A 56,124-nucleotide genomic window follows, 5' to 3' on the forward strand; every position below is an offset into this window, starting at 1 on the left:
CGATGCGCCCGCCGCCGATCACGCCCAGCGTCACCCAGGTGATGAAATCATCCAGCTGCCGTTCCGTCACCGGCGCGCCCGGCCGGCGGATCATCCGGGTGAGCAGCCACCAGCCGCCGGCTATGGCAACGATATAGGCCAGGCTGTACCATCGCAGCGCAAACGGCCCCCACTCGCTGCCGCCCAGGCTGAATGCCGGGATGGTGAAGGCTTCGGGCCGCACCGGCAGGGTGGAAAAATCCACGGCAGCGAGAAAATCGGGGAGCATCGTGCCTCTACATCATCTGCCAGCTTTGCTGGACGGGCGGGCCGCACCATAAAGCGGGGTGAAGATTTTTCCAGTGGGAGTGGCTGATGTCTGACCTTGACGCTTTCCGGGCCGAAACCCGGGCCTGGCTGGAGGCCAATTGCCCGGCCGACATGCGCGAGCCGATCCGCGGTGACGATGATGTGTGCTGGGGCGGCCGCAACTGCCAGTTCAAGAGCGAGGGCCAGCGCCTGTGGCTGGAGCGCATGGGCGCCAAGGGCTGGACGGTGCCGGAATGGCCGGCCGAATATGGCGGCGGCGGGCTGAGCCGGGCCGAAGCCAGGGTGCTGGCCGAAGAGATGAAGCGGATCAAGGCCCGCTCGCCATTGAGCAGCTTCGGCATCTGGATGCTGGGCCCGGCGCTGCTGAAATATGGCAACGAAGCCCAGAAGAAGGAGCATTTGCCCCGCATCGCCCGCGGCGAGATCCGCTGGTGCCAGGGCTACTCCGAACCCGGCGCCGGCTCCGACCTTGCCAGCTTGCGCACCTCGGCCGAGGATATGGGCGACCATTATCTCGTCAACGGCTCCAAGGTCTGGACCAGCTACGCCGACAAGGCGGACTGGATCTTCTGCCTCGTCCGCACCGATCCGGCCGCGCCCAAGCATCTCGGCATCAGCTTCCTGTTGTTCGACATGGCCTCGCCTGGCGTGTCGACCAGCCCGATCAAGCTGATTTCTGGCTCCTCGCCCTTCTGCCAGACCTTCTTCGACAATGTGAAGGTGCCCAAGGAAAACCTCATGGGCACCGCCGGCAAGGGCTGGGAGATCGCCAAATATCTCCTCACCCACGAGCGTGACATGATTGGCGGCAGCGATTCGACCGGCGGCGGCCAGCGCGACTCGGTGTCCAACATCGCCAAGCGGCTGATCGGCCTCGATGCCGCCATCCTCGCCGACACCGCGCTGCGCACCGACATCGCCCGCCACGAAATCAACGCATTGGCGTTCTCGCTGACCATGGAACGCGTGATGGCCGAAACCAAGTCCGGGCAAGGGACGGGCGCCCTGTCCTCCATGCTGAAATATTACGGCACGGAGCTGAACAAGGAGCGCATGCAGCTGTTGATGTCGATCCGCGGCAGCGATGGCCTGACCTGGGAAGGCGAAGAGAAAGGCGACGGCGACCTCGCCCGCTCCTGGCTGCGCAGCCGCGCCAACTCGATCGAAGGCGGCACGTCGGAAGTGCAGCTGAACATCATCGCCAAGCGCGTGCTGGATTTGCCGGGGGCGTAACGTCTCCCTTCCCGCCATTCCCACCCCCGACCCCTCCCGCAAGCGGGAGGGGAGGAGACAGACGAAATGCCGCTCATCCTCACCGACGACCAACTGATGATCCGCGATTCGGCGGACGGCTTTTTCAACAGCGAAGCCCCCGTCGCCCAACACCGCGCCCTGCGTGACGCCGCCGATCCGGTTGGCTTCAACCGCGATGTCTGGGCCAAAATGGCCGAAATGGGCTTCACCGGCGTGCTGGTGCCCGAAGCCCATGGCGGGGCCGACATGGGCCATGTCGCCGCCGGCATCATCATGGAGGCGATGGGCAAGAATCTCTCCGCCGCGCCCATGCTCTCCACCGCCGTGCTGGGGGCGACCGCGCTCAAACACGGCACGCCCGAACAACAGGCCAAATATCTGCCGCTGATCGCCCAGGGCGCGCACCTGTTGGCGCTCGCCGCCGATGAAGCCGCCCGCCACAAGCCGGCGCACGTCGCCACGACCGCCACCCCGTCCGGCAATGGCTTCAAATTGAACGGCACCAAGGGCTTCGTCCTTGATGGTGCCGCGGCCGACACGCTGATCGTCGCCGCCCGCACCAGCGGCGACACCAATGACAGCGCCGGCATCACCCTGTTCCTGGTCAACCCCAAGGCCGATGGGGTGAAGGTCGATCGCCGCTCGATGGTGGACAGCCGTGGCACCGCCCGCGTCACCCTCAATGATGTGCAGGTCGATGGCGCCGATGTGCTCGGCAATGTTGGTGAAGGCCATGCCATCCTGGAAAAGGTGCTGGACGCCGGCCGCGCCTGCCTTGCCGCCGAAATGCTTGGGCTTTCGGGCACCGCCTTCACCATGACGGTGGATTATCTCAAGCAGCGCGAACAGTTCGGCCAGAAGATCGGCAGCTTCCAGGCCCTGCAGCACCGCGCCGCCCACCTGTTCTGCGAAGTCGAACTCGCCCGCTCCGCCACGCTGAAGGCGCTGCAGGCATTGGACGAAGGCAGCGACCGCGCCCCCATGTATGTCAGCCTCGCCAAGGCCAAGGCCGGCGAGGTCGCCATCCTCGCCACCAACGAAGGCGTGCAGATGCACGGCGGCATCGGCATGACCGATGAATATGACATTGGCTTCTTCATGAAGCGCGCCCGCGCCGCCCAGGAAACCTTCGGCGACGCCGCCTTCCACAGCGACCGCATCGCGCGGACGCTGGGTTATTGAACCACGTCAGATCCTCCCCCTCTGGGGGAGGTGCCCGCAGGGCGGAGGGGGCGGGCAGGCGCGGTCCTTGCTGGCCCCCTCCGTCACGCTTGGCGTGCCACCTCCCCCAGTGGGGGAGGATCACCCCCCACAAATCCTTGCGCTTGCAAGCATCCACCAGCGTGGCATGAATGGCGTGTAACAGAGCTGCGGGCAGCGGCCGAATTCGCCCCTGGGAGGACAAATCGTGACGAAATCCGCGCTCGACGCTGCGCTTGATGATGTGATTGCCGGCATCACCGCCCCCGGTGGGCCGCTCGGCGTTGGCGAAGCCAATGTCCACGGCGTCACCATGCCGGTCTTTTCCGCCGCGCCGCCCACCATGCGCGAATATCTCGCCTTCTTCTTCGCCACCCAGGCCCAGAAGGAATTCCTGGTCTTCGGCGACGAGCGGATGACCTTTGGCGAGGTTTATCAGAAGAGCCTGCACTTCGCCGCCATGCTGCAGCACCGCCACGGCATCGCCAAGGGTGACCGGGTCGGCGTTGCCATGCGCAACTATCCCGAATGGATCATCGCCTATTGCGCCATCGTCCACATGGGCGCCGTCTGCATCCCGATGAACGCCTGGTGGACGGCCGAAGAGATGGACTACGGCATCCGCGATTCCGGCGCGCGCCTGGTCATCGCCGACGAGGAACGTGCCCGCCGCCTTTCGACCCTTTCCTGCACCGCCAATGTGCTCACCGTGCGCACATCGGCCGATGTCGCCGCCGGGCTCGGCTTTGCACGGGCCGAGGACGAATTGGCGCAAAGCCCCGAGACCATGTGGTATCTGCCGGAACTGCTGCCGGAAGATGATTGCACCATCATGTACACCTCGGGCTCCACCGGCGCGCCCAAGGGCGCGGTGTCCACCCACCGCGCCCAGGTTTCGGGCTCCATGAACTATCTGGTCATGGGCCTCGCCCTGCTCGATCTGTCGGCCAAGGCCGGCGTCGCCCCGGCCGAACAGCAGGTGATGCTCCTGAACGTGCCGCTGTTCCACATCACCGGGCTGGTGCCGGTGCTGCTCGTTTCCATCGCCATCGGCCGCAAGATGATCATCATGCACAAATGGGATGCGGGTGAGGCGCTGCGCCTGATCGAGAAGGAGCGCTGCACCTATTTCGTCGGCGTGCCGACGATGAGCCTGGAATTGATGCAGCATCCGGACCGGCACAAATATGATCTGTCCACCCTCGTCGACATCGCCTCGGGCGGCGCGCCGCGCCCGCCCGAGCATGTCGACCGGCTGGCCAATGAATTCCAGGGCAAGCACCCGGTGCAAGGCTATGGCCTCACCGAAACCAACGGTGTCGGCGCCGGCAACATCCGCGAGAATTACCGCAACAAGCCGGCCTCCACCGGCCGCGCCAGCCCGCCCCTGATGGAAATCCGCATTGCATCAGGCGACGGCCCGGTCGGTGCGGCGCTGCCCCCCGGCGAAGTTGGCGAGGTCTGCCTGCGCTCGGTCTGCAACTGCCGGGGATACTGGAACAAGCCCGAGGCAACGGCGGCGGCCTTCGTGGGCGATGGCTGGTTCCGCAGCGGCGACCTCGGCTATCTCGACGAAGAAGGCTATTTGTTCATCGTCGATCGCAAGAAGGACATCATCATCCGGGGCGGCGAGAATATCAGCTGCCAGGAGGTGGAATCCGCCATCTATGCCCACCCGGCGGTGGCCGAATGCAGCGTGTTCGGCCTGCCCGATGAGCGGCTGGGCGAGATCGTCGGGGCGGTCGTCTATGCCAAGCCCGGCGAAGTGGTGGAGCCTTCGGCCCTCACCGATTTCCTGAAGGCCAATCTCGCCGCCTACAAGATCCCCGCCAAGGTCTGGATCAGTAGCGATCAGCTGCCCAAGCTCGGCTCTGCCAAGATCGACAAGGTGACGCTGCGCAAGCATTATCGCAGCGTCTGGGCCGCGAAAGCCGCCTGAGTCGTTCGTTGTTGGGGGCCGTGCCGGCCCGCGCCCCCGCCCGACCGCCCCCATGATGCCCGGACTGGCCGGGCGGGGGCACGGACCGGCCCTAGTGATGACGGGGAGGGAAGCCAATGTTCACCACCATGCTGGAAGGCACCAAGGCCGACTGGATGCACATTGCCGCCGAGCATATGAAGCACCAGCAATCCACCGCAGCGACCCAGATCATCGATTCGCTGAAGCGGCTGGAGGCGATCGAGGTCGGCTTTGGCGCCAACCAGCTGGTCCACAGCCTGATGACCGCCACGCTGGCCCGCCGCGACGGCGCCAGCGACGAGGAAGTGGTCGCCGCGCTCTGCCACGATCTCGGCAAGCTGTTCAGCATCCCCAACCACGGCGCCATCGCCGGCGAAATGCTGAAACCCTATGTGTCGGACGAGATTTATCACGCCATCGTCCACCACCAGGATTTTCAGGGCCGCTATTATTACGAGCATCTGGGCAAGGACCCCAACGCCCGCGAGAAATTCCGCGGCCAGCCCTGGTTCGAAATGGCCGAAAAGATCGTCGACCGCTGGGACGCCCCGGCCTTTGATCCGGCCTTCGACATCGACCCCCTCGAAAGCTTCGAACCCGAAATCCGCCGGGTGTTCGCGGCGCCCAAGCGGGGAATCTGACCGAAACGATCCTCCCCCTCTGGGGGAGGTGGCAGCCGCAGGCTGACGGAAGGGGCCCGGCAAGCCCCCAACCCACCCGCCCGACAGCCCCGACGACGCAACAAATCTGTGCCCAACCGCGACGGACGCGCCCCCTCCGCCTCCCTACGGTCGGCACCTCCCCCAGAGGGGGAGGACCTCCAAATCCTCCCCCCTTGGGGGAGGTGGCGCCGAAGGCGACGGAGGGGGCCCGGCCAACGAGCCCCCCGACTCACCCCCGCACCGGCAACCCACCCGCCATCGCCAGCACCGCAGCGATCACCGGCTCCACGTCGGCCAGCACATCAACGGCCGCCACCCGTATCACCGTCACCCTCTGCCCGGCCAACCAGGCATCACGGGCCCGGTCACGCTCGGCCTGCCCGGCAAAATTGTGGAACCCGCCATCCACCTCCACAGCGAGCGCCCGGCTGCTGCAATGGAAATCCAGGATATAGGGCCCCAGCGGATGCTGCCGGCGAAAGCGCAAGCCGGCGGGCGAACGGCGCAGATGCTGCCACAACAGCACCTCCGGCAGGCTCATCGCGCGGCGCAAGGATCGGGCGCGGTCGCGGGTGGGGCGGGGGACATTGGGCACTCGGACAGCCTGCTTCCTGTTGACGGGCCGGCGCAAGCAGCAAAGCCGCGCCCCCTCCGCCTCGCTGCGCTCGGCACCTCCCCCAGAGGGGGAGGATCTAAGGTCCTCCCCCTCTGGGGGAGGTGGCGCCGAAGGCGACGGAGGGGGCCGGCAAGCCCCGCCAAAGGGGGCAAAACCCACAAATCCTCCCCCTCTGGGGGAGGTGGCAGCCGCAGGCTGACGGAGGGGGCCGGGCCCAACCCGACAAGCCCCCAACCCACCCTACAGCCCCGGCGGCGGCGCCCCGAACTGGTCGCCCGGCACCGCCGCGCCCGGCGTGCCGGCCACCACGGCGGCATAGATGCCCGCCCCCACCGGCGCCGCCGCGATCAGCCAGCCGGCCGCCAGGCCCACCAGCGGCAGAGTGAGCCCGATGGTCCAGGCCTTGTGCCAGCCTTCGCCGGCGCGCACCTCGCGGATGGCGAGATAGAGCGGGAACAACAGGCCAGGGATGGTGGTGATCTCCATCGCCCACGGGATCAGGAAGGGCGACGGCATCAGCCGGCCAAAGGCCGGTCCCATGATGCTGGCCAGCGCGCAGATGTGCAGGCGGCGGTGCCAGCCGGTGTCGCGGCGCAGGGCAATGGCACTCAATGCCAGGCCGGCAAACACCAGCAGGCCCAGCGGGTTCTGCATCATGAACCATTGCGGCCGGAAGAAGAACGGCGTGCGCCCGGCCTGCGCCACCGCCACCGTGATGGCAAGCCCGGCGCCGACCATGGCGATGATCCACACCAGCCCCAGCCAGCCCAGTTTCCGGTGCCAGTCCAGCCGGCCGCTCGCGGCAAGGCCAGCCTGCAACAGGCTCAACGCCACCCAGCCGAAGAAGATGATGCCATGGATGTGCCAGGTGATCGGCATGGCAAAGGTGGAGCGGCCCATGGCCAGGTGAAAGCTGAAGGCCGCGGCAAAAATCAGGGCCATCACGCCCGTCACCCGTGCCTGTGATGCCAGCCAGTCGTGCCCGGCCGCCGCCCGTGTCGCCATGTCCGTTCCCCCCCGAAAACTGGCGCGATGCTATGGCCAAAGCCGGCCCACGTCCATCTTTTCGTCAGCTAGGCGGCGCGGCGCGGCTGGGCCAGCCTGCCCCGGCAATCACGGGAGATGAACATGATCGGCGTTGTCGCAACCATCCGCATTCAGGACGGCAAGGCAGAGGAATTCGAAGCGGTGTTCCGCACCCTCACGGCCGCCGTACGCGCCAATGAGCCGGGCAACATCTGCTACCAACTGACCAAATCGAAGACCGAGGCCAACACCTACAAGGTGCTGGAGCTTTATGCCGACGCCGATGCGCTGAAGGCCCATGGCGGGTCGGATCATTTCAAGGCCGCCGGCCCCGGCATCGGCGCCTGCCTCGCCGGCCGGCCGGAGATCGAGTATCTCGACGGCGTGGCCTGACATCGGTCACCCGCTTCAGGGGCGCGGCCTCGGCCCGGGCCGTTTGCCCAAGCCCGCTCATGCCGAGCTTGTCGAGGCACGCACCCCGCGCTGCGTTTGGTGAAACGGACGCGGTCACCAGCTTCAGGGGTGCGGGGACTGGCGGCCGGGCTGCGGTCACCCGGCGCCCGAACGCGGTCACCGGGCGGACAATCGCGGCCACGCTTTTGGCCGCTTTTGCCACGCCATTCCGGCAGCGAATCCCACAAATCCCGGCCCATCACCGGCCGCAGCCGAAATTATGATTTCATTTTCAAGGGCTTGATTGCCACCCTGTCCTACAGGCCGGCAAATCGGCAAAATGGCGCCGTTCCTTGAGAATCTGCAGCCTCAGGCCAGCGCCGCCTTCAGCGCAGCGACCAGATCGGTGCGTTCCCAGCTGAAGCCGCCATCCGCATCCGGCGTGCGGCCGAAATGGCCATAGGCCGCCGAACGCTGATAGATCGGCCGGTTCAGGCCCAGATGGGTGCGGATGCCGCGCGGGGTGAGGGCAAAGCCCAGCCGCGCCGGATCGGCGAGCACGGCTTCCACCGCGCTTTCCACCACCGTGCCGGTGCCGTGCAGATCGACATGGATCGACAGCGGCGCCGCCACGCCAATCGCATAGGAAAGCTGGATGGTGCAGCGCCGGGCGAGGCCGGCCGCAACGATATTCTTGGCCAGATAGCGGCAGACATAGGCGGCCGAACGGTCAACCTTGGTCGGGTCCTTGCCGCTGAAGGCGCCGCCGCCGTGCGGGGCCGCGCCGCCATAGGTATCAACGATGATCTTGCGCCCGGTCACGCCGGCATCGCCATCGGGGCCGCCAATCTCGAACTTGCCGGTGGGATTGAGGTGGATGACCGTGTCAGCCGTGACAAAGCCGGCCGGCAGCACATCGTTCAGCACGCCGAGCACATAGGCGCGCAGCTGAGCATATTTGGCCGCATCGCCGCCCTTCTGCCCATCCTTCTCCCAGGGAAGGCAATAATCCGGCTTGTGCTGGGTCGAAACCACGATGGCGGTGGCCGCCACCGGCGCCTCGTTCTCATAGGCCAGGGTCACCTGGCTCTTGGCATCGGGTTCCAGAAACGGAGCCACGCCGCTGTGCCGGTCCGCCGCCATGCGGGCCAGGATGCGATGGGAATAATAGAGCGTGGCCGGCATGAAATCGGGCGTTTCATCGGTGGCATAGCCAAACATGATGCCCTGATCGCCGGCGCCTTCATCCTTGTTGCCGCTGGCGTCCACGCCCTGCGCAATGTCGGATGACTGCGGGTGGAGATAATTTTCGAACGTGAGGTTCTGCCAGTGGAAACCGGCCTGCTCATAACCGATGCGCTTCACCGTCTCGCGCACGGTGCGCTGAATTTCCTCCTGCGCGCCCGGTTCCCAGTTGCCGTTCAGATCGATCATGCCGCGGCCGCGCACCTCGCCAGCCAGCACGACCCGGTTGGTGGTGGTCAGGGTCTCGCAGGCCACCCGGGCTTCCGGGTCCTTGGCCAGGAACAGATCGACGATGGCATCGGAAATCTGGTCGGCAACCTTGTCGGGATGGCCTTCCGACACGCTTTCGGAGGTGAACAGATAATGGGAACGCATGGTCGTCTCTCAACAAGCGAATGCGTTCGCCATACCGACGACCAGGAGCCTGCGCAAGGGGCGTATAAGGAAAGCTTTATATCTACGCCTGAATGCCGATATGGCGGAACCGCTGCAGGAAGGCCGCCAGGGCTCCCAGGAACAAGGCGAACAACATGGTCAGCAGTGCGCCAGCGCGCGGGAAGGCCGGCTGCGGCAAGGGCGGCGGCAGGGTGGTGATCAGCGTTTCCTGGCCACGGCCCAGCGTGCGGGCCAGCAGACGGCCATAGCCATCGATCACCGCCGAAATGCCATTGGTGGTGGCACGCACCACCGGCAGCCCTTCCTCGATGGCGCGCAGGCGGGCCTGGGCCAGATGCTGCGGCGGGCCCCAGGCACCGAACCAGGCATCGTTGGAGACGTTGGCAATCCAGGCCGGGCGGTTGGCTTCGTCCACCACCGCGCTGGGGAAGGCGATTTCATAACAGATCACCGGCGACATACCGAGGAAGCGGCCGGGCAGCACGATGGTGCGCGCGCCGGGGCCAGCGCCAAAATCGCCGCCGCCCGGCACCAGCCGCGCCACGCCCAGCGGCTCCAGCAGGCCGCGCGCCGGCACATATTCGCCCAGCGGCACCAGGTGCGCCTTGTCATAACGGGCCAGGATTTTGCCTGTGTTATCAATGGTAAACAGGCTGTTGGAGTATGGCGTATCAGGCGTCTTCGGGTTGTAACCGGCGCCGCCTGTCACCAACAGATCGCCCTGCCGCAGCACTGATGCCAGCCGGGCGCGCAGCGCAGGGTCCCGCTCGATAAGTTCATCGATGGCGCCTTCCGGCCACAGCACCAGCGCCGGTGTGGTTTCCCCCGGCCGGCGCCCGGTGATCGGGTTTGGCTGCTGCGCCTGGATAGCATTGGGATCGCCCAGGCCGGCCGCCAGCTTGCTTTCGATCTGGCCCGTCACCTTGCTGGTGCTGGGCCGCAGCGGGGAATCGATCTCCGGCGCCCGCTCGATATTGGCTTCCTTGATGGTCACATCCGGCAGATCGGCGCGCTGCGTTTCATCCGCGCTTTTCAGCGCCTCGCGGGTCAAGTCCAGATAGGTGGCCAGATGCCGTTCGGCGGCTGCCGCGTCGTAACGTTCATCCTGGCTGATGCCGGGCTGGATGACGAGCACGGGCGGCCCCAGAAAGCCGCTCTGTTCCACCCGGCTGTCACCCACCCAGCCGGCAACGGCCACCAGCGCCACCATGATCCCGCCAAACAGGCGGTGGATATTGGCTGGGCCGATGACGATCCACACCAGGGATGCCGAGGCGATCAGCGCGATGGCCGACAGGCCGATGCCGCCGATTTCGGCCGCCAGCTGCTGCACGCCCGGCGCCGCCAGCCACACGATGCCCAGCGGGTTCCAGGCAAAACCGGTGAGCAGCACGCCGCGCAGCCATTCGGCCGGCAGCCACAGGGCGATGAAGAACAGCATCCGCGACGCCGGTCGGCTGGCCAGCGCCGACAGTCCGGCCGGGATCGCCACATACAGCGCCAGGAACAGCGACAGGCCCGCCACCGTCACCCAGCCCAACACTGCTGGCATCTTGGCCTGGTAGACAAAGCTTTGCGCAATCCAGTTCAGCGACACGAACGACATGGCGGTGCCAAAGGCGAGGCCGGCCAGCGCAGCTGTGCCCCAGCCCGCACAGGTCATCACGATCCAGATCAGGCCGGCCATGGCCACCAATGTGGCAGGCCACAGATCAAGCGGCGCAAAGCCCAGCGCGGCAAGAGCGCCCAGCCCCAGGGCAAGCAGCGGCATCAAACGGTTCGGCATGGCCATTGGGTTACCCTCTGGCACGGCCCAGCGCCAGTGGGGAATTGCGGGCTGGCAATCGGCCCGGCCTGTGCCACAAGGGCCATGTGGATGGGGCGGAATTTCTTGCCTGCCGCGGTGTGCGGCTGGCGCTGGGCGGCCAGCGCGTGCTGGATGGCATCGACGTGTCGGTGCCGGCCGGCGCGCTGGTGGCGCTGGTCGGGGCATCGGGCGCCGGCAAGACCAGCCTGCTGCGGCTGATCAACCGCCTGCTGGAACCGGATGCCGGGCAGGTCCTGATCGATGGGCGCGACATCGCTGGCCAGGACGTGGTGGCGGTGCGGCGCGGCATCGGCCACGCCGTGCAGGGTGGCGGCCTGTTCCCGCACTGGACCGTGGCCGACAATATCGGCGCCGTGCCCTGGCTGCTGGGCTGGGATCGCCAGCGCCGGCAGGCCAGGGCGCTGGAACTGATGGCCATGCTGGAGCTGCCGGCCCATCTGGCCAGCCGCTTTCCCGGCGAATTGTCGGGCGGCCAGGCCAGCCGCGTTGGCCTCGCCCGGGCGCTGGCGGCATCGCCCCGGCTGCTGCTGCTGGATGAACCCTTTGGCGCACTCGATCCCGAAACCCGTGACGCGTTGGCCGATCGGCTGCACGCCCTGCACCGGGCCCAGGGCCTGACCACCCTGATCGTCACCCATGATCTGGCCGATGCCCTGCTGCGCGCCGATCTGATGCTGGTGCTGGATCAGGGGCGCATCGTGGCCAGCGGCCCGCCGGCCGCCATCGCGGCCAATCCGCATCCGGCGGTGCAGGCGCTGCTGGCCGCACCGCTGGCCCAGGCGCGGGCGCTGGCGGGCCTGACGCCATGACAGCGGCGCAAGGCCTGCCCGGCGCGCTCGCCGCGCATCTGGCGATCAGCGCGGCGGCCCTGCTGCTGGCGGTGCTGGTGGCGGCGCCCCTGGTGCTGCTGATGCCCGGCCGGCCGTGGCTGCGGCGCAGTGTGATGGGCGTCGCCAGCGTGGTGCAAACCGTGCCGGCGCTGGCGCTGCTGGCGCTGTTCTTCCCGCTGCTGGTGCTGGTGCGCAACCTCACCGGCCTGCCGGTGCCGTCACTTGGCCTGTTGCCGTCATTGCTGGCGCTGGCACTTTATGCCCTGCTGCCCCTGCTGCGCGGCGGTGCCGGCGGGCTGGCCGCCATCCCCGACAGCGTGCGTGAGGCGGCCCGTGCCATCGGGATGACACCGTGGCAACGCCTGTTCCACGTGGAGCTGTCACTGGCCGCGCCCGTGGTGTTCGGGGGCCTGCGCACCGCGGCGGTGTGGACGATCGGGGCTGCCACGCTTGCCACCATGGTGGGCCAGGAAAGCCTGGGTGATCTGATCTTTGCCGGGCTGCAACTGCAGGATTGGCGGCAGGTGCTGCTGGGCTGCGCCGCGGCGGCCGGGCTGGCGATGATCGTCGATGCCGGGCTGGGGCTTGTGGAAAGCGGCATCGCCCGGCGGCGGCGCGGGCCCGCGCTCATGGGCCTCGCCGTGCTGGCACTGCTGGCGGCAGCCGTCAGCGGCTGGTGGTGGCACAGCCGGCCGGCAAGCCAGACGGCACCGGTGGTGATCGGCACCAAGACCTTTTCCGAACAATATATATTGGCCGAACTGATCGCTGCCGATCTGCGCCGCAGCGGCCAGCCGGTGGCGGTGCGATCCGGCCTCGGGTCGGGCATCGCCTTTCAAAGCGTGAAGGCCGGCGGCATTGATATCGCCATCGATTACAGCGGCACGCTGTGGACGCAGGCGCTGGGCCGCAACGATGTGGTGCCGCGCGACCGGATGCTGGCGATCCTGCAGCGTGACCTCAAGGCCCACCACGGCGTGACCATCGCCGCGCGGCTGGGATTTGAAAACGCCTATGCCCTGGCGATGAAACGAACCGTGGCGCAGCGGCTGGGGGTGAAGACGATTTCGGATCTGGCGCGGGCGGCCCCGCAATTGCGGCTGGCCACCGATCTGGAATTCCAGTCCCGCGCCGAATGGGCGGGGCTGCAAAAGGCCTATGGCCTGCGCTTTGCCGCCATCCGCGCCTATACCCCGGTGCTGATGATGGCGGCGCTGGGCGACGGCAGTGCCGATGTGATCACCGCCTACAGCAGCGATGGCGCGCTCAGCACCGCCGACGTCGTGCTGCTCGCCGATGATCGCAGCGCACTCCCCGCCTATGATGCGCTGCTGCTGGTGGCGCCAGGGCGGGAGGCGCTGGCCCGCCGCTTGGCCCGATACGAAGGGCGCATCCCGGTGGCGGCGATGCGAACGGCCAACTGGCAGGCGGACCGGCAGCGCGACAAGCGCAGCCCCGCCGAAGCCGCGCACTGGCTGGCAGGGGAAACGGGGCTGGGGGGGCAATGACCATGATGCGTTTTGGGCTGGCAATGCTTGCGGCCGTGATGATGGCCGGGCCCGTGCTGGCCTCGGCACCGGCCGATCTGCACGCGCTGTTCGCGCAATGGCGGCGATGGCACGATGCCCGGCCCGCCAGCGGCGTGCCGGACTATTCGGCGCCGGCCAACGCGGCCCGCGCCGAAGGCCTGAAGCACTTCGAGGCGCAGCTGGCCGCCATCGACACCAACGGCTGGTCGGCAGCGGACCAGGTCGATTGGCAGCTGGTGCAGGCCGAAATGAACGGCCTGAAATTCGATCTGGAGGTGGCCCGGCCCTGGGCCCGCGATCCGGCCTGGTATGTTTCGATATGGACAGCCCAGAGCGACACGCCCGCCCATGAAGGCCCGGTGCACATCGCGCCGGTGGAGCTGTGGCAATATCATTTTCCCCTGACCAACGCCGATGCAGCGAAGCTGGCCGGCGAGCTCGCGCATATCCTGCCGCTGCTGGCCCAGGCGCGCGGCAATCTCACCGGCAATGCCGCCGATTTGTGGAATGCCAGCCTGGTGCCGCTGGGCGAGCAGGCGGACGCGCTGCGCGACCTGCAGGCCAAGGTGAGGGGCCACAAGGCCGCCGAACAGGCCGCCGCCACCGCCCTGGCCGCTACCCTCGATTTCATCGCCTGGGTGAAGGCCGAGGCGCCGAAGAAAACCGGGCCGTCGGGCGTGGGGATCGAGGCGTACAACTGGTATCTGAAGCATGTGCAGCTGTCGCCATACACCTGGGCGGACGAGGTGGCGATCCTGAGTCGCGAACTGGCCCGCGCCCACGCCGGCCTGCGGCTTGAGGAGAATCACCACAAGGCGCTGCCGCCGCTGAACAGCCCGGCCAACCAGGCCGAATGGGACGCCAAGAGCCTGGCCGCCATCAACCATTTCATCGCCTTCATGGCCAAGACGGGAGTGGCGACCATCCAGCACTACATGCACCCCGAACTGGCAACACGGATGGGCAAATGGGTGCCGCCCGAACAGCAGAATTTCTTCGCCATCGCCCAGGGCCGTGCCCCCAACAGCCTGTTCGCCCATTTCTATCACTGGTGGGATCTGGCCGAGATGCACGACCGCCCGCACCCGTCGCCGATCCGCCGCGGCCCCTTGCTTTACAATATTTGGGTGAGCCGGGCGGAGGGCAATGCGACTGCCATGGAAGCGATGATGCTGGATGCCGGCCTGTTCGACCTAAACCCGCGCGAACGCGAAGTCGTTTGGATCATGCAGGCCCAGCGCGCCGCACGCGGGCTGGCAGCGCTCTATGCCCAGGCCAACCGGATTGATCTGAAGACGGCCATGGCCATGCAGGTCGCCCGCACGCCCAATGGCTGGATGAGCCCGGATCTGCCGCTGCTCGGCTTTGAGCAGTCGCTCTATCTGCGCCAGCCCGGCTACGGCGCCAGCTACATCACCGGCAAGGCGCAGATCGAACAATTGTTCGCCGAGCTGGCCGAGCAGGAGCGCGCCGGCCTGCCCGGTGACCGCTTCACCGTGAAGGGTTTTTACGACCGGCTGGGCAGTTTCGGCCTCATCCCAGTCAGCATGATCCGCCAGCAATGGCTGGGGCTGAAGCCGGGCGAGCCAATCATTTCGGCCCGCGTGGAATGAGCATCAGCTGGGTTTGCCGGCCATCGATCCAGCGGAAACTGCTGCCGTTCCAATAGCCGTCCACCTCCAGCGGAAAGCGGACTTCGGCGCCGCCCCATTCCGGCACCTTGGCCAGCGCCGCAAGCTCGATCGACCAGGCCGTGTCGGGATAGATGCGATACTCGCCGCGGCCGGCAATCGGGTTCTGATTCTCCCAGCTGCCGATCCACGGACCGGCGCCATGGCCATGCAGGCCGATCGAATGGGTATAAATGATCGGGGTCGTGCCGGCGGCAATTGCTTGTCTGCGGGCGGCCATCAGCACCTCGTTGCCGGTCAGCCCGGTCTTGAAGCTGGCGACCAGCGCATCCTGCACCTTGTTGGCTGCCGCCATCCCGGCCTTCAGGCCGGCCGGCGCGTCGGTCTCACCCGGCTTCAGCACATAGGCCAGCTGCTGCGTGTCGGTCTTCAGGCCCAGCATGCCGGCGCAGAAATCAACATGGAGCAAATCGCCCGGCATGATCACCACATTGTCGGGCAGGGTCTGGCGTCCCGGCACGATGCCGGGACCGGTGGCGCGCTGCACCGTCACTGATGGCTGGCACCAGGCATCCTGGCGCAGATCGGCCAGCCGCTCGCGATACCACCATACGACATCCTGCGTGGTGGTCACCCCAGGCGTGATCACCTTTTCCGACAGGCCTTCGGGGATCAGGCTGTGCGCCACCCGCATGATGCCCTGGTACACGTCCATATCCTCAGGCGTGCGGGTTTCCAGCACCCCCAGCGCCAGCCGGTCATGGCTTTCCAGCCGGCTCGCCATCGGCCCGAGTGCCGTCACCAACTGTCGATATTCACCCGTGGCCAGCCCATCGGCGAGGGCGAAATCCCGGCTGATGTTGACGGCAATGTGCTTGGGATTGCGCTCGGCGATCACCTGGGCAACCCGGGCCCATTGTTCGGGTTGCTGTTCCGGGTTCCATAGCGACGGGAACAGATCGCCCACCGGATAGCGGGCGATGGCCAACCGCTCCACACCCTGTTCCGGCCCACGATCAAAGAAGATCAGCACCATGCGCCGCCGTGCCGATGCCCAGGTGGCCGGCAGCATCGCCTTCACCACCGGATCCTCGTTATATTCGGATGCCACCAGCACCCACATGTCGACACCCACCTCGCGCATGATGCGGGGCACCACCTGGTCCAGCCGGGCCTTCACCAGCCGGTCGTGTGCGGCCACCCGGTCGCGCAGCGGGGGCACGGCCGGGCGCTGATAATCCTGGGCGACAGCCACGCTGGCGCCGGCCAGCAGCAGCGATGCGATGAGCGTCTTCATGTCCCTCTCCCCTTTGCGGGCAGGGTTTAGGCCATGCCGGCCCGCACGGTAAAGGGCAGCGCTGCCTTGTCGGGCGCAACCCAGCCGCGCCGGGCCGCCACCGAAAACAGCAGTTCGCGCGTCCAGAAACGCTCCGGCCAATATTTGTCGCCCAAAAGGCCGGCGAGCAGGTCGTTGACACGGCGGCCGATCGGCCCATCTGGCGCCAGCGCCAGGCCGGCGCGCACGGCCGCCAGCGAAGCGAGGGTGATGCTGTGGTGATAGCCGGCCGTGTCGCTGTTCACCCCACCGGTGGTCAGATTGTAGCGGCGGATAATCCCCGGCATGTCCGCCTCCGCGTCCAGATCGGTGCGGGCAAAAAGGATATAGGCCGCCGCCGCGACATGGGCCGCGTGGGTCCATTCCGGCTTGGGCAGGGTGCAGTTGATCAGCCCTTCGCCAATGCGGGCGATATCGGCATCGGTGAACATCAGGCGGCTCCGGTGGGCAGGATGGTGCTGTCCTTCGCGCTTTCCAGTGCGATCAGGGTTTCGGTGCGAATGACGCCGGGCAGCGGCTTCAGCGTCTCGGCCAGAAAGCGTTGCAGGGCGGCGGTGTCGGCGACACGCAGCTTGATCAGCCAATTGTGCGGCCCGGTGATGTGATGGGCTTCCAGCACATCGGGCGCTGCAGCCATGGCGGCAGCGAATCCGGCCTCATCACTGCGCGGTTCCAGATCGACGAACAGAAACGCCAACAGGTTGCGGCCCAACGCCGCCGGGGCGAGGATTGCACGGTTGGCAGCAATCACGCCACTGGCATTCAGCCGCCGCAGCCGATCATTGGCCGCCGACGTGGACAGGCCGACCGCTGCGCCAAGTTCGGCCGCGGTGATGCGGTTGTCTTGCTGAAGCAGCCGCAAAATTTCCGAATCAATTCCATTCATGCCGTAATATTACCGGCACAACCGATCCATCAAAGTGAAAAAAGCGAAACCCCCGGGGGTGAGCCGGGGGTTTCGCTGTTTCTGCGGGGCGGTGGTGCTGCCGGGGAGGATTGAACTCCCGACCTCAGCCTTACCAAGGATGCGCTCTACCACTGAGCTACGGCAGCACGCCCCGTATCAACCCGCACGCATGCGGGAAGCGGCCCTATGGCCAAGGCCCGATGGCCTGTCAAGCGCTGACGCGCCGGCCGTGATGCGCTATGGCAGGGCCATGACCGACAAATCAGCCAAGGATGCGCGGGCGGAGCGGTTGGCCGCGGCTCTGCGCGCGAACCTCAGGAAGCGCAAGGGCCTGGGCGATACCGGGGACCCGGCGCGCAGCCAGCACCCTGATCACGCCCAGAAGCCTGATTAGCCCTTCGCGGCCAGCGCCTTCTGCACCGCTGCCATCACTTCCGGCGAGGTCGGCGTGGTCTTTGTGCCGAAGGCGGCGATCAGCTTGCCATCCTTGCCGATGAGATATTTGTGGAAATTCCACTGCGGGGTGTTGGCTTCGCCCAGCGTGGCGGCCGCCCACTTGTAGACCGGAATGGCCTTGGGGCCCTTCACAACCGCCTTTTCGGCCATCGGGAACTTGATGCCGAACTTGCTCTCGCAGAACTGCTTCACTTCGCCGTTGCTGGCGAATTCCTGGTCTCCAAAATCGCCCGACGGCACACCAACGACGGTGAAGCCCTTGGCCTTGTAGCTGTCGTGCAGGGCCTGCAGGCCTTCATACTGCGGGGTGAAGCCGCACATCGACGCGGTGTTGACCAGCAGCACCACCTTGCCCTTGTACTGCGCCATCGGCATCGGCTTGCCATCGATGGTCTTCAGGTTGAATTGATAGAGATTGTCGGCGGCCGGCGCGGCGGCCACCAGGGCGCCCAACGCGGCGGCGGCAAGGGTCAGGTGCTTCAACATCATGCGTCTCCTATCAATATGCCAGCTTGCGATACCACGCCCGGGCGCGGCTGCGAAGGTGAAGGGTGACGCACCTCAAAGCGGTGCGCAGGCTTCGGCCAACCAGGCCTGATCGGCGGCATCGGTGATCAACGGACCAATCTCGGCCGCGACGCGGGCGTGATAGTCATTCCACCAGGCGCGTTCGTCAGGGGTCAGCAGCGCCACGTCCACGAGACGCTTGTCGATGGGCGCCAGCGTAAGCTCGCGGAAACCCAGCAGCTCGCGCTCTGCCCCTTCCGCCTGCCGCGGTTCGACCAGCACCAGATTCTCGATGCGGATCCCGTACGCACCGGTCTTGTAATAACCCGGCTCGTTCGACAGGATCATGCCCGGCTGCAGCGGTTCATCGCCACCAGGCTGGGCCGACCAGGCTGCCGCGATGCGCTGCGGCCCTTCGTGGACCGAAAGATAGCTGCCAACGCCATGCCCGGTGCCGTGGTTGTAATCCAGCCCGGCCGCCCACAGATGCTGGCGCGCCAGCGCATCGAGCTGCACGCCCTTGGTGCCCGCCGGGAAGATGGCGCGGGCCAGAGCGATATGGCCCTTGAGCACACGCGTGAAACGGTCCTTCATTTCGTCCGTTGGCGTGCCCACCACCATGGTGCGTGTCACATCGGTGGTGCCATCGCGATACTGGCCGCCCGAATCGACCAGATAAATGCTGTCCATGGTGATCGGCAGATTGGTTTCAGCGCTGACCCGGTAATGCGGCAGCGCCGCATTCGGCCCGGCAGCCGAAATCGTGTCGAACGACAGATCCTCCAGGCTGTTGGTTTCATTGCGGAACTGGCGCAGCCGCTCGGCCGCCGACAGTTCATCAAGCCCACCCTTGGGCGCCTCCCGGTCAAACCAGGCCAGGAAGCGGGTGAGGGCGGCACCATCACGCACATGCGCTGCCACCGTGCCGGCCATCTCCACCTTGTTCTTGATCGCGCGTGGCAGCACGCACGGGTCACGCGCTTCCACGATGGTGGCGCCGCCGGCATCCAGCGCATCAAAGATCGCCGCGGCGCAGCTTTGCGGATCAGCCGACACGCGCCGGCCGGCAAAGCCCTTGAGCGCAGCCTCGAACCCATCCCGGGGGTGGCAGCGCACCTCAGGCCCAAGATGGGCAGTGAGCGCTGGGGTGATCTTGGCCGGCGCGGTGAACAGATCAACGCTGGCATCGGCATGCACAATCGCAAAGGCCAGCGCCACCGGCGTGCGCGGCACATCGCGGCCGCGCACATTGAGCAGCCAGGCCACCGAATCCAGCGCAGCGATCACCACGGCATCGCAGCCACTTGTCCCCAGCCAGGCCGCCACCTGCGCGCGCTTCTCGGTGTGGGACCGGCCGGCAAATTCATCGCCATGCACCTCGATCGGCGCCAGCGAGGGCGCCGGGCGATCGGCCCACACCGCATCGATGGGATTGTTGGCCACCGCCACCAGTTCGGCGCCCTTGGCCTTCAGCAAGGCCGTCGTGCCAGCCGCCCAGGCGCGGGTGTGCAGCCAGGGATCATGGCCAAAGCGCTGGCCAGCCTGCGCCTGTTCCGCCAGCCACTGCGCGGCGCTGGTCTTGGGCACATCCTGATAGCTGAACAGATCGGCCGGCACCTGTTGCCGCACCTGCACCGTGTAGCGGCCATCGGTGAACATGGCGGCCTGCTCGGCCAGCACCACCGCACTGCCCGCTGAACCGCCAAAGCCGGTCAGCCAGGCCAGCCGCTGGGCATAATCGCCGACATATTCGCTCATATGCTCATCGGTGAGCGGGACGACAAAGCCATCAAGGCCTTCGGCAGCCAACTGCGTGCGCAACGCGCCGAGCCGGGCAGAGGTGGTGGACATGAAACGCTGATCCCTTATTGATGCCTCCCCCAGATAGGCGCGGGCCCGCCCCGCCTCAAGCGCAGGATTTCACCATGAAGGCGCTGATTGCCCTCATCACGCTTGCAACCGCCTCCGGAGCACTTGCCCAGATGCAGCCCCCGATTGCCGCCACCCGTCCGCACAGCTTCACCCACCACGGCATCACCGTCGAAGACCCGTATCACTGGCTGAAGGACCAGAGCTATCCCACCGTCGATGATCCCGACGTGCTGGCCTATCTGAAGGCCGAGAACGCCTATTTCGAAGCGCAGATGGCGCCCGCCGCCGCCCTGAAGGAGCGGATTTACGAGGAGCTGAAGGGCCGCGTGAAGCAGGATGACGCCTCGGTGCCGGTGGCCGACGGCGCGTTTGAATATTGGTGGCAGTTCAAGCCGGGCGACCAGTATCGCACCTGGATGCGGCGGCCGAAGGGGGGCGGGCCGGAGCAACTGGTGCTGTCGGAACCCGAACTGGCCAAGGGGCTGAATTATTTCCGGCTCGGCGCCCAGGCGGTCAGCCCCGATGGCAAGCTTATCGCCTATGCGACCGACAGCGATGGCAGTGAGCGCTTCACCATCCGCATCCGCGACATCGCCACCGGCAAGGACATCGAGACCGTCACCAAGGTGAGTGTGGGCGCGGTGGCCTGGAGCGCCGATTCGCGCGCGCTGATGTGGACCGAGGTCAACGAGAATTGGCGGCGTATCAAGGCGCGGATTCACCTGCTGGGCCAGACGGGCGAGGACCGGGTGGTCTATGAGGAGACTGAGGACAAGGGCTTTGGCGTGTCGGTCGGCCGCAGCCAGGATGGCCGCTGGTTCATCATCACCACATCCGATCATGCCACCAGCGAGGTGCGGCTGCTGCCCACGGCCGATCCGGCGGCCGAACCGATTCTCGTCAAGCGGCGGCAGGCCGGCGTCACCTATGATGTCGACGTGCGCGGGCAAAGCCTGTTCATCCGCAGCAACGATACCCACGTGAACTTCCGGGTTGCCACCGCCAGCCTGGCCAAGCCAGGCGAATGGACCACCCTGATCGCCGGGTCGGATCGCGATTATATCACTGGAATTGCGGCCTTTTCCTCCTATCTCGCCGTACAGGGCCGCAGAGACGGTCTGGATCGGATCGTGCTGCGCCGCGATGATGGCCGCGAAACCGAAATCCCTTTCAGCGAAGCCGCCTACACCGCCAGCATCGGCAGCAATCTGGAACCCGATGCCCCGCTGCTGCGGCTGAACTATGCCTCCATGGTCACCCCGGCCACGGTCTATGATTATGAGGTGAAAACCGGCCAGCTGATCACCCGCAAGGTGCAGCAGGTGCCGTCGGGCTATGATGCCGGCCAGTATGAAAGCCGGCGGTTGTGGATCACCGCGCGGGATGGCGTGAAGGTGCCGGTGGCCATTGTGTACAGGAAGGGTTTCAAGCCTGATGGCAGCGGCCGGCTGCATCTATATGCTTATGGCGCCTATGGCATCCCGACCATGCCGAGTTTTTCGGCCAACCGATTGAGTTTGCTGGATCGCGGCGTCGCTTTTGCCATTGCCCAGATCCGTGGCGGAGATGATCTGGGCTATCAATGGTATCTGGATGGCAAGCTCAAGAAGCGGACCAACACGTTCAACGATTTCGTCGATGCTGCCCGCGGGCTGGTGCAGGCGGGCTGGGCGGCACCGGGGCAGATTTCGGCCAGTGGCGGGTCGGCCGGTGGCGAATTGATGGGCGCGGTGGTCAACCAGGCGCCCGAATTGTTCCGCGCCGTGGTCGCGCACGTGCCGTTCGTGGACGTTTTGAACACCATGCTCGATGAAAGCCTGCCACTGACGCCGGGCGAATGGCCGGAATGGGGCAACCCCATCACCTCCAGGGCGGATTTCGAATATATCCGTTCCTATTCGCCCTATGATCAGGTGCGCCCCCAGGCCTATCCGCCATTGATGGTGACGGCCGGGCTCAATGATCCGCGCGTCACCTATTGGGAGCCGGCGAAGTGGGTTGCCAAGCTCAGGGCCACCAAGACCGACAGCAACCCCCTGATCTTCAAGACCAACATGGGGGCTGGCCATGGCGGCAAATCCGGGCGCTTTGCGGCGCTGGAGGAGCTGGCAGAGGAATATGCCTTCATCCTGAACCAGTTCGGCATCGTCAACTGATGCCGGCGCCGGCTGATCGCCGCAGCTTTTCGATGCCGGTCAGCGTGCAGCCGGCCGACATTGATGAGCTGGGGCATGTCAACAATATCAGTTACTTGAAGTGGGTGCAGGATGTCGCCACCGCGCATTGGCGGGCCGTGGCACCGCCCGCGCATATCGCGGCCTATATGTGGGTCGTGACCCGGCACGAGATTGATTATGTGAAGCAGACCCTGCTGGGCGAGACGCTGACCGTCACCACCTGGGTTGGCACCCCCAAAGGTGCCCGCTTTGACCGGTTTGTCGAAATCTGTGGCAGCAATGGCGATGTGCGTGCCCGCGCGGTGACCACCTGGGCGCTGCTGGAGGCCGCAACCGGGCGGCTGGTGCGCGTTCGGGCCGATATCGCGGCGCCCTTCATTGCGGCCGAACCAGATTGAACAGATGCACCGCGGCAAACAGCGCCGTGGTCATGCCGGCAAAGGCGATCCCGTTCCACGGCAGATGCGCGTGCCAGGCCAGCGGCGCGCGCCGCCGCGCCCAATCGCCGGCCGCGCCAAGCGCCGCCAGCACCAGGCCGATCACAAGGCCGATCAGGGTGGTGTCTGCATCCATGGCCGGCCCTTGGCAGCCGGTTCAGCCTGAGGCAATGTCCTGCCTTGCACTGGGCCGCTTTGCGCAATAGCCATCTGCAACACCCCCAACGGAGATTGACCCGATGATCCGCACCCTTGCTGTTGTTTCGGCGCTGGCCGTGGCCACCATTGCCGCTCCCGCCATCGCCGCCGGCCCGTTCGATGCCGCCCTCGCCGGCCCTTGGCGCAGCGACGCCAACAAGGCCCGCGACCAGTATCGCCACCCGGCCGAAACGCTGAAATTCTTTGGCATCAAGCCCACGGACACGGTGGTGGAAATCTGGCCGTCAGGCGGCTGGTACACCGAAGTCATCGCCCCGGCGCTGAAGGGCAAGGGCCAATATATCGCCGCCCACAACAACCCGCTTGCCTCCATGGGCGCCGCCAAGAGCGTGGAGACGTTCAAGACCAAGTTTGCCGACAAAGCCGTGTTTGGCGACATCAAGGTGACGCCATTCGGCAAGGATGCCTATGACATTGCCGCCCCGGGCAGTACCGATGTCGTGGTGAGCTTCCGCAATGTCCACAACTGGCACATGGGCGGCTTTGACCAGGCCGCCTTCGATGCCTTCTTCAAGGCGCTGAAGCCGGGCGGCACGCTGGGCATCGTTGAACACCGCCTGCCGGAAGACCGGCCGGATGCCGCGATGAAGACGAGCGGTTACATGAAGGTGTCTTACGTGAAGATGCTGGCGGAAAAGGCCGGCTTCAAGTTTGTCGGCGCGTCCGAAGTGAATGCCAATGCCAAGGACAGCAAGGATTACCCCAAGGGCGTCTGGACCCTGCCGCCCAACTATGCGGAAGGGGACACCGACCGGGCGAAATATGCCGCCATTGGCGAGAGCGACCGCATGACGCTGAAGTTCGTGAAGCCGAAGCAGTGAGCCGCCCTGGCACAGCAGGTTGATTGATCCTCCCCCTCTTGGGGAGGTGCCGACCGAAGGGCGGCGGAGGGGGCGCGACGAAGCAAATGGTGCACGTCGGCCCCCTCCGTCACGCCTGCCGCGTGCCACCTCCCCCAAAGGGGGAGGATCTGTTCAGCGATAGCGCCGCACCACGGGTTCATCGGCGCCGGCCCGTTCCATCACGTCGGCCAGCGGTTCGGCCACCACCGCCATCCAGTGGGCATTGGCGTGGCACAGCCGGTCGCCATCCAACAGCAGGCCGACATGGCCGGGCCAGAAGATCAGATCGCCCGCCTCGCGCGCGGCGAACTTGACCGCTTCGCCCTGTTCGCGCTGCAGATCGGTGTCGCGGCGCAGGGCGATGCCTTCAACGCTCAAGGCCTGCTGCACCAGGCCGGAGCAATCGACACCATCCGGGCTGCGCCCGCCCCAGAGATAGGGCGCGCCGGCGAAGAGCGCGGCGGCGGCGAAGCGGTCAACCGGCATGGCTTCGACATGGCGGCGATGGACGAAACCGCCGCCGGCGAGGGCGAGGAAATTGCCGTCCAACTCTCCCGCCACGCGGGCGCCGAATGGCAGTTCCTGTTGCACCGCCGCCTTGATGCTGGCGGCGGAAAAGACGGGCGCGCGGCGGGCGGTGATGCGATGGCTGGGTTCAGCCGCCGGCAGCGCCAGCGCAGCGAAATCCACCCAGCCGATGTAGCGATCGTGGCAAGACCGGCCGAGCGCGAAACCGGCCTTCACCTCGGCAATCTCGAACCGTTCGCCAAACAGCAGCTCGCTCACCGCTTCGGCTGCCGCATCGGGGGCAGAGCGCACGGTCAAGCGCGGCGCGGTGCAGGTGAGCGGCCTCGGATCAACATAGCGCACGGCGCCGACATCGCCGGCCAGCGCCAGTTCCACCACCTCTGGCCCGGCGAACCATTCGCGCGGTTCAAAGCGTTGCGCGGGGCCCTTCAAAACCCAGCTCATCCGAAACGGCTCCGCAGCATGGCCCAGGTGGCGCGCAGGCCCAGCGCCTCGCCGCCCTTGGGGCGGCCGGGGCGCGGCGCGGCGTTCCAGGCGAAGGTGTCGAAATGGAGCCAGGGCGTGCCCTGCGCCACGAATTTTTCCAGATAGAGCGCCGCCGTGATTGCCCCGGCAAACGCCCCTTCGGCACTGTTGACCATATCGGCAACGCTGGATTTCAGCATGTCGTGATAAGGTGCCCACAGCGGTAGCCGCCAGGCCGGATCGCCCACGGCCATGCCGGCGGCCAGCACTTCGCTGGCCAGCGCATCGTCATTGGCAAACAGCGCCGGCAATTGCGGGCCCAGCGCCACCCGCGCCGCCCCGGTGAGGGTGGCGAAATCGATCATCAGCACCGGGTTGTGCTCGGCGGCGAGCGTGATGGCATCGCACAGAACCAGCCGGCCTTCGGCATCGGTGTTGGTGATTTCCACCGTTTTGCCGGCGCGCGTGGCGATCACGTCGCCGGGGCGCAGCGCGTTGCCGGAAATGGCGTTTTCGGCTGCCGGGATGATCAGGTGCAGCCGCACCGGCAGATTGGCCGCCATCACCAGCCGGGCCAGCGCCAGCGCATGGGCCGCGCCGCCCATATCCTTCTTCATCAGGGCCATGCCGCTGCCCGGCTTGATGTTGAGGCCGCCCGAATCAAAGGTGATGCCCTTGCCGATGATGGCAAGGCGCGGGTGGGCGGCATCGCCCCATTCCGCCTCGATCAGGCGCGGCTGCGCCGCCGCCGCGCGACCGACGGCGTGGATGGCCGGGAAATTCTGCGCCAGCAGCGCCTCACCAGCGACCACGCGCACATCGGCGCCAAAGGGGCGAACCACATCGATCACCGCCTGCGCCAGCTCGGCCGGGCCGAGATCGCTGGCCGGCGTGTCGACGAGATCGCGCACCAGCGCCACCGCCTGGGCTTCGGCCACCGCGCCGGACATGGCGCTGAGGCTGGTGGTGGCCAGCACGCGCGGGCCCTCGGGCTTGGCGCGGCGATAGCGGGTGAAGCGATGCTGGGCGAGGCACCAGCCCAGCCCGGCCTGGCCAAGTTCACCCTGCAGCAGATAGCGGCCGGCCGGCAGTTTGGCCGCCGCCGCCGCCAGCGCCCAGGGTCCGAGCGGGCCGGGGGCGACGCCCACCGCGGCAAACCAGTCGGCCGGGCCATCGCCGGGGATGATGGCGATGCTGTCGGCCTCGGCATTGAAGCCCTGCGCGGCAACCGCCGTGCGGGTGCGCTCACCTTGTGCTTTCAACCATTCGTCCTGCCCGGCCGCCGTGACCGGCACCAGCGGCACCGCCGCTTGCCCATCGGCGGGCACCAGCAGGCTGGCCAGATCCATCAGCGACGCTCCATCAGACGGGAACCCCGAACAGATCGGCTTCGTCCGAGTCCTCGATCAGCACCGGCACGATATCGCCCGGCTTCACGCCGCCGGCATCGCGCAGATGCACCATGCCGTCGATTTCGGGGGCATCATATTTGCTGCGCCCCGACGCGCCGCCCTCGTCATCCGCCTCGTCGATCAGCACATCCAGCGTGCGGCCCACCTTGGCGGCCAGCCGCTGTTCGGAAATGCGAGACTGCAGCGCCATGAAGCGGTGCCAGCGGTCCTCCTTCACCTCTTCCGGCACCGCGCCGGGCAGCGCATTGGCCTGCGCGCCATCGACCGCTTCATATTTGAAGCAGCCGGCGCGATCGATCTGCGCCTGTTCCAGCCAATCGAGCAGATATTGGAAATCGGCTTCCGTCTCGCCGGGGAAGCCGACGATGAAGGTGGAGCGGATCGCCATGTCGGGCACGATACTGCGCCATTTCTGGATGCGTTCCAGCACCTTGGCCTCGTTGGCCGGGCGCTTCATCGCCTTCAACACGGCTGGGGAGGCATGCTGGAACGGAATGTCGAGATAGGGCAGCAGCAGGCCATCGGCCATCAGCGGGATCAGGTCATCCACATGCGGGTAGGGATAGACATAGTGGAGCCGCACCCAGGCCCCCAACCCGCCCAGTTCGCGCGCCAGATCCTGGATATGGGCGCGGCGCTCCACCCCGCCCAGCGTCGAGCGTTCGTGGCGCAGATCAACGCCATAGGCCGATGTGTCCTGGCTGATGACCAGCAATTCCTTCGCACCGGCCTTCACCAGCGCTTCGGCCTCGCGGATGATCGCGGCGGGCGGGCGGCTGGCGAGACGGCCGCGCAAGGACGGGATGATGCAGAAGGCGCATGTGTGGTTGCAGCCTTCGGAAATCTTCAGATAGGCATAATGGCGCGGCGTGAGTTTCAGGCCGGCATCGGGCACCAGATCGATGAAGGCGGAGCGGACGGGCGGCGCCGCTTCATGCACCGCGCTCACCACCGCTTCATATTGCTGCGGCCCGGTGACGGCGAGCACATCCGGGAAGCGGGCGCGGATGGCGTCGGCTTCGTGCCCCATGCAGCCGGTGACAATCACCTTGCCATTTTCGGCCATCGCCTCGCCGATGGCCTCCAGGCTTTCGGCCTTGGCCGAATCGAGGAAACCGCAGGTGTTGACGATCACCACATCGGCGCCGTCATAATCGCCGGACAGCGCATAGCCATCGGCGCGCAGCTGGGTGAGAATGCGTTCGGAATCGACCAGCGCCTTGGGGCAACCCAGCGACACCATGCCGACCCGCGGGGCCGAAGCGGGAGAGACGGTCATCGGCGCGGCAGTGCGCTGTTCGGGCCAAAAGTGCAAGGGGGAAGCATGCGGCACGGTCGCTGCCCCTCCGTCAGCCTGCGGCTGCCACCTCTCCAAACTTGTTTGGGGAGGTGGCGCGCGAAGCGAGCCTGCCCCGGCGAAGGCCGGGGGAGGGGCAAAAGTGGCCCCTAGCGACCGCCGATCACCTGGGCCGGATCCTGCGGGGCGCGGCCCTTGCGCAGTTCGAAATGCAGCTGGGGTTCGGCGACCGCCCCGGTCTGCCCGGCGCGGGCGATGACTTCGCCGGCCTTCACGCGGGCGCCGCGCGCCACCAGCAGCGCCTCGTTGTGGGCATAGGCCGAAACCCAGCCACCGGCGTGTTTCACCAGCACGAGATTGCCGAAGCCCGGAATGGCATCGCCGGCATAGGCGACAACGCCATCACCGGCGGCGCGCACCGGCTCGCCCGGATTGGCCTTGAGGTTGACGCCATCGTTGAAGCGGCCGCCGGGCTTGGCACCAAAGCCGGAGATGATGCGGCCGGGCAGCGGCCAGCGGAAGCGCGGGGCATTGCCGGTGACGGCGGGCAGCGGGGCCGGCGGCTCGGCGGCGGGTTCGGCGGCCGCCGGCTGGGCCAGCGGCGGGGCGGGTGCAGCGGCGGACGGAGCGCTGGACACTGGGCGCGTGGCCGGCCGGGCGACATTTGGCGTGACCGGGGCTGCCGGCTGGCCGCCGGTGACGACATCATCGATGGACAGGCTGAAGGCGCGGGCGCGCTCCTCCAGGCTCATGGCGGCGACCTTGGCGGCGGCGATCTGGGCATCGGGCAGGCGCAGCCGCTGGCCGACGGCGAGGACATAGGGTTCCTTGAGGCCATTCAGCGCAATGAGATCGCGCCACGGCACGCCATAGGCACGCGCGATGGCGATGCCGGTCTCGCCGGAGCGCACCAGGTGGAAACGGCCCTGCGGGGTGGCGACCGCGTTGGGGGTGACCGGGCGGGCGACCCAATCGGTGCGGGGCGGGGCAGTGCGAACAGGGGCGGGGCGGGCGGGCGCTGGCCGTGGCGCAGGCGGCGTCTGGCGGGTGGGGGCCGGCTTGGGCGGCGGCACCCGGGTGGGCGCCGGGCGCGGGGTTGGCCGGCGCGCCGGTTCCGGGCGGCCGATCATGTTGGCACAGCCCGTCAGCGCCAGCAGCAGCATGAAGGCACCAAGGGCTGATGCCGCGCGCCGCATCAGCCCTCCGCCAGATCGGACAGCGCCGCCTTCAGCATGGCGATGGACTGATAATGCGTCATGTCGAGGTGCAGCGGCGTCACCGAAATGCAGGCTTCGTGCATCGCCTTCAGATCGGTTTCATGGCCGGGCGCCGGCTTTTCCTTGCCGAAGCCGTGCCAATAATAGGGAAAGCCGCGCGGATCGATGCGCTTCACCAGGTGGATATTGCCATAATCGCGGAAGCCCTGTTCCGTGACGCGCACGCCCTTCACGTCGCCGGCCAGCACCGGCGGGAAGTTGATGTTGATCAGCACGCCTTCGGGCCAATCCTGGGCGATAATGCGGCGGATGATGGCGGCGCCGCGGGTTTGCGCGCAGGAAAAATCCTCGTTGCCGGCGGTATAGTCCATCATCACCTGCGACAGCGCGATGGAGCGGATGCCGGCCAAGCAGCCTTCCATGGCGGCCGAAACCGTGCCGCTGTAGGTCACATCCTCAGCGAGGTTGCCGCCACGGTTGACGCCGGACAGGATCAGATCGGGCTTCTTGTCCTCCAGCACCGCGCCCAGCGCCAGCATCACGCAATCGGTGGGCGTGCCCTTCACGGCAAAGCGGCGCGGGCTGATTTCGCGCAGCCGCACCGGCTGGCTGAGCGTGAGGCTGTGGCCGGCGCCCGATTGCTCCTCGGCCGGGGCGACGACCCAGACATCATCCGACAGTTCGGCGGCAATCGCCTCCAGCGCGACCAGGCCGGGGGCGTTGATGCCATCGTCATTGGTGACAAGAATGCGCATGAGTTCAGGGCTCCAGCCGGTCAATGCCGGCCATGTAGGGCCTGAGCACATCGGGAATGATGACACTGCCATCGGCCTGTTGGTAATTTTCGATCACCGCCACCAGGGTGCGGCCAACGGCGAGGCCGGAGCCGTTGAGCGTGTTGACCGCGCCGCGGCTGCCCTTTTCGCCGGCCACCTTCCAGCGGGCGTTCATGCGGCGGCCCTGGAAATCGCCGCAGTCGGAAACCGAGCTGATCTCGCGATAGGCGTTCTGGCCGGGCAGCCAGACCTCGAGGTCCCAGGTTTTCCGGGCCGAAAAGCCCATGTCGCCGGCGCAGAGCAGCATCCGGCGATAGGGCAGGTTCAGCGCCTGCAGGATGGCTTCGGCGCTGGCCAGCATGTGCGTATGCTCGGCCTCGGCCTGCTCGGGGGTGCAGATCGTCACCAGCTCGCACTTCTCGAACTGGTGCTGGCGGATCAGGCCGCGCGTGTCGCGCCCGGCGCTGCCGGCCTCACTGCGGAAACAGGGGGTGAGCGCGGTCATGCGGATCGGCAGGGCGGCGGCGTCGATGATCTGATCCGCGACCAGGTTGGTCAGGCTCATTTCAGCGGTTGGGATCAGATAGCGGCCGTCGGTCGTCTTGAAGACATCGTCCTCGAACTTCGGCAGCTGGCCGGTGCCGAAGGCGGCAGTGCGATTGACCAGCAGCGGCGCGTAGGTTTCAGCAAAGCCGTGACGCCCCGTGTGCGTGTCGATCATATATTGGCCCAACGCACGCTGCAGCCGGGCGAGCGGGCCCTTCAGCACGGCAAAGCGCGCGCCGGCCACGCGGGCGGCGGCTTCGGGATCATAGCCGAGTTTGGCGGCGATGATGTCATGCTCTTGCGCGGGGAAGTCAAAGGCACGCGGGGTGCCCCAGCGCATGTCCTCGACATTGCCATGCTCGTCCACGCCATCCGGCACGTCGGCGGCGGGCAGGTTGGGCAGGCTGACCAAAAGCGCTTCGGCAGCCTCCCCGGCCTCACGCGCGGCGGCTTCCAGCGCGGCAATCTCGTCCTTCAGGCCGGCAACTTCGGCCTTCAGTGCCTCGGCCTTGGCATGATCCTTGGCGGCCATGGCGGCGCCAATCTCCTTGGAAGCGGCGTTGCGGCGGGCAAGGGCTTCCTGCGCCCGTGTTTCGGCGGCGCGGCGGGCGGCATCGGCGCTGAGCAGTGACGCAGCGGCATCGGTCACGCCGCGCCGGGCAAGGGCAGCAGCAAAGGCATCCGGATCGGCGCGAAGGGCTTTCAGATCATGCATGGTCCAGCCTTTGCCTTGCAGCGAAGGGCCATGCAAGCGCCCCCTTTCGCACAGGCGCCGGCCTGCTTATGGTGGCCCGGTGATCGTCACCTGCCCCAATTGCAGCGCCGCCTATCGGCTGGATGTCAGCACCGTGCTGCGCCGGCCCAAGCTGAAATGCGCACGCTGCCAGCACCGCTGGGTGCCGGCCGAAGAGGTGGACGAGGATGAGGCCGTGGCCGCCGTGCAGGAGGAGCTGCGCGCCGCCCGCATGCCGCCGCCCCCGCCGCCTGAGCCGGAACCCGAACCGGAGCCCGAACCCGAAGCCCCGGCCGAACCGGAAGAGCCGCGCGTGCCGGTGCTGAAATGGCTGCTGGCGGTCGCGCTGGGCGCCGCCTTCACCACCGCATCACTTGGCCTGTGGATTGGCCGCATCGATCCCGCTGCCATCCCCGGCGTGGCCGATGCGCTGGCCCAGGTGGCGCCGCCGCCGCCCCGGCTGGACGTGGCGATGCAGGGCAGTGTCAACCGGCTTGGGGGCGCCAGCCTGCTGGAGGTGACCGGCGTGATCAGCAACCCCGGCAAGGCCAGCGTGGTGGTGCCGCCGCTCAACGCCCGGCTGATGGTCGGCGGCGAGCGGGTGCGCGACTGGACGATCCCGCCGCCGGCCGCAATGATCAAGCCCGGCCAGCGCCTGGCCTTTGCCTCCACCATCACCGATGTGCCGGCCGGGCCGGTTTCGGTGCAGATCCGCTTCGGGCGTTAGAGGGGCGTCTTCTACCTCCCCCTTGCGGGGAGGGCGACTCGGCGCCAGCCGAGCGGGGTGGGGGTTCCCACCATTGCCGCTGCCAACACCCCCACCCCGGGCCTCGCCTGCGGCTCGTCTCTCGCCCTCCCCGCAAGGGGGGGGATTCCGGCATTATAGCATCGACGCATCGGCGGGCAGGCCGAGCAGCACGCGGCCGGCCAGTTCGAGCGTGGGGGGGGCGACCATCACGTGCTGGGTCGCGACATGGGCATCGCGGAAGCGGCGGTTCAGCGGGTGGCTGGCATAGACGGAGGTGCCGCCGGCCAGTTCGTGCATCTTGGCCGCCACCCGGGCCGCAACCTGGGTGAGCCGGGTTGCTGCCAGCCGCAGCCGGGCGCGGGCGGGCAGATCCAGGGCATCGCCGGCCACCACCCTCCCCCACGCTGTGGCGATTTCGGCATGGACCAGCGCGCGGGCGGCATCGAGATCGGCCTGGGCCACGGCGAATTCCGCCTGCACCACGCCGCGTTCAGCGAGGCTGCGGCTTGACCCTTGGCCTTTCTTGGCCACGGCCAGCGCCTTCAGATCATCAAGCGCGCCCAGCGCATTGCCACTGGCCACGGCGGCAATGCCGAGTGCCAGCAGGCCGAACGGGGCGAAGCGATAGAGCGGGCCATCCTCCCGCGGGGTGTCGGTGATGAACGACACGCTGCGACCCTGCGGCACCCGCACATCCTTGGCGGCCAGATCGCCCGACCCGGTGCCGCGCATGCCCAGGGCGTCCCAGGTGTCGATCAACTCCACCTCTGCTGCGCGCATCACCATCATGCGGTGATCGGGCGCGCCCGATGGCAGCCGGCGCAGCTCGCCGCCGTCCATGATCAGCGCGCCGCCCAGCAGCCAGGAGCAATTGGCGCTGCCCGATCCCCAGGCCCAGCGGCCGCTGACCAGATAATCATCGCCGTCCACCACGGCCCGGCCCATCGGCGCGAACACCCCGCCGGTGATGACATTGGGATCAGCCCAGATTTCGCGGGCATGGTCCATCGGCAGCCAGGCCGAGATCAGCGCCGTGGTGCCGCCGATCATCACGCACCAGCCGGTGGCGGCATCGGCGCGGCCCAGTTGTTCCAGGCTGTCGAACAGGCTGCCGACATCGGTTTCGGCGCCGCCCAGCGATCTGGGCACCAGCATCCGGAAGGCGCCGGCTGCGGCCAGTTCGGCGGCGAGATCGGCCGGCAGGCGGCGGGCCTGTTCGGTGTCGGCCGCGCGGGCGGCGATGGTGGTGAGGAGGGGTTGGGGGATCATCGGGCAAGTTTTCGATTGAGGTTCACAATCCTCCCCCTCTGGGGGAGGTGCCCGCAGGGCGGAGGGGGCTTTGGAGGCGGCGCTCGCCCGCCCCCTCCGCCTCCCTGCGGTCGGCACCTCCCCCAGAGGGGGAGGATCTGGAAACATGGCCCATCACAGCTTCCACAGGCTGGCCAGATTGTTCTTCTGCATGTCGCTCGATCCGCCAACGATCGGCATGCCGAGCAGATCGCGCACATGCCGTTCCATGTCGAACGCGTCGGACAGGGCATAGGAGCCGATCACCTGCTGGCAGGCGAGCGCGATCTCCACGCCGACATCGGCGACAAACAGCTTGGCCATGCTGGTTTCGGTGCTGCACGGCCGGCCTTCATTGGCGAGCCAGGCCGCGTGATAGAGCATGTGGCGGGCGGCCTGCAGCTTGGTGCGCGCCACCACCAGCTTGTGGCGGATGGCCTGGTGCTGGCTGATCGGCTTGCCGAACTGCACGCGGGCTTGCGCATAGTCCCATGCTTCATCCAGCGCAGCGCGGGCGATGCCGAAGGCCACCGCTGTGATCTCCAGTTTCTCCACGTCGAGCGCGCGGCCGGCGAGCAGTTTCCAGCCCTGGTTCCACATCTGCGGGCCGCCGACGATGTGGCTCGCCGGCACGCGCACCCCGTCAAAATACACGTCCTGGCTGGCGGTGTAGCGCAGGTTGGCGTGATGGATGTCCTGCATGCGCACGCCGGGGGCGTTGGTGGGGATGAGGACGAACGACAGGTTGCGATAGCGGTCCTCCGCAGGGCCGGAGCGCACCAGCGTGTAGATATAATCGCTCCAGTCCGCCCCTGTGCACCAGCGCTTGGCGCCGTCGATCACCACCTCGTCGCCGTCGAGCCGGGCGCGGGTGGTGACGCTGGCCAGATCGCCGCCGACATCGGGTTCGGACAGGCCATAGGCAAAGAACAATTCGCCCCTGGCCAGCCGGGGCAGAAATTCGGCCTTCTGTTCCGGGCTGCCGTTCTCGCTGAGGTTCATGCCGCCATAAAAGGCGGTGTGGATATAGGGGCCAGCGAGGCAGGGGCCGGCCTGGGCCAGTTCCTCGATCACCGCGATGGCGGCGACCAGATCCTGCCCGGCCCCGCCATAGGCCTCTGGCACAGTGAGCGCGGTGAGGCCAAGCTTGTTCAGCTCGGCATAGACATCACGCGGCCAGCGATGGTCGCGATCCCACTGGATGCGGGCCTCGCGCGGGGCATGTTGCGCAACAAAGCGGCGCAGCATGTCGCGCAGCTGGCCGATGTGGGCGGGTTCGTCGGTGAAGGTCACGGGGGGCAGCGGGGGCGCCATGCTCATTCGCCCGTCAGCTTTGGCGCGCGGCGTTCGCGGAACGCGCGGACGGCTTCGGCCCGGTCTGCCGCCAGGTTGGACAGGGTTTCATAGGGGATGGAGGCGTCCATCAGCTGCTGCGCCAGTACCCTCAATGGCTGGTTGGCCACCACCTTGGACCAGCGCACCGCATATTTGGGATTGCCCATCAATTTTCCGACCAGTTCGGCGATCTTGGCATCAAGCTGGTCTGTCGGCACGGCATAGTTGATCAGGCCCATCGCCTCGGCGCGCGGGGCCTTGATCAGATCGCCGGTCATCAGGAATTCCTTGGCGCGGGCATAGCCGATCAGCTGCGGCCAGATCACCGCGCCGCCATCGCCGGCCACCAGCCCCACCTTCACATGCGGATCGCCGATCACGGCATTCTCATCGGCCACGATCATGTCGCACAGCAGGGCGATGGTGGCACCCAGACCGGCGGCAGCGCCGTTCATGCGGCAGATCACCGGCTTTTCGATCTCCAGCAGGCTGGTGACGATGCGCTTCGCATCCCAGCCGATATCCCGGAACTGGGCGGGATTGGCGATCTGTTCCTCGAACCAGTCGAAATCGCCGCCGGCACAAAAGGCGCGGCCGGCGCCGGTGAGGACGATGATGTCACTCTCCCGATCCTGCTGCAGATCGGTGAACACGCGCGCCAGTTCGTGGTGCATCTGTTCGTCCACCCCGTTCACCGGATTGTTGCCGTTGATGGTGGCGGTGAGCACGCGGTCGTGCCCGAACTGGCCGCGGGTGAAGGTGAAGCGTTGATAGCCTTGCAGCAGCGCCATGCGCCTGTCTCCCCAATATCTTGGCGCCAAGGTGGCGCAGTGGGGAGGGGCGGTCAATCTGGCGCTTCAGGGGAGGCGAAGCGCCGCCTTCACCCTGGCCCAGCTGACCAGCTTGAAATTCTGCGCCGGCTGGTTGTCGCCATCCTGCACCACGAGCAGGCCGGCGGGATAGGCCGGGCCGAAATCGCCGGTGGCGAGCGCGATGCCGTCGGTTTCCTGCGTGCTGCCCACGCGGCCGGCGGCGACGCGGAAGCGGCCCATGTAACGGTCATCGGCCAGCCGCCACACGGCATAGGCGCTGTCGCCCTGGCTCGACGCCACCAGCCAGCCGCCATTGCCGGCACCTTCGGCCGCGATGGCCAGCCCTTCGGCATCGGCGACCAGCCGGTTGTTGTCGGTGCCGGCGATCTTCACCGGCGTGGGGCTGCCACCGGGCCGTGCATCAAAGCGCCAGAGGCCAACATCCTCTTCCGCCACATAGAGCCGGGCGGTGCGGGCATCGACCACACAGCCTTCGGACTGGCTGGCCAGCTTCATGCTGCGCACGATGCGGCCCGTTGCCTTTGCGGCATCGATCTCGACCTGGCGGATGGTGCCATCCTTGATGACGATGAAGGCGGTCAGGGCGCCGGGTGTTGCCCACAGGCACAGGCCATAGGCTTCGCCCGCCCCGGCCGGCACCTTGCCCAGCGGGACAAGGCGCGCGCTGGCGGTGTCGAGCCGGAACAGTGCGATCTGCGCCCTGGCCTCATCATTGCGGTCGCTCGCCGCCACGATCACCCCGGCCGGGGTTTCGGCCAGATCGACATTGTTGACCCGGCCGGCATCGACGAAATCGCGCACCCGGCCATCGAGGCCATAGACATAGAGGCCGGCCTGCTTGTCGGTCCCGACGATCAGGCTGGCGGCCTGGTTGGCGGCGTTGCGCCAGATGGCCGGATCATCGGCAGCATCATCGGCGGAGCGCACGGCCACGGTTTCGGCCGTGGCGGTCACGCTGGCCGTTTCGGCGGTGGGCTTTGCCGCCGGCGGCGCGCAGGCCGCCAGCAGCAAGGCCGGAAGCAAGGCTGGTGCGCGCATCAGTAGGTGACGCGCAGGCCGGCGGTGTAGCGGCGGCCGAAGACCTCCCGCTCGATGGTGCGGGCGTTGTTGCCGACAAAGCGGCGGCCCGGGCCGTTGAGCAGGTTGGACAGGTCTGCATAGACCTCGATATTCTTGGTGACCGCATAGCGGGCCGAGACATCGAGCTCGCCATCGGGCGCCCAGAAGAAATTGCCGCCCACGCCGGGTTCGCCCAGGCTGTCGATCCAGCTGGAGCGATATTGGTAGGAGACGCGGGCCGAGAAGCCATATTTCTCGTAATAGGGCCCGATGTTCATCACGAAATCGGAGGTGCCGGGGAAGCGCACCTTTTCGCCCGACGGGGTGGTGGCTTCGCTGCGGTTGATCGAGGCGTTGGCCTGGATGCCGAACCCACCCCACCAGTGATCCTCGCTCAACAGGTTGTCGAGCTGCATCTGGAAGGCGGCTTCGGCGCCATAGACCTTGCCCTTGCCGCCGTTCAGCGTGGTGGAGAAGACATAATCGGCCCGGTTGACGCCGCCGAAGTTGAGCACATCCAGCCCGAACTGGCGGGTGGCGCCGAACAGCACGTCGCGCACATCCTTGTAGAAGACGCCGACCGACATGAAACCACCGCGGCTGGGATAATATTCCCAGTAAAGATCAACGCCGCGGGTCTTTTCCGGCCGCGCATCGGGGTTGCCGCCCGACACGGTCTGGGTGACATCATTGAAGGTGAAGTTGGGGCGCAGCACCGGATAATCCGGACGGGCCGCGCCGGTGTTGAACGACAGGCGGACCTTCATCTCGTCGGTCGGGTTCCAGTTGAAATGGACGCTGGGATAGACCTGGGTGAAGCTGCGGTTGATGGTGTTCAACGTGTTGGGCGTGCCGCCCGGCGTGGTGGCGCGGAAGGCGGTGGCTTCATTGTTCACCTGCTCGAAGCGGGCGCCATAGACGATGCTGCCCCAATCCAGCTTGGTGACCGCCATGGCATAGCCGGAGATGACCTCTTCACGCACCTTGTAGTAGTTGGCGTTGTTGAAGGCATAGGTGGCATAGGGTTCGACCTGGCGGACGATGTCGATGATCTGCTGCTTGCCGAAATAAGGGAAGCTGTAGCCCAGCGGCAGCTTGCCGAGATAATCGCCGGGGATGCTCACCGCCTGCGGCGTGGTCGGCACCCCGGCCAGGGTGAAGATATTCAGGCCGTTGAAGGTGGCGCTGCTGTTCACGTCAAGCAGCCGCTCGTCCACTTCCTTGGTGCGGTTGTCGTATTGGCCGCCAAAGCTGATCTTCGTGTTGCCGAACAGACCAGTGTCAACCGACAGGTCGAGCTTGGCGGTATAGGCCTCGGTGGTGTCCACCGCCTTCAGGCCACGGATGCGCGACAGCGGCAGGGCGAAATCGGTGATGTTCTGCACCCGGTCCCCGCGCGACAGCGTGCCATCGGCGGCACGCAGCGTGCGATACAGCTCGACGAAGGACTGCTGCGGGTTGGTCAGATCATAGGCCACGGTCGGGCGGCCGGTGGCGGTGGCGCCGTTGGTGCCAAAGCCGGGGCTGTCATAATTCAGCTGCGACGGGGCGGAGCGGTCATCCTTGGAACGGGTGTAGTTGCCGCGCCAGCTGATCGTCCAGTTGCCGGTCTTGTGGTCGCCGCCCACGGTGTTGATGAACACCGATTGCAGATATTCGCGGCTCAAGAGGTTGGAGTTGATGTCGATGCCATAGACCGTGCCCTTGAACGGGGTGTTCACGCAGGCATCGGCATAGCCGGTGGTGTTGGGGGCCAGCACAGCGTTGACACAGGGCGTCGCCAGGTTGGGAGCCCGGCTTTCCTGATCGTCGAAATCGAAGATATAGTTCGACCGCAGCTCGTTGTCGGTGAAGGCCGAATAGATCGAGGTGACAAAGATCTTGCTGTCATTGTCGGGCGCCCATTCCAGCCGGCCCGAGACGCTGTAGTTGCGGCGGGTGAGGCGATAGAGCTTGTTTTCGGTTTCGCGGGCCCACACGCGGCGGCTGCCGCCATTGTCGATCAGGCTGTCGGGATTGTCACCGCTGCCCACCGGGCGCAGATCACGGCTGACGGTTTCCCAATCGGTCTCGAAATTGTCGGTGGCCATGGTGCGCTGGTAATAGCTGCCCGACAGCACGGCGCCGATTTCACCGATGCCGGTTTCCCAGCGGTTGGTGATCACGCCGGTGCCTTCATATTCCTTGCCGTCACCCAGATCGACAAGGCCGATGCCGCCGCGCGCCTGGATGTGCAGGCCCTTGTAATCAAAGGCCGATCGCGTGATGACATTGATGTTGCCGGCGATGGTTTCGCCGGTCATGTCGGGCGTCACCGCCTTGCGCACCACGACTTGGGTGGCAATGGCCGATGGGATCGAATCAAAGCGGGCATCGCGGCCTTCCGGCGATACCACGTTGATCCCGTCGAACGACAGCGTCGTCCAGTTCAGCGGCGAGCCGCGCAGGTTGACATAGCGGGCCTGGCCCTGGTCGCGCTGAACGGCGACGCCGGGCAGGCGGCTGACGGCCTGGGCGATGTTCTGGTCGGGCAGGCGGCCGACCGAATCGGCCGACAGCACGCTGACCAGGCTGTCGCTGTTCTTCTGCACCAGCAACGCGGCGCGTTCCGATTCGCGGATCGGGCGCTGGCCCGACACCACAATCTCGCTTTCGTCGCTGGCGGCAGCGTCAGCTCTGGCGTCAGCGGCGGCGATGGCCTGGCCCAGGGCGGGTGAACCCGCAAGGCAGCTGAGGAGGAGAAGACGGATTGCGGCCGTGCCGCGCGTGCTGCGGATCATGTGGAATGCGCCCCTTGGTCGCCGGGGTGGACAGGCCGGCGTCAGTGGCGCGCATTACGGGTGCGTAATGACTGGAGGGTGACAGGCAGGTAACACCGCCATGACAATCAAATGATGATTTGGTGACGGTCAGAGCGGCGGCAGGTGACGCCAGGTCCACAGCGCCATGCCGCCAGCGATGGCCACGGCATAGGGCAGATCGGCCCCCACCCGGATCAGCCGGGGCGCGTCATCGCCAGCAACGCCGGCCAGCGCCAGCCCACGGCGCAGCAGCATCAGCGCCAGCGCGAGGATGCCACCGGCCAGCGCGATCAGCACCACCTGTTCGGCCAGAGTCGCCAGATTGGCCCACAGCGCGCAGCCGGTCATCAGCTTGACATCGCCGCCGCCCAGCCAGCCGCGCGCAAAGGCCAGCAGGCCAAAGCCGAAGAACAGCCCGCCTGCCGCCGCATGGCTGGCCCAGGTGAACCCCGGCGTACCGGCGCCGAACAGCACGGCGGCAATAATGATCAGGATGGTGAGCGTATCCGGGATTTCAAAGCGCCACAGATCAAAGCCGGCGGCCAGCACCAGTGCAAACGCCAGCAATGCCAGACCGAACAGCGCCAGGGTCAAGGCTGGGGCCCCATCGGGGTGCGGCTGCGGTTCTTGAGTTCGGTGAGATATTGGAGGTTGGCCCAGGCCTGGCGATCAAACTGCGGGTTCAGGTTCATGGCCCGGTTGAAATAGGCTTCGGCCACGGCCAGATCGCCGCGTGCCATGGCGGCATAGCCAACCGTGTTGAGATCACCGGCCAGGCTGGCGCGATTGCTGTGCTGGAACGCTTCCTGATAGCGGCCCTGCATGGCACGGGCGAGCGCCAGGTTGGTCTGCACCACGCGGTCGCCCGGAGCCAATGCCAGCGCGCGTTCCAGATCGCGTTCGGCGGCAACATGATGGCCGCGCAGCAGCATCGACCAGCCGCGATTGGCCAGCGTGGCAGCATCGCCGGGTGCGGCGGCAATTGCCTTGGCATAGGCGGCATCGGCGGTGGCCCAATCCTTTTGCCGGTCAGCCACCACGGCGCGGGCATTCCAGGCGCGGGCAAGACCGGGATCAAGCGCCACTGCCTTGTCGAGCGCGGTGATGGCTTCGCCCAGCCGCGCCTGTTTCAGCCGGGTGATGCCCAGCCCCTGCCAGGCGCGCGCCGACACCGGCCCTTCGGCCAGCGCGGTGAAGCCATCGGCCGCTTCGGGCAGGGAACCACTGGCCAGCGCCAGTTCGGCACCGCGCAGCGCGACCTCCGCACTGTCGGCTGCCCACATGGGTGCAATCAGCGCGCGGGCATCGGCCAGCCGGCCTTCGGCAATCGCAGCATCCAGCAGGGCCAGCGCTGCCGCGGTGGGTGGCTGCACCGGCAGTGCCGCTATCGCGGCTTCCGGGCTTTGCGGCTTGCGCTTCTTTTCACCGGCAAAGGCCGGAACGACGCAGACGATCAGCATGGCCAGCAGCAGGATCATCACTGCAATCCGGTGCAGGCGGGGGATGCGGCCGCTGGCCGGCAGGGCATCCGTGGATTGCATGTCCGCCAGGGCCGACTGCGGCCTGCGATCGCGATCGAGGCGGAAACGGTCAGGCATGGCGCTGTTCGATCAGCGTGATCAGCCGTTCCAGCCGGGCGATGGCCATGCGGATATCAGCGGCAGGGTCGGCCGGTTCCGGTGGCAGCGCGGGCTGCACCGGCGGCAACGGCGGCGGCGCCGCGGCAATAACCCGGCGCGACGCCGGCGCCAGCATCGGCACGTGGCGGACGAGCGCTGGCAGATCGGCCCGCACAGCGCGGACTGCAAGCGCCGGCAACGGCGCAGCCGGCGTGGCCGGCGCAGTAGGCGTGGCCGGCGCAGCAGGCGTGTCCTGCTTTTGCGGAGCCGGGGCTTGCACCGGCGCGGCTGCCGCGGGGGCGGCAGACGTGCGCAGAGTGGCCGTCGGCGCAGTCTCAACGGCGGCAACCACCAGCGGCTCGGCCGGGCGGGTAAGATCGGCGGCCTCGCCTAGGCGGGCGGCCAGTTCGGCCTCCAGTGGCCGGTGCGACGGCGCGACTGTAGCCAGGCGCGGCTGGCCAACCATGGCGGGCGCAATCGGTGCAGCAGGCGCAGCGGCAGCCATGCGCACCGGGGCTGCCGGCGCGGGCGGGGTGGCAGCAGGTGCGGCAGGGGGTTCGACCAGCACCAGCACGGCCTCGCCACTGGCAACCATATCGATGCGGGCGCTGGCAAGGCGCACTGGCGCCGGTGCGGCGGCGGGCGGCGCAGCTTCCAGCCGGGCAGCGATCAGGGCCAACGCACGCCGGGCCGCCGCCGTCACCCGCGGATCATTGCCCGACGCAGCGCGCTGCAACGGCGCGATGGCAGCGCGATCCTGCCCGGCGCGGGCCAGCGACCAGCCCAGATTATAGGCGATGTCGGCGGCATCGGGCGCGATGGCCAGCGCCATCTGGAACTGCTGGCAGGCCAGATCGGTGCGGCCCAACCGGTCATAGGCGACACCCAGGCCGTTCAGCGCTGCAAGATTGCTGCCATCCAGCGCCAGCGCGGTGCGGAAGGCGGCAATGGCCTGCACGGGATTGGCCGCGGCCAGAAGCGCACGGCCATCATCCAGCGCCGCCTCCAGCGTTTCCGCGCCGCTGCCCGGCATGGGCGTGGCGCGGCTGCGCAGATCGGCCGGCAGGTCGCGGGCGGAGACCGCCGATGCCGAGCACAGGGCGAGAAGGAGGGCGAGACGGGCGCTCATCGGCGGGTGCTGCTCGCATCGCTGGCGGCCTTCAGGGCATCGCGCATGCCGATGGCCGCCGGCAGCATCAGCACCGCGACCATGGTGGGCAGCATGAAGCACACCAGCGGCACAGACAGCAGCACGGGGATGCGGTGGGCCTTTTCCTCGGCCCGTAGCCGCCGGGCCTCGCGCATTTCGGCGCTGTACACCCTGAGCGCGCTGGCCACCGATGCCCCGAGCCGGTCAGATTGGATGATGAGGGTGGTGAAAGCGGTGATTTCGGCGACGCCGCTCTTGCGGGCAAGCTGGCGCAGCGCCACTTCGCGGCTGCGCCCGGCGCGCAGTTCCAGGCTGACCTGGCCGAACAATTTGGCCAGCAATGGGTGCGATCCGGTGATTTCGGCGCCCACCCGGCTGAAGGCGGCATCGATGCCCAGGCCCGCCTCCAGACAGACCAGCATCAGATCAAGCGTGTCGGGAAAGCCGTTCAATATTTCCTTGGCGCGTTCGCTGGCGCGCGACGAGACAATGAAGCCGGGCAGATAGAGGCCCGCCACGGCTGAACCGATCATCAGCATGTAAAGCTTGGTGGAACTGGGCCAGTTGCCGCCCAGAACAATCACCAGCAGCACGAACGAGGGCACCGCCAGCGTGCCGACAGCGCGGGCCAGGGTGAAGGCGCGCGGGGCATAGATCTGGTCAAAGCCGGCCAGCGCCAGTTTTTCGGCCAGCTTGTCGGAGGTGGAATCGGTGAGCCCGATGCCGCGCCGTTCGATTTCCTGCAGCAGGCGGGACCAGGCGCTGTTGGTGACATCGTTGCGGATGCTGCCCGGCCCGGTGTCCACCGCGCTGCCACCGCCCTGCGCGGCCAGGCGCGCCTTGATGTCGGTGCGGCCCAGCACCATCGGCGCCAGCGCCAGCACGACCAGCACCACGGCCACGAACACCAGGCCGAGCACGATCCAGTTGGCAAGGGAATCGGTCAGCGCCATCTCACACCTTGATCGCAATCAGGCGGCGCATGATCACCACGCCGAGGACATACATGAACAACACGCCCAGCACGCCCGGCATGAACCAGGGATCATCCGCCACATCGAGATAGAAATTGGGATCGCTGGTGAAGACGCTGACGAAGGTGAGCACTGGCAGCGCGGTGAGCAGCGAGCCGGTCATCTTGCCTTCCGACGCGAGCGCGCGCACCTTCAGCACCATCGCGGCGCGGTCGCGGATCACCTGCGACAGGCCATCGAGAATGTCGGCGAGGCTGCCGCCGGTTTCGGTCTGGATCGAGACCGAGACGACGAACATCGCAAGATCAGGCGTCTGCACCCGGTCGGCCAGGTTGGCGAGGGCATCGCGCAGGGCATAGCCATAGTTCATTTCGGCCAGCACCAGGCCAAGTTCGGACGACAGCGGATCGGGCAGCTCCTCCACCACCAGTTCCAGCGCCGAATTGATCGGATAACCGGCGCGCAGGCCGCGCACCAGCACGTCGAGCGCGGTGGGAAACTGCGCCTCGATCTTCTTCAGGCGGCGGGCAGCGACATAGTTGATCCACAGCACCGGCAGCACCAGGCCGACGCCGGCCGCAAACAACAGGATCAGCAGCACCGCGCTGGGGGAGCGGATCTGGCCGGTGATGCCGCCCAGCACCGGGAACAGGAAGCCGAGCAGCACGGTCACCACCGCCATGATCGTCAGCATGCGCTGGGCGCTCATGCGGATGCCGGCCTGGCTCATCCGGCTGTCGAGATAGGTGATGACCGACGGCAGCAGCGACTTCGATACATCGGTGGTCTGGCGACGCAGCGCGGTGATGATCTCGGCACTGCTGGCGCCCTGTTCGATCAGGGCCATGCGTTTGGACACCCGGCGCTTGGCGCCATAGGTGTCGCGCCACCACAGGAACACGCCTTCGAACAACAGCACCGCGGCCAGGAAGATGATGCCATAGAGCACCAGTTCCGGATTGATGAAGGACGGCAGCGTCATGGCTCAGCCATCCTTGCGCCGGAACGGATCGAACATGGTCGCCGGCAGATCATAGCCGCGCGATTTCAGCACCTCCATGAACTTGGGCCGCACGCCCATCGGACGCATCTCGCCGATCACCCGGCCTTCGGCATCCACCCCTTCGCGCACGAACTTGAAGATTTCCTGCATCAGGATGATGTCGCCTTCCATCCCGGTGATCTCCGCCACCGAAGTGACGCGGCGGGTGCCATCCTGCAGACGTTCCAGCTGCAGCACCACCTGGATGGCGGAAGCGATCTGGGCGCGGGCGGATTTCGGGCTGATATCGATGCCCGACATGCCGATCATCTGTTCCAGGCGCGACAGCGCATCGCGCGGCGTATTGGCGTGCAGGGTCGTCATCGAGCCATCGTGTCCGGTGTTCATCGCCTGCAGCATGTCAAAGGCTTCGCCGGAGCGGATTTCGCCCAGGATCACCCGGTCTGGCCGCATGCGCAGCGCGTTCTTGACCAGATCACGCTGGGTCACCTCACCGCGGCCCTCGATGTTGGACGGCCGGGTTTCAAGGCGCACGACATGGCTCTGCTGCAGCTGCAGTTCAGCCGAATCCTCGATCGTCACCACGCGCTCATGGCTGCCGATGGAAGCGGACAGCGCATTGAGCATGGTGGTCTTGCCCGAACCGGTGCCACCGGAAACGATCACGTTGCGGCGGCTGGCCACCACCGCCTTCAGCATGGTGGCGCAATCCACCGTCATCGATCCATATTCGACCAGCTTGTCGATGCTGGTTCGGCTGGGCGGGAATTTGCGGATCGACAGGCAGGGCCCATCCAGTGCCAGCGGCGGGATGATGGCGTTGATGCGGCTGCCATCGGGCAGGCGGGCATCGACCATCGGCGAGCTTTCGTCCACACGCCGGCCCACGGCCGAAACGATCTTGCCGATGATGCGCAGCAGATGCTGGTCGCTGGCAAAGCGCGTTCCGACCTCCTCGATGCGGCCGCGCCGTTCGACAAACACCTTGGTCGCGCTGTTGACCATGATGTCGGAAATCGTCGGGTCTTTGAGCAGCGGCTCCAGCGGCCCCAGGCCCAGCAGCTCGTCCAGGATATCCTCAACCAGCTGGCGCCGTTCGGCAGCGTTCAGGGCCTGGTTGTTCTCCTTCAACATTTCCTGAACGATGTCACCAATGTCGCGCTGCATCTGATCGCGCGTCATGGTTTCCAGCGCGGCCAGGTTGATGCGGTCGATGAGGTTCTGGTGCAGCGTGACCTTCAGCTCGGTGTAATCATCGCGCCGCCGGTCCTTGATGCTGACCACCGGAGCCGGTGCGGGTGCCGGTGCCGGGGCCGCAGCAGCGCCTTCAGCCGGGGCCGCCGCGGGGGTTGCAGGCTTGCGGCGGGTGGGGAAGATCATGCGCTGGCCTCCACCGCCGCCAGTTCATCGGCGATCGTGGCGGCCATGGTTCGCAATTCCTTGTCGATGCGGGCCTTCAGCTTCATCTGGCCCACCGGCTTGCCTTCATCCAGCGCCGCCGACACTGTGGGATAATCGTTGCACAGGGCGAAATGCACCTTGGTGCGCAACACCGATTCCGCTTCCGACAGATCATATTTGCCGAACAGGCCAGGCGTCATGCGGTTCATCACGACCCGCACGCGCTCGCCCAGATTATTGGCTTCCAGCACATCCAGCTGGCGGCGGCACTGCTGCACGCCCGACACGGTGAGCTGGGCGATCAGCAGCACCAGATCGGCCTTCTGCATGGCCGCAGCCGACCAATCGATCCAGATGCCCGGCATGTCGAGCACGACGAGATCATAATTCTGCGCCGCCACGTCCAGCAGCCGCTCGATGAACTCCGGCGTCAACGCATCGAGCGGGTTCATGTCGGCCGGGGCGGCCACCACACCCAGGCCAGACTGGTGGCGCTCCACGATCATGCGCAGGAATTCGGCGTCCAGCCGGTCCTCGGCTTCGATCAGATCGGAGATCGACAGGCGCGGCTTCAGGTTGAGATAGAGCGCAGCATTGCCGCGCTGAACATCCAGATCAATCAGCAGCACCTGTTTCTCGCCGGCCCACATCTGCGCCAGCTGGGCGGCGACCATGCTGGCCCCCATGCCGCCGAGCACGCTTTGCACGGCGATGATGCTGGCCTGGTGGGCGGGCCCCTGACCGGTGGCGCGGGCCACCCGTTCACGCCCGGCATCGATCGCCTGGCCCAGTTCTTCCAGGCTGAACGGGATCGGCAGCACATCGGCAATGCTGGACCGCAGCAGCCGGCGCGTGGTGGCGATGGTCAGATCCTCCACCGCTGCCACCACCGGAATGCGCAGGCCGGGCCCGGCGGCAAAGCTTTCCAGCGCAGCCAGATCTGCCGCGTTGTCGGGATCGATCTGCACCACCAGAAGATCGGTGCGGCGGATCAGCGGCGCGTTGGCGGCAAAACTCGCGAAGCTGCCATCGTGCAGGCGGATCTCGGCGTTGAGCGCGTTGAGGCGGCCAACGTCCAGCCGGGCCGACGTCTGGGGATTGAGCAGCATGGTGACGCGCAGCTCGCTGCCATCGCGCTGCGGCGCTTCGGCATCGGGCTTGCCGGCAAAGGCACCAAGACGGGCCAGCAGCGCCATCAGCGCGGCCCCGACGTGGCCGGCGCGGCGCCGCCGGCACCACGCTGGATCGGGTTGGCACCAACCGTGGCTTCCCCGCTGACGGAACGCAGCGGCGTCACCCGCCCGTCGAGATAGCGGTTCATGGCCGCTTCGGAACGCACGCCATTGCCACCCTCGATCTTCACACCGGCATAGCTGGGATGCAGATCAACCACGTGCGCCACCATGTTTTTTTGCACCGATGATCCCAGTGCAGGATCGCCGGCCGCCGCCGGGGCGGCCAGCGCGGCGATCATGGCGGCAACGGCCAGGATGCGACCCTCAACCATGCGTCACCTCACGATATGGCCGTGGTCGGCCGCAACGCCGCCCGGCTTGTTGATGCTGTTGGCCGGGCCTGGCAGCGGCAGCACCGGCAGGCCCGGGCCGCGGCGCTCGGCCGTGCCAAGCAGGAAGAATTCCGCGTCCGTGGGCTCGTCGACCCGGTCGGTCGGCATGGCCAGCGCGCCGCTGTCGGCCTGCACCGGGCGCACGATGCGCGGCGTCACCAGGATCACCAGTTCGGTTTCCTGGCGGGCAAAGCTGCTCGATCGGAAAAGGGCGCCCAGGATCGGGAGTTTGCCCAGCAGCGGCACCGCGTTGACCGTGTCGCGGAAATCATTCTGGATCAGCCCGGCCAGCGCAAAGGTCTGTCCGTCGCGCAGTTCCAGCGTGGTGCGCGCGCGCCGCACCTTCAGGCCGGGGATGCGCAGGCCATTGAGATCAATGCCGGCAGCGGGATCAAGGCTGGACACTTCCGGCGCCACCAGCAGGTTGATCATGCCGTCTTCCAGCAGCGTCGGCGTGAAGGAAAGCGCCACGCCAAACTGCTTGAACTCGATCGAAACCTGGCCATTGATCGCAACGCCGGTGGGCACGGGGAATTCGCCGCCGGCCAGGAAATTGGCGGTTTCGCCCGACAGCGCGATGATGTTCGGCTGCGCCAGCGTGCGGATCAGGCCCTTGTTCTCCAGCGCCTGGAACGCCACGTTCAAGCCCGGAAAGCGCAGGGCCGCGCCAAAGGTGCCGCTCACGCCAACGCCGGGGCTGGTGGCAGTGCCGCCGGGCGTCAGCACGCCTTCGGCGGTCAGCGTGTTGCGCGCCGGGCCGCCAAAGGCGACACTGTTGATGCCCAGTGCCTTCACCGTGCCGCGCTGCATTTCGGCAAAGCGCACCTCCAGCAGGATCTGCTGGGCGGTGCCAACGCTGGCCATGTTCATCACACGTTTGGGCGCATAGGCTTCGGCAATGGCCGCCGCCCGCTGCAGGGCGGCGGCGCTGGAGGCCGTGCCTGACAGGATCAGCGTGTCGTTGGCCACCTGCACGCCCAGGCTTTCGGTGGGCAGGATCTCCGCCAGTTTCTGCTTCAGGCCCATCGCATCGGGCCCCACGGTCACATCCACCACCGCGATCACGCCGCCGGCCTTGTCGTACAGCGTCAGGTTGGTGGTGCCGATCTGTTTGCCCAGCAGATAGGCCACGCTGGTGGTGACCGGGGAGACGTCGGCGATCTCAGGGTTGCCGATGGCGACCCGGGCGAAGGGCCGCGGCACGCGCAGCGTCTGGGACTTGTTGATCGGCAGGCTCAGCGCCAGCCCGGTCTGGGCTTCCAGGCTGGCTTGCGCCAGCGCGGCGGCGGGCGGCAGCGGCAGGACGGCCAGCGCCGCGATCATCATGGCTCGCATCATCATTTGCCCATCACCGGCTGGATGGTTGCAGTTGTGCCGCGGATCACCACCACGCCAGGCGGGGTCACATTGGCTGGGGCCGGGCCGCCAGGGCCAGGGCCAGGCCCGCCACCGCCCTGGTTGGGCTTGCGCACCAGGCGGGTGATGGTGCCATCGTTCAGATCCATCACCTGGGCGGTTTCCAGCCGCACGCGGGCTTCATCGGTGAAGTGGCGCAGCACCAGATTCAGCGTGCCCACGGTCTGCGCCAGCGAGATTTTCTGGGCCTGCAGCGGTGTCACCTCGATGGTGGCGGTTTTCACCACCTCAGGCTTTTCCTTGCCCAGGTTGGTGTCGGTGCCCACGGCAAGCACGCGCACACCCTGCGCCAGCAGTTCGGAATAGGGCATCGCCTCTTCCGGCTGGCGGGTGAAGAACACATCGACCCGGTCACCGGGGTAAATCAGGCCCGACACGCCGGCGACGTCATTCACCGGTACGGCGATGGCGCGCATCTGCGGGTTGAGGAGCGGCGCGGTCGACAGGCGGTTGGCGCCGACGGCCAGGGATTTTTCGGTGAGGATTTCGTTGGCAACGATCGGGCGCATCGCGGTGCGGCCATCGCCGCTGGTCAGATCCTCGATGCGCTGGAAACTGCCAACCGGCACATTGTCGGCCGGCCATTCGACCATCTTGAGCTTGGCCGGGGTCAGTTTCTCGCCAAAATTGATATCGGCCGATGCCACAACCGTGGGCACGGTGCGCAGCCGGGGGCCGCCGGGCGCCGCACCACCGCCGCCACCCATGAAGGTGCGGGCGAACAGCACGGCGACAAGGCCCAACGCCACCGCCGCAATCAGCATGATTATGGAAGAACGGCGCATCAGGGCGCGTTCCGGGCGATGGCGATCGGCAGCCGCGCGGACGGCGAAACGGCCGTTCTGCTGGCGCCGGATGCTGGATTGGCCACGAAACTACCCCCTGGAATGTCACGCCGCCCTGGCGGCTGTCGCCCGGCCCGCTGCCGGCGCACTCCAAGGAAAACGCGCCCCTTGCCCTTCACGCCGGTTGGGGCCCTTGCCTGTGCCTGGTGGCGGCGGCGCCGCTGCCAGCTGCTGTGCCGGCGGTTTCGCCGGATGTTGATCTTGCCCCTTGCGGGGTTTCTGGTCTGGCCATTGCGCCTGCCAGAAAGGCAGAAACGCTGGCCGGGGGCACACCCCGGCCAGCGGTTCAAACCAGCTTACTTGAAGCTGCCGGTCGATTCGCCTTCCAGGGCGGTGCCAGCATCGCTCATGGCAGTGTTCAGCGAACCACCGAAAGCGTTGGCGCCGGCAACGACCAGGCCGCCCAGCACGGCGACGATCAGGGCGTATTCGGCAGCCGAAGCGCCAGACTTGTTCAGCTTCAGATTGGTCAGGATCTTCATCATTTCAACTGTTCCCGCTGTTATGGCCGAGGCCATTATTGATACCAGACAGAAAAATACTTCTGCCTGGGGGATCACCGTTGATGCCGGTCGGATGAAACCACTGCTCCCTCCAGCCGGTAACCCAGAACCGTGCATATTGGCGGTTGTTTTTCAGCACAATATCCAAAATGGTTACATCAATATTCATTAATACTAACAATTACGTCCACGTTTACTTGATTGAAGCAAAGTTTTACAAAATTTGATTAATTGTAAAAATGCAATAATATCAGTTAGTTGTGCAGGCATTCCCATGTTTGCGTAATTTCCGTTAGCAAAATCTTTCGGGGCGTGAAAATGGCGTGAAATCATGCTGATAAATCACGCAGCCCAGCGCGGTCGGCCCGACCCGAAATTTACCATTGTCTGCACACGGGGCGTGGCCGCGGCGGCCATCAAGTGGCACAGGCTACGTCATTTTCCATATCAAAAAAGAATGAGTGTTAACTACAATTCTAACCAAAAATTGCGTGTTTCGGCAGGGAAAATGCCAGAATCGTGCGAATCACCGCCGAATCGCCATCCCGCTCCCCGATTCGGACGGCGGTTCAGCGGCGCCGCAGCTGCCATTCGATGGCGCCGCGATAGGTCCATGGCATCGGGCTGCCATCCACATCCTGCGCCGGCACAAAGCGGGCGCGCGCCATCAACAGCGCACAGGTGCCGCGATCCAGGCTGGCATGCCCGCTGGAATCATCGATGCGGCAGGATTCGACCCGGCCATCGCGGCCCACCTCCAGCGCATAACGCACGGTGCCGCTGTGGCCCGCCAATCGCGCTGCCTGCGGATAACTGCCGTCGTAAAACCAGCGGTCAGCCATGCAGGGTTCCGCCACCATCGGGCCGGTCACCCGGCTATCGGGGCAACGGATCGGCGGCGGTGGTGCCGGCGATGCCAGCGGCGCAGGGGCGGGCGCAATGCGGCGCAACCGGCCAGACAGAAACTCCACCGTCGGCATCGGCTGGCCATCATCATTCAGGCCGGGCTTGAAGCGCGCCTTGGCCTTCAACTGTGGGCAGATCGCTGCATCCAGCGTGGCCAGCCCGGTCGAACTGGAAACGCTGCACAACAACACGCGGCCCTGCGGGCTCACCGCCAGTCGCACCTCATAGCGATAATCACCCACCGGCGGTGGCGGCTGCACCGCGCCCAGATCAACCCAGCCGGATGTGTCGCCATCCGGGCGCGCCGGTTGCCATTTGCCGCCGTGCTTCGCCGGGGGCGGCGGCTGGCGGTCTGCCTCCGGCCGATCCCAGATGCTGACCAGAAAGGCCACACCCACCGCCAGCACGACAAAGCGGATCAGCCAATCGCCACCGCCGCCGGCCTGTCCACGCAGGCCGCGCCACAGCGACGTGGCGCCAAACACCAGGAAGAAGATCAGCCCGGCGCGCGGCAGGCCGGTGCGCGGATCGATCAGCCACGATGTGTCCCGCAGCGCCCCAACAATGCCGGTGGCGCCCTTGATGCCGGGATCAATCAGGCTGAGCAGTTCGAAGGTGAGCAGCACCAGCCCGGCGAGCACCGCCAGCGGTGCCAGCTGCACCCAGCCGGCCGCCATGCGCAGCGCCAGCAGGCTGGCCAGCACGGGCAACACCAGCAGGCCCAGCCCCCGGCCCACCAGCCCCTGATCCACCAGGGCGAGGCCGGCGGCCAGACCGGCGGTCACCACGGCCACACCCAGCATCACCCACGGCGCCAGCGCGCCGCCCAGCCGATCGCTGCGGCGGGCGAGCAGGTTGCGCAGCGTCCACATCATCTGGTCGCCGCCCTGCCACCATCCAAACGCCACACCAAAGATCGCCAAGCTGCGGATCGGCCCCAGCCCGTCGGCCGCCGGCGCGCCGCCAACCATCAGCAACAGGAACAGAAAGGCCGGCATCGCCCGGATCAGGCCGGGGGCAAAATCGCGCCAGCCATCGGGCTGCAAGCGGTCCACTGCCAGCATCGTCCAGCCAGCCGCCGCCACCAGGGGCACCAGATAAAGCGGCGCCAGTGCCGGAACCGTGGGCCACAGCGCCGCCAGCAGCGGCAGCGCCACCACGGCAATCGGCCAGCCATGATAATGGAAATCCGGCCGGTCCCATTCCGCCTGCCAGGCCGCCCGCCGCCGCAACAGCCACAACAGGCCCCAGGGCGAGGCAAAGGCCAGCAGGCTCAACACCGCCTGGGCGGCATCGGGCCAACCCGATTGCTCGCTCACCGGCACCCACAGCACCGATGCCAGCGGGATCATGGTGAAGATCATCCACAGCCGCAGCCGCGGCACCGCATGCCAGGCCCGCCAGGCGGCAATGGCATCGGCGTTCAGCCAATCGGCGATCCCGGGCAAGGGCCCGTCGATCAGGCCAAGGATCTGGCGCGTCTGCGCCGGCTCCGCCGACAGCAGCGCCTTCAGATGCCGCCACCAGCGCGGCCCCGGTGGCGTGCTGAGGGCGACATAGCCCTGGTGGAGTGGCGTGTGGCGGCGCGCCATCTCCACCACGAATTCGCCTTCCTCGCGGCGGCGGAGCAGCTGGTCGATATCGGCGCTGCGCTGGCCCGGCGGCAGATCGGACCAGCCAAAGCGTTCGATCGCATGCACCACCAGCGGGTCGCTGTCGGGCAGATGATGGGCCAGCACGGCGGCGACCCAGGGTTCGATGCGGTCGCGCGCCGCAATGTCGATCAGGGCCGGTGCCGCCAGCAGATCATCAAGTGCGCGGTGCTGGCGCGGCTGATCGGGCCCGGCGGTGATGGCATCGATCAGCGCCTGTTGCCGGGCGATCAGATCGGCACGGTCTGCCGCCAGTTCGGCCTGCAGGGCCGCCGCAGCCGGATCGGCCGCAACCGGTACCGGGGCTGGCGCCGCCGGTTCGGGCGGCGGCACAATGGCAGGGCCATCATCGGCGTCGTCCTCATCCGGCCATTGCTGCCGCCATTTCAGCTGGTTCAGCGCCGCATCATGGGCGGCGCGCAGCTGCATGAAACCTTCCGGGTCATCCTCCGGGTTCACGCCCTTCAGAGCCCGCGCATAGGCGCGGCGGATGGCGTCGCGGTCTGCGCCCGGCGGCAGGCCCAGAATTTCCCATGGATTCACAGCCAGCGCGGCCCGTCAATCTGATCGAGCGCGGCCATCAATTCGTCGCGGGCGGTGTCGGCCACCCGCACATCCTGCGTGGCCAGCGCGCCCTGGAACTGCTGGATCAGGCGGCCGATCCAGTCCCGCTCGTCGCCCAGTGCGTCTTCCCACAGCCGTTCGGCCCGGGCCAGCGCGGCGCGGTTGGCCTCGCTGTCGCGCGGGTGCTGCTTCAGCAGCGCCAGCGCCGCCCGTCGCCGCTCCATCTCGGCCGGGCTCACCTGATCCTCCGGATCGGCGATCACCAGATTGTGCCGCTCCCCGGTGGGAATCACGTGGACATCCACCTCCAGAAGCCCGTTGATGTCATAACTGAAGCGCACCTCGATGGGCTGGCCTTCCGGCCCGCGCGGCATCGGCACCTTCAGCTCGCCGATGCGCACATTGTCGGCCACGCGCCGCGCCTCGCCCTGGTAAATGCCCAGCACGATCTGCTTCTGGTTGGCCGACATCGTCTCATAGATGTTCACCCGGCTCACCGGCACCGTGGTGTTGCGCTCGATGATTGGCGAGAAAATCCCCTCCTCGATGGCGCCGCCGGGCAGCCGCTCGGCAATATTCACCCCCAGCGAATAGGGGCAGACATCGGTGACCACCACTTCCTTCAGGGCGGCGTCACGCGCCTTCAGCCCGGCCTGCACCGCCGCGCCCAGCGCCACCGCCTCATCCGGGTTGATGCTGGCGTTGGGAAAACGGCCAAACATCTTGGCCACGGTGCGGCGCACGATCGGCATGCGGGTGGCACCGCCGATCAGGATGATTTCCGACAGGCTGTCGGGCGCGATCTCGGCATCGCGCAGTGCGCGCAGCACGGGATTGCGCATGCGGTCGAGCAGCGGCTGGGCGGCGGCCTCAAAGCCTTCCGCCGTCACATCATGGGCAAATTGCTCGCCCTGCCAGCTCAGCGTCATGGTCGTGCTGCTGCTGCTGGTCAGCGCTCGGCGGGCCCGCTCGGCCGCCTCCATCAGCTTGGCCGACAATTGGCGGTCCCCCTGCAGGCCGGCCGCCAGCCGCTTGTCGGCCGCCGCCATCAGGCTGGCCAGCGCCTGGTTGAAATCCTCGCCGCCCAGCCGGTTGTCACCGGTGGAGGCGCGCACCTCGATCACCCCTTCGAAAATCTCCAGCACCGACACGTCAAAGGTGCCGCCGCCCAGATCGAACACCAGGAACCGGGTCTCGCCCTCCAGCTGGTGGATGCCATAGGCCAGCGCCGCCGCGGTCGGCTCGTTGATCAGCCGCTCCACCTTCAGCCCGGCCAGCTCGCCGGCGCGGCGGGTGGCCTTGCGCTGCTTGTCGTTGAAATAGGCCGGCACGGTGATCACCGCTTCCGTCACGGCCTGGCCCAGATGCGCCTCGGCATCCTCCTTCAGGCTGCGCAGCACCATCGCCGACAATTCCTCGGCGCCATAATCTTTTCTGCCCAGCGTCACCCGGTGCTGGGTGCCCATATAGCGTTTGAAGGCGGTGGCGGTCAGGCCGGCGTGGCTGGCCATGCGCTCCCGCGCCGGGCGGCCGACCAGCAGGCCGCCATCATCATCCAGCCCCACCGCCGACGGCGTCAGCAACTCCCCCAGCCGGTTGGGGATGAGAACAGGCGCGCCATCCGCCCAATAGGCGGCGGCGCTGTTGGTGGTGCCAAGATCGATGCCGATGATCATGGCGCTGCCATAGCCGGTCTGGTGCGGCCTGCCAAACGCGCGGGCTATTGGCTCAGCGTCTTCACCGCCGCCGCCGCCGCCGAGGCGCGATTCTCGATGCCCATCTTCTCGAAAATCTGTTCCAGATGCTTGTTCACCGTGCGCGGCGAAATGCCCAGGATTTCCGAAATCTCGCGGTTGGCCTTGCCGCGGCTGATCCACAGCAACACCTCGGCCTCACGCTCGGTCAGGCCGTGGCGCTGGGCCAGCAATTTCTCTTCCGCCCCTTCCAGCGTTTCGGTCAGCCGGTAATGGCGTTCGTCGCCCTGGGTGGCGACCACGGTGAACTCCACCTGGCCGCCGGGGAAATCCTGCTTCACCCGGCCTTCGCCCAGCCGCTGCAGCTGGCCCACCAGCGGGCCGGGCAGACGGTCGCCCACGCCGGCGCCAAAGCGCTGGGACAATATTTCGGCGCTGCGCGGCGTCGTCCAGGCGATGCGGCCTTCGCCGTCCAGCGCCATCAGCGGCCGGTTGCTGGCATCCAGCGCGCCCTGCGCCCCGGCGGTGATGCGGGCATTGCCCAGGTGCACCTTCAACCGCGCCAGCAATTCGGGCAGCACGATCGGCTTCTTCACATAATCGACGCCGCCAGCGGCCAGACCGTCCACGACATTCTGGGTCTCGGTCAGCCCGGTCATGAAGATCACCGGCACCAACGCCAGCGCCGGATCGGCCTTGATGCGGCGGGTGGTTTCAAACCCGTCCATGCCCGGCATCATCGCATCCATCAGCACCAGATCCGGCAGTTCCTCGGCCAAGCTGGCCAGCGCGGTCTCGCCATTCAGCGCGATGCGCACGGCATAACCTTCGGCCTCCAGCGTGTCGGTGAGGAAACGCAGGCTGTCGGGCGCATCATCCACCACCAGGATCGTGGCCTGAACATTGGCGCGCGGGCTTTCGCTCATCGGCCGGTCTCCCCCCTGTCGTCGCGACTGTCTGTCGCCTGTTCGTTCAGCAGCTTCTGGAATTGCACTAGATCAAACGCATCCAACGCCGCCGTCAAGCGGCCGACCAGCGGCTTGGCATCAGGCACCGCGGCATCCAGCGCCGCCAGCGCCGCTGCCAGCCCGCGCACATGCCCGGTCCGCGCCAGCCGCGCCAGCTCTGAAAGATGGGCGCGTGCCGCATCGGGCAGGGCGCTGGCCCGCCACGGCGCCCGGTCGGTGCCTTCATACAGCCAGGTCAGGTTCAACTGCCGGCCCAGCTGCTCGAAAAACAGCGCCTGGTCCACCGGCTTCAACACGAAACCATCGTGCAATCCCTTGCCTTCGGCCCCCACCAGCTCGCTGGCATTGCCCGATGCCATCAGGATGATGATGCTGCGGCCAAAGCGGATGCGCAGCCGTTCGGCGACCTCCCAGCCATTGAGGCCAGGCATCGAGACATCCAACAACACCAGATCGGGCCGGCCCAGATCGGCCAGCGACAGCGCCGCGCCGCCCGATCCGGCCACAAACAGGTTGAACCCCAGCGGCCGCAACAATTCCTGCCACAGCGCCAGCTGGCCGGGATCATCATCCACCGCCAATATCGTGCGGCGCTGGCCTTCATAGCCGATGGGCAGGCCGCGCGCCTCTTCATTGGGCGGCTGGTTCGGCTGCGGCAGCAACAGCTTGAGCACAAAGCGGCTGCCCTGGCCGGGCACGCTCTTCACCGAAATATCGCCGCCCATCACCTGGGACAGCATGCGCGACAGGGCGAGACCCAGGCCGATGCCCGGCGCCACGCCCGCAGCCCGGCCACCGCCGCGATCAAAGGGCAGGAAAATCCGGTCCATATCCTCGGGCGCGATGCCGATGCCGGTATCGGCCACCTCGATCTCCGCCACCATCGACCGATACCGCACGGTCAGCACCACGCTGCCGCTCTGCGTGTACTTGATCGCGTTCGACAGCAGGTTGATCAGCACCTGGCGCAACCGGCGTTCATCGGCCAGCACCCAGGCCGGCAGGTTGGGCGCGGCGTTGTAGGCGAAATCCAGCCCCTTGTTGCCGGCCTCGATGCGGAACATCGCCGCCACCTGTTCCAGCAGCGCGCGCAGGCCCACGGTTTCGCGGTTGAGTTTCAGCACGCCCGATTCAATCCGGCTGATGTCCAGCAGGCCTTCGACCAGATCGGCGAGATGTTCGGAGGATCGGCG

General features: G+C 66.9%; 51 protein-coding genes and 1 tRNA gene (2 of these 52 cut by a window edge). 14 read left to right on the top strand and 38 right to left on the bottom strand.

Going from position 1 to position 56,124, the window contains the following annotated elements:
- Positions 1-268 carry the beginning of a prolipoprotein diacylglyceryl transferase gene (lgt, locus tag AC6BOR_RS08530; protein WP_498058053.1) on the bottom strand. 587 nt of this gene lie to the left of the window's left edge, so only the first 268 of its 855 coding nucleotides appear in the window; it begins with the start codon at positions 266-268; the stop codon falls past the left edge of the window.
- Between the two features lie 86 nt (positions 269-354).
- Between lgt and AC6BOR_RS08535 the strand changes: the two genes are divergently transcribed.
- The 4 genes from AC6BOR_RS08535 (at position 355) to AC6BOR_RS08550 (ending at position 5,364) form a co-directional block, all read left to right on the top strand.
- Positions 355-1,542, top strand: coding sequence for an acyl-CoA dehydrogenase family protein (locus tag AC6BOR_RS08535; protein ID WP_086115474.1), 1,188 nt, complete (start codon positions 355-357; stop codon positions 1,540-1,542).
- Positions 1,543-1,608: 66 nt separating this feature from the next.
- The gene (locus AC6BOR_RS08540; protein WP_498058054.1) at positions 1,609-2,745 is read left to right on the top strand and encodes an acyl-CoA dehydrogenase family protein; all 1,137 of its coding nucleotides are present in this window, start codon (positions 1,609-1,611) and stop codon (positions 2,743-2,745) included.
- A 226-nt stretch (positions 2,746-2,971) separates the two neighbouring features.
- Positions 2,972-4,702: a class I adenylate-forming enzyme family protein gene (locus tag AC6BOR_RS08545; protein ID WP_498058055.1), complete on the top strand. Its 1,731-nt coding sequence runs from the start codon at positions 2,972-2,974 to the stop codon at positions 4,700-4,702.
- 116 nt (positions 4,703-4,818) lie between these two features.
- Positions 4,819-5,364, top strand: coding sequence for an HD domain-containing protein (locus AC6BOR_RS08550; protein WP_094473441.1), 546 nt, complete (start codon positions 4,819-4,821; stop codon positions 5,362-5,364).
- 250 nt (positions 5,365-5,614) lie between these two features.
- Here AC6BOR_RS08550 and AC6BOR_RS08555 read toward each other — a convergent pair whose 3' ends face one another.
- Both AC6BOR_RS08555 and AC6BOR_RS08560 read right to left on the bottom strand, forming a co-directional pair.
- Positions 5,615-5,980, bottom strand: coding sequence for an endonuclease domain-containing protein (locus AC6BOR_RS08555; RefSeq protein ID WP_498058056.1), 366 nt, complete (start codon positions 5,978-5,980; stop codon positions 5,615-5,617).
- Positions 5,981-6,241: 261 nt separating this feature from the next.
- Positions 6,242-7,006, bottom strand: a complete 765-nt coding sequence (locus AC6BOR_RS08560) for a hypothetical protein (protein ID WP_498058057.1) — start codon at positions 7,004-7,006, stop codon at positions 6,242-6,244.
- A gap of 123 nt (positions 7,007-7,129) precedes the next feature.
- Between AC6BOR_RS08560 and AC6BOR_RS08565 the strand changes: the two genes are divergently transcribed.
- A complete protein-coding gene (locus AC6BOR_RS08565; protein WP_086116143.1) occupies positions 7,130-7,420 on the top strand; it encodes a putative quinol monooxygenase in 291 nt (96 codons plus the stop codon).
- A gap of 369 nt (positions 7,421-7,789) precedes the next feature.
- Here the strand turns inward: AC6BOR_RS08565 and metK are convergent, their stop codons facing one another.
- Positions 7,790-9,040 carry a methionine adenosyltransferase gene (gene metK, locus AC6BOR_RS08570; RefSeq protein ID WP_498058058.1) on the bottom strand — a complete coding sequence of 417 codons (1,251 nt, stop codon included), beginning with the start codon at positions 9,038-9,040 and terminating at the stop codon, positions 7,790-7,792.
- Positions 9,041-9,122: 82 nt separating this feature from the next.
- On the bottom strand, positions 9,123-10,832 hold the full coding sequence (lnt, locus tag AC6BOR_RS08575; RefSeq protein ID WP_498058059.1) for an apolipoprotein N-acyltransferase: 1,710 nt from the start codon (positions 10,830-10,832) through the stop codon (positions 9,123-9,125).
- A gap of 59 nt (positions 10,833-10,891) precedes the next feature.
- Here lnt and AC6BOR_RS08580 point away from each other — a divergent pair, with 59 nt between their 5' ends.
- The 3 genes from AC6BOR_RS08580 to AC6BOR_RS08590 are packed head-to-tail and all read left to right on the top strand — an operon-like array spanning position 10,892 to position 14,861.
- Complete coding sequence (locus AC6BOR_RS08580; RefSeq protein ID WP_498058060.1) at positions 10,892-11,698, top strand: ATP-binding cassette domain-containing protein; 807 nt, start codon at positions 10,892-10,894, stop codon at positions 11,696-11,698.
- On the top strand, positions 11,695-13,227 hold the full coding sequence (locus AC6BOR_RS08585; RefSeq protein ID WP_498058061.1) for an ABC transporter permease/substrate-binding protein: 1,533 nt from the start codon (positions 11,695-11,697) through the stop codon (positions 13,225-13,227). The genes AC6BOR_RS08580 and AC6BOR_RS08585 overlap by 4 nt, the downstream gene beginning before the upstream one ends.
- A 2-nt stretch (positions 13,228-13,229) precedes the next feature.
- The gene (locus AC6BOR_RS08590; protein WP_498058062.1) at positions 13,230-14,861 is read left to right on the top strand and encodes a DUF885 family protein; all 1,632 of its coding nucleotides are present in this window, start codon (positions 13,230-13,232) and stop codon (positions 14,859-14,861) included.
- On the opposite strand, the gene AC6BOR_RS08595 is transcribed toward AC6BOR_RS08590, so the two are convergent.
- The 4 genes from AC6BOR_RS08595 to AC6BOR_RS08610 all read right to left on the bottom strand — a co-directional run bounded on the left by AC6BOR_RS08595 (position 14,839) and on the right by AC6BOR_RS08610 (position 17,268).
- On the bottom strand, positions 14,839-16,176 hold the full coding sequence (locus AC6BOR_RS08595; RefSeq protein WP_498058063.1) for a M24 family metallopeptidase: 1,338 nt from the start codon (positions 16,174-16,176) through the stop codon (positions 14,839-14,841). The two genes, AC6BOR_RS08590 and AC6BOR_RS08595, sit on opposite strands and share 23 nt — an antisense overlap.
- 26 nt (positions 16,177-16,202) lie before the next feature.
- A complete protein-coding gene (locus tag AC6BOR_RS08600; RefSeq protein WP_498058064.1) occupies positions 16,203-16,646 on the bottom strand; it encodes a hypothetical protein in 444 nt (147 codons plus the stop codon).
- Positions 16,646-17,101 carry an Lrp/AsnC family transcriptional regulator gene (locus tag AC6BOR_RS08605; protein WP_086115461.1) on the bottom strand — a complete coding sequence of 152 codons (456 nt, stop codon included), beginning with the start codon at positions 17,099-17,101 and terminating at the stop codon, positions 16,646-16,648. Before AC6BOR_RS08605 ends, AC6BOR_RS08600 begins: the two co-directional genes overlap by 1 nt.
- A 92-nt stretch (positions 17,102-17,193) precedes the next feature.
- Positions 17,194-17,268 (bottom strand) — tRNA-Thr (locus AC6BOR_RS08610).
- A 104-nt stretch (positions 17,269-17,372) separates the two neighbouring features.
- On the opposite strand from AC6BOR_RS08610, the gene AC6BOR_RS08615 reads away from it, so the two are divergent.
- On the top strand, positions 17,373-17,516 hold the full coding sequence (locus tag AC6BOR_RS08615; protein ID WP_498058065.1) for a hypothetical protein: 144 nt from the start codon (positions 17,373-17,375) through the stop codon (positions 17,514-17,516).
- On the opposite strand, the gene AC6BOR_RS08620 is transcribed toward AC6BOR_RS08615, so the two are convergent.
- Both AC6BOR_RS08620 and AC6BOR_RS08625 read right to left on the bottom strand, forming a co-directional pair.
- Positions 17,513-18,067, bottom strand: coding sequence for a glutathione peroxidase (locus AC6BOR_RS08620; protein WP_498058066.1), 555 nt, complete (start codon positions 18,065-18,067; stop codon positions 17,513-17,515). The two genes, AC6BOR_RS08615 and AC6BOR_RS08620, sit on opposite strands and share 4 nt — an antisense overlap.
- Before the next feature lie 72 nt (positions 18,068-18,139).
- Positions 18,140-19,936: an aminopeptidase P family protein gene (locus tag AC6BOR_RS08625; RefSeq protein ID WP_498058067.1), complete on the bottom strand. Its 1,797-nt coding sequence runs from the start codon at positions 19,934-19,936 to the stop codon at positions 18,140-18,142.
- A gap of 131 nt (positions 19,937-20,067) precedes the next feature.
- On the opposite strand from AC6BOR_RS08625, the gene AC6BOR_RS08630 reads away from it, so the two are divergent.
- Both AC6BOR_RS08630 and AC6BOR_RS08635 read left to right on the top strand, forming a co-directional pair.
- On the top strand, positions 20,068-22,113 hold the full coding sequence (locus tag AC6BOR_RS08630; RefSeq protein ID WP_498060631.1) for a S9 family peptidase: 2,046 nt from the start codon (positions 20,068-20,070) through the stop codon (positions 22,111-22,113).
- Positions 22,113-22,532, top strand: a complete 420-nt coding sequence (locus AC6BOR_RS08635; RefSeq protein WP_498058068.1) for an acyl-CoA thioesterase — start codon at positions 22,113-22,115, stop codon at positions 22,530-22,532. Before AC6BOR_RS08630 ends, AC6BOR_RS08635 begins: the two co-directional genes overlap by 1 nt.
- On the opposite strand, the gene AC6BOR_RS08640 is transcribed toward AC6BOR_RS08635, so the two are convergent.
- A complete protein-coding gene (locus AC6BOR_RS08640) occupies positions 22,510-22,707 on the bottom strand; it encodes a hypothetical protein (RefSeq protein ID WP_498058069.1) in 198 nt (65 codons plus the stop codon). The two genes, AC6BOR_RS08635 and AC6BOR_RS08640, sit on opposite strands and share 23 nt — an antisense overlap.
- A 103-nt stretch (positions 22,708-22,810) precedes the next feature.
- Between AC6BOR_RS08640 and AC6BOR_RS08645 the strand changes: the two genes are divergently transcribed.
- Positions 22,811-23,611 (top strand): class I SAM-dependent methyltransferase, encoded by an 801-nt coding sequence (locus tag AC6BOR_RS08645; protein ID WP_498058070.1) that lies wholly within the window; start codon positions 22,811-22,813, stop codon positions 23,609-23,611.
- Positions 23,612-23,764: 153 nt separating this feature from the next.
- Here AC6BOR_RS08645 and AC6BOR_RS08650 read toward each other — a convergent pair whose 3' ends face one another.
- The 6 genes from AC6BOR_RS08650 to serS form a co-directional block, all read right to left on the bottom strand.
- Positions 23,765-24,604 (bottom strand): C40 family peptidase, encoded by an 840-nt coding sequence (locus AC6BOR_RS08650; protein WP_498058071.1) that lies wholly within the window; start codon positions 24,602-24,604, stop codon positions 23,765-23,767.
- On the bottom strand, positions 24,601-25,977 hold the full coding sequence (locus tag AC6BOR_RS08655) for a leucyl aminopeptidase family protein (protein ID WP_498060632.1): 1,377 nt from the start codon (positions 25,975-25,977) through the stop codon (positions 24,601-24,603). Before AC6BOR_RS08655 ends, AC6BOR_RS08650 begins: the two co-directional genes overlap by 4 nt.
- 10 nt (positions 25,978-25,987) lie before the next feature.
- Complete coding sequence (gene rimO / locus AC6BOR_RS08660) at positions 25,988-27,316, bottom strand: 30S ribosomal protein S12 methylthiotransferase RimO (RefSeq protein WP_498058072.1); 1,329 nt, start codon at positions 27,314-27,316, stop codon at positions 25,988-25,990.
- Positions 27,317-27,483: 167 nt separating this feature from the next.
- The gene (locus tag AC6BOR_RS08665) at positions 27,484-28,530 is read right to left on the bottom strand and encodes a peptidoglycan DD-metalloendopeptidase family protein (protein WP_498058073.1); all 1,047 of its coding nucleotides are present in this window, start codon (positions 28,528-28,530) and stop codon (positions 27,484-27,486) included.
- Positions 28,530-29,306, bottom strand: coding sequence for a 5'/3'-nucleotidase SurE (gene surE, locus AC6BOR_RS08670; protein ID WP_498058074.1), 777 nt, complete (start codon positions 29,304-29,306; stop codon positions 28,530-28,532). Before surE ends, AC6BOR_RS08665 begins: the two co-directional genes overlap by 1 nt.
- Before the next feature lie 4 nt (positions 29,307-29,310).
- Complete coding sequence (gene serS, locus AC6BOR_RS08675; RefSeq protein ID WP_498058075.1) at positions 29,311-30,588, bottom strand: serine--tRNA ligase; 1,278 nt, start codon at positions 30,586-30,588, stop codon at positions 29,311-29,313.
- A 79-nt stretch (positions 30,589-30,667) separates the two neighbouring features.
- On the opposite strand from serS, the gene AC6BOR_RS08680 reads away from it, so the two are divergent.
- Positions 30,668-31,333 (top strand): zinc-ribbon domain-containing protein, encoded by a 666-nt coding sequence (locus AC6BOR_RS08680; protein WP_498058076.1) that lies wholly within the window; start codon positions 30,668-30,670, stop codon positions 31,331-31,333.
- Positions 31,334-31,486: 153 nt separating this feature from the next.
- Here the strand turns inward: AC6BOR_RS08680 and AC6BOR_RS08685 are convergent, their stop codons facing one another.
- The 16 genes from AC6BOR_RS08685 to AC6BOR_RS08760 form a co-directional block, all read right to left on the bottom strand.
- Positions 31,487-32,623, bottom strand: a complete 1,137-nt coding sequence (locus AC6BOR_RS08685; protein ID WP_498058077.1) for an acyl-CoA dehydrogenase family protein — start codon at positions 32,621-32,623, stop codon at positions 31,487-31,489.
- Between the two features lie 153 nt (positions 32,624-32,776).
- Complete coding sequence (locus AC6BOR_RS08690) at positions 32,777-33,961, bottom strand: acyl-CoA dehydrogenase family protein (protein ID WP_498058078.1); 1,185 nt, start codon at positions 33,959-33,961, stop codon at positions 32,777-32,779.
- Entirely contained in the window at positions 33,958-34,767 is an 810-nt protein-coding gene (locus tag AC6BOR_RS08695; RefSeq protein ID WP_498058079.1) for an enoyl-CoA hydratase/isomerase family protein, read from the bottom strand. Before AC6BOR_RS08695 ends, AC6BOR_RS08690 begins: the two co-directional genes overlap by 4 nt.
- 66 nt (positions 34,768-34,833) lie before the next feature.
- On the bottom strand, positions 34,834-35,847 hold the full coding sequence (locus AC6BOR_RS08700; protein ID WP_498058080.1) for a phytase: 1,014 nt from the start codon (positions 35,845-35,847) through the stop codon (positions 34,834-34,836).
- Positions 35,847-38,648, bottom strand: a complete 2,802-nt coding sequence (locus AC6BOR_RS08705) for a TonB-dependent receptor (protein ID WP_498058081.1) — start codon at positions 38,646-38,648, stop codon at positions 35,847-35,849. The genes AC6BOR_RS08700 and AC6BOR_RS08705 overlap by 1 nt, the downstream gene beginning before the upstream one ends.
- Positions 38,649-38,777: 129 nt before the next feature.
- Positions 38,778-39,263 (bottom strand): prepilin peptidase, encoded by a 486-nt coding sequence (locus AC6BOR_RS08710; protein ID WP_498058082.1) that lies wholly within the window; start codon positions 39,261-39,263, stop codon positions 38,778-38,780.
- Positions 39,260-40,210: a tetratricopeptide repeat protein gene (locus AC6BOR_RS08715; protein ID WP_498058083.1), complete on the bottom strand. Its 951-nt coding sequence runs from the start codon at positions 40,208-40,210 to the stop codon at positions 39,260-39,262. Before AC6BOR_RS08715 ends, AC6BOR_RS08710 begins: the two co-directional genes overlap by 4 nt.
- 49 nt (positions 40,211-40,259) lie before the next feature.
- Positions 40,260-41,417 carry a hypothetical protein gene (locus tag AC6BOR_RS08720; protein WP_498058084.1) on the bottom strand — a complete coding sequence of 386 codons (1,158 nt, stop codon included), beginning with the start codon at positions 41,415-41,417 and terminating at the stop codon, positions 40,260-40,262.
- Positions 41,414-42,391 carry a type II secretion system F family protein gene (locus AC6BOR_RS08725; protein WP_498058085.1) on the bottom strand — a complete coding sequence of 326 codons (978 nt, stop codon included), beginning with the start codon at positions 42,389-42,391 and terminating at the stop codon, positions 41,414-41,416. Before AC6BOR_RS08725 ends, AC6BOR_RS08720 begins: the two co-directional genes overlap by 4 nt.
- A gap of 1 nt (position 42,392) precedes the next feature.
- Complete coding sequence (locus tag AC6BOR_RS08730; protein ID WP_498058086.1) at positions 42,393-43,394, bottom strand: type II secretion system F family protein; 1,002 nt, start codon at positions 43,392-43,394, stop codon at positions 42,393-42,395.
- 3 nt (positions 43,395-43,397) lie between these two features.
- Positions 43,398-44,795 carry a TadA family conjugal transfer-associated ATPase gene (locus tag AC6BOR_RS08735; protein WP_498058087.1) on the bottom strand — a complete coding sequence of 466 codons (1,398 nt, stop codon included), beginning with the start codon at positions 44,793-44,795 and terminating at the stop codon, positions 43,398-43,400.
- Positions 44,792-46,012, bottom strand: a complete 1,221-nt coding sequence (locus AC6BOR_RS08740) for a CpaE/TadZ family protein (RefSeq protein WP_498058088.1) — start codon at positions 46,010-46,012, stop codon at positions 44,792-44,794. Before AC6BOR_RS08740 ends, AC6BOR_RS08735 begins: the two co-directional genes overlap by 4 nt.
- A complete protein-coding gene (locus AC6BOR_RS08745) occupies positions 46,012-46,323 on the bottom strand; it encodes a hypothetical protein (protein WP_498058089.1) in 312 nt (103 codons plus the stop codon). Before AC6BOR_RS08745 ends, AC6BOR_RS08740 begins: the two co-directional genes overlap by 1 nt.
- Before the next feature lie 3 nt (positions 46,324-46,326).
- Positions 46,327-47,724 carry a type II and III secretion system protein family protein gene (locus tag AC6BOR_RS08750; protein ID WP_498058090.1) on the bottom strand — a complete coding sequence of 466 codons (1,398 nt, stop codon included), beginning with the start codon at positions 47,722-47,724 and terminating at the stop codon, positions 46,327-46,329.
- Positions 47,721-48,584: a Flp pilus assembly protein CpaB gene (cpaB, locus tag AC6BOR_RS08755; protein WP_498058091.1), complete on the bottom strand. Its 864-nt coding sequence runs from the start codon at positions 48,582-48,584 to the stop codon at positions 47,721-47,723. The genes AC6BOR_RS08750 and cpaB overlap by 4 nt, the downstream gene beginning before the upstream one ends.
- 356 nt (positions 48,585-48,940) lie before the next feature.
- Positions 48,941-49,129 carry a Flp family type IVb pilin gene (locus AC6BOR_RS08760; protein ID WP_498058092.1) on the bottom strand — a complete coding sequence of 63 codons (189 nt, stop codon included), beginning with the start codon at positions 49,127-49,129 and terminating at the stop codon, positions 48,941-48,943.
- A gap of 19 nt (positions 49,130-49,148) precedes the next feature.
- Between AC6BOR_RS08760 and AC6BOR_RS08765 the strand changes: the two genes are divergently transcribed.
- On the top strand, positions 49,149-49,319 hold the full coding sequence (locus AC6BOR_RS08765; RefSeq protein WP_498058093.1) for a hypothetical protein: 171 nt from the start codon (positions 49,149-49,151) through the stop codon (positions 49,317-49,319).
- A gap of 397 nt (positions 49,320-49,716) precedes the next feature.
- On the opposite strand, the gene AC6BOR_RS08770 is transcribed toward AC6BOR_RS08765, so the two are convergent.
- The 4 genes in view from AC6BOR_RS08770 to AC6BOR_RS08785 are tightly spaced (at most 44 nt apart) and all read right to left on the bottom strand, a layout consistent with a single transcriptional unit that may run on beyond the window.
- Positions 49,717-52,248 carry a TonB family protein gene (locus tag AC6BOR_RS08770; RefSeq protein ID WP_498058094.1) on the bottom strand — a complete coding sequence of 844 codons (2,532 nt, stop codon included), beginning with the start codon at positions 52,246-52,248 and terminating at the stop codon, positions 49,717-49,719.
- On the bottom strand, positions 52,245-53,945 hold the full coding sequence (locus tag AC6BOR_RS08775) for an Hsp70 family protein (protein WP_498058095.1): 1,701 nt from the start codon (positions 53,943-53,945) through the stop codon (positions 52,245-52,247). The genes AC6BOR_RS08770 and AC6BOR_RS08775 overlap by 4 nt, the downstream gene beginning before the upstream one ends.
- Before the next feature lie 44 nt (positions 53,946-53,989).
- Positions 53,990-54,889: a response regulator gene (locus AC6BOR_RS08780; protein WP_498058096.1), complete on the bottom strand. Its 900-nt coding sequence runs from the start codon at positions 54,887-54,889 to the stop codon at positions 53,990-53,992.
- Positions 54,886-56,124, bottom strand: partial view of an ATP-binding response regulator gene (locus tag AC6BOR_RS08785; RefSeq protein ID WP_498058097.1) — the 3' portion only. 216 nt of this gene lie beyond the right edge of the window; the window shows 1,239 of its 1,455 coding nt (coding positions 217-1,455); its start codon lies beyond the right edge, outside the window — the gene reads right to left on this strand; the stop codon is at positions 54,886-54,888. Before AC6BOR_RS08785 ends, AC6BOR_RS08780 begins: the two co-directional genes overlap by 4 nt.

Source organism: Sandarakinorhabdus sp. FBCC-B8862 (assembly GCF_059745315.1).

What these genes read in the sequence shown, in the direction of transcription:
- AC6BOR_RS08540 (WP_498058054.1), top strand. Translation starts at nt 1,609, where the DNA reads ATGCCGCTCATCCTCACCGACGACCAACTGATGATCCGCGATTCGGCG.
- AC6BOR_RS08600 (WP_498058064.1), bottom strand. Translation starts at nt 16,646, where the DNA reads ATGTTCACCGATGCCGATATCGCCCGCATTGGCGAAGGGCTGATCAAC.
- AC6BOR_RS08740 (WP_498058088.1), bottom strand. Translation starts at nt 46,012, where the DNA reads ATGGCGCTGCTGGCCCGTCTTGGTGCCTTTGCCGGCAAGCCCGATGCC.
- AC6BOR_RS08735 (WP_498058087.1), bottom strand. Translation starts at nt 44,795, where the DNA reads ATGATCTTCCCCACCCGCCGCAAGCCTGCAACCCCCGCGGCGGCCCCG.
- metK (WP_498058058.1), bottom strand. Translation starts at nt 9,040, where the DNA reads ATGCGTTCCCATTATCTGTTCACCTCCGAAAGCGTGTCGGAAGGCCAT.
- AC6BOR_RS08560 (WP_498058057.1), bottom strand. Translation starts at nt 7,006, where the DNA reads ATGGCGACACGGGCGGCGGCCGGGCACGACTGGCTGGCATCACAGGCA.
- AC6BOR_RS08620 (WP_498058066.1), bottom strand. Translation starts at nt 18,067, where the DNA reads ATGATGTTGAAGCACCTGACCCTTGCCGCCGCCGCGTTGGGCGCCCTG.
- AC6BOR_RS08700 (WP_498058080.1), bottom strand. Translation starts at nt 35,847, where the DNA reads ATGCGCGCACCAGCCTTGCTTCCGGCCTTGCTGCTGGCGGCCTGCGCG.
- AC6BOR_RS08550 (WP_094473441.1), top strand. Translation starts at nt 4,819, where the DNA reads ATGTTCACCACCATGCTGGAAGGCACCAAGGCCGACTGGATGCACATT.
- AC6BOR_RS08685 (WP_498058077.1), bottom strand. Translation starts at nt 32,623, where the DNA reads ATGATCCCCCAACCCCTCCTCACCACCATCGCCGCCCGCGCGGCCGAC.
- AC6BOR_RS08635 (WP_498058068.1), top strand. Translation starts at nt 22,113, where the DNA reads ATGCCGGCGCCGGCTGATCGCCGCAGCTTTTCGATGCCGGTCAGCGTG.
- cpaB (WP_498058091.1), bottom strand. Translation starts at nt 48,584, where the DNA reads ATGCGCCGTTCTTCCATAATCATGCTGATTGCGGCGGTGGCGTTGGGC.
- AC6BOR_RS08730 (WP_498058086.1), bottom strand. Translation starts at nt 43,394, where the DNA reads ATGACGCTGCCGTCCTTCATCAATCCGGAACTGGTGCTCTATGGCATC.
- AC6BOR_RS08650 (WP_498058071.1), bottom strand. Translation starts at nt 24,604, where the DNA reads ATGAGCTGGGTTTTGAAGGGCCCCGCGCAACGCTTTGAACCGCGCGAA.
- AC6BOR_RS08780 (WP_498058096.1), bottom strand. Translation starts at nt 54,889, where the DNA reads ATGAGCGAAAGCCCGCGCGCCAATGTTCAGGCCACGATCCTGGTGGTG.
- AC6BOR_RS08690 (WP_498058078.1), bottom strand. Translation starts at nt 33,961, where the DNA reads ATGAGCATGGCGCCCCCGCTGCCCCCCGTGACCTTCACCGACGAACCC.
- AC6BOR_RS08715 (WP_498058083.1), bottom strand. Translation starts at nt 40,210, where the DNA reads ATGCAATCCACGGATGCCCTGCCGGCCAGCGGCCGCATCCCCCGCCTG.
- AC6BOR_RS08615 (WP_498058065.1), top strand. Translation starts at nt 17,373, where the DNA reads ATGACCGACAAATCAGCCAAGGATGCGCGGGCGGAGCGGTTGGCCGCG.
- surE (WP_498058074.1), bottom strand. Translation starts at nt 29,306, where the DNA reads ATGCGCATTCTTGTCACCAATGACGATGGCATCAACGCCCCCGGCCTG.
- AC6BOR_RS08745 (WP_498058089.1), bottom strand. Translation starts at nt 46,323, where the DNA reads ATGGTTGAGGGTCGCATCCTGGCCGTTGCCGCCATGATCGCCGCGCTG.
- AC6BOR_RS08595 (WP_498058063.1), bottom strand. Translation starts at nt 16,176, where the DNA reads ATGAAGACGCTCATCGCATCGCTGCTGCTGGCCGGCGCCAGCGTGGCT.
- AC6BOR_RS08750 (WP_498058090.1), bottom strand. Translation starts at nt 47,724, where the DNA reads ATGATGATGCGAGCCATGATGATCGCGGCGCTGGCCGTCCTGCCGCTG.
- AC6BOR_RS08720 (WP_498058084.1), bottom strand. Translation starts at nt 41,417, where the DNA reads ATGAGCGCCCGTCTCGCCCTCCTTCTCGCCCTGTGCTCGGCATCGGCG.
- serS (WP_498058075.1), bottom strand. Translation starts at nt 30,588, where the DNA reads ATGCATGATCTGAAAGCCCTTCGCGCCGATCCGGATGCCTTTGCTGCT.
- AC6BOR_RS08665 (WP_498058073.1), bottom strand. Translation starts at nt 28,530, where the DNA reads ATGCGGCGCGCGGCATCAGCCCTTGGTGCCTTCATGCTGCTGCTGGCG.
- AC6BOR_RS08725 (WP_498058085.1), bottom strand. Translation starts at nt 42,391, where the DNA reads ATGGCGCTGACCGATTCCCTTGCCAACTGGATCGTGCTCGGCCTGGTG.
- rimO (WP_498058072.1), bottom strand. Translation starts at nt 27,316, where the DNA reads ATGACCGTCTCTCCCGCTTCGGCCCCGCGGGTCGGCATGGTGTCGCTG.
- AC6BOR_RS08760 (WP_498058092.1), bottom strand. Translation starts at nt 49,129, where the DNA reads ATGATGAAGATCCTGACCAATCTGAAGCTGAACAAGTCTGGCGCTTCG.
- AC6BOR_RS08645 (WP_498058070.1), top strand. Translation starts at nt 22,811, where the DNA reads ATGATCCGCACCCTTGCTGTTGTTTCGGCGCTGGCCGTGGCCACCATT.
- AC6BOR_RS08535 (WP_086115474.1), top strand. Translation starts at nt 355, where the DNA reads ATGTCTGACCTTGACGCTTTCCGGGCCGAAACCCGGGCCTGGCTGGAG.
- AC6BOR_RS08590 (WP_498058062.1), top strand. Translation starts at nt 13,230, where the DNA reads ATGATGCGTTTTGGGCTGGCAATGCTTGCGGCCGTGATGATGGCCGGG.
- AC6BOR_RS08630 (WP_498060631.1), top strand. Translation starts at nt 20,068, where the DNA reads ATGCAGCCCCCGATTGCCGCCACCCGTCCGCACAGCTTCACCCACCAC.
- AC6BOR_RS08705 (WP_498058081.1), bottom strand. Translation starts at nt 38,648, where the DNA reads ATGATCCGCAGCACGCGCGGCACGGCCGCAATCCGTCTTCTCCTCCTC.
- AC6BOR_RS08565 (WP_086116143.1), top strand. Translation starts at nt 7,130, where the DNA reads ATGATCGGCGTTGTCGCAACCATCCGCATTCAGGACGGCAAGGCAGAG.
- AC6BOR_RS08625 (WP_498058067.1), bottom strand. Translation starts at nt 19,936, where the DNA reads ATGTCCACCACCTCTGCCCGGCTCGGCGCGTTGCGCACGCAGTTGGCT.
- AC6BOR_RS08695 (WP_498058079.1), bottom strand. Translation starts at nt 34,767, where the DNA reads ATGGCGCTGCTGCAAGGCTATCAACGCTTCACCTTCACCCGCGGCCAG.
- AC6BOR_RS08585 (WP_498058061.1), top strand. Translation starts at nt 11,695, where the DNA reads ATGACAGCGGCGCAAGGCCTGCCCGGCGCGCTCGCCGCGCATCTGGCG.
- AC6BOR_RS08775 (WP_498058095.1), bottom strand. Translation starts at nt 53,945, where the DNA reads ATGATCATCGGCATCGATCTTGGCACCACCAACAGCGCCGCCGCCTAT.
- AC6BOR_RS08640 (WP_498058069.1), bottom strand. Translation starts at nt 22,707, where the DNA reads ATGGATGCAGACACCACCCTGATCGGCCTTGTGATCGGCCTGGTGCTG.
- AC6BOR_RS08765 (WP_498058093.1), top strand. Translation starts at nt 49,149, where the DNA reads ATGGCCGAGGCCATTATTGATACCAGACAGAAAAATACTTCTGCCTGG.
- lnt (WP_498058059.1), bottom strand. Translation starts at nt 10,832, where the DNA reads ATGCCGCTGCTTGCCCTGGGGCTGGGCGCTCTTGCCGCGCTGGGCTTT.
- AC6BOR_RS08605 (WP_086115461.1), bottom strand. Translation starts at nt 17,101, where the DNA reads ATGAATGGAATTGATTCGGAAATTTTGCGGCTGCTTCAGCAAGACAAC.